Consider the following 55546-nt stretch of genomic DNA (forward strand, 5'->3'; position numbering starts at 1 on the left):
CGTCGGCGGCAGACGCGGGGACCAGGAAGGCCTTCACGTACATCTCCGCCGCTTCCTCGCGCGTGACGTTGCGGTCGGGGTGGAAGTAGCCCTGCGAGTTGCTGACCACCGCCTCCTCGAGCGCGGTCTCGATCTGCTTCGCGTACGGCGTGGCGCCGATGAACACGTCGACGAACGTGGGCTGCACGGCCTTGTACGCGTCGTTGTACTCGGACGAATGCACCCAGTCGAAGTGGTTCGCGATCGTCGCGACGAACGCGCCGCGGGTGAGGGTGGCCGACGAGGCGGGCGAAGGTGCGGGTTCGTCGTCGTCGCTGCCGCCGCAGGCCGACAGCGTGGCCGCGGTGGTGGACGCGAGCAGGGCCGGCACCCCGATCAGCTTGCCGAAGAGGCGGCGGGTCATGCGCTCGGGCGCATCGGGTGTGGCGGTGCGGCGTGCCACGGGAATCTCGTTCTCGGCCTGGGTCTTGTCGCTCATGAAGTCCTCTTGCTCGGCGTCTTCTCGATCGGTGCCGGGGCCGGCGGCCCTGGCGAACGCAAAATGTACGATCTGGTACGTTCGTGAATTTCGGGGACTTTCCCTGATGGACGGATCGCTGCCGAAGACGCGGCGCGGTGGGGGTCAGGCCGTGCCCACGGGCCACTCGAGCACGACGGCTGCGCCGCGCCCGACCCCGGGTTCCAGCCACAGGCGGGCGCCGATGGCTTCCGCCCGCGTGCGCATGTTCGCCACACCGCGGCCATGGTTCGGCGACGGGGCCGAGGGTGCGAGACCCACGCCGTTGTCGGAGAGCCGCAGTTCGATCACGGGCGCGGTGCCGTCGCTGCAGTGCGCGTGCATCACCACCTGCGTGGCCCGCGCGTGCTTGAGCACGTTGGTGAAGGCCTCGAGCAGGATGCGCTGCACCTGCAGCACCGACTCGGGCGACAGCTGGGGCAGCGGCGGCAGGCGGTCCACGTCCCACAGCACCTCGATGCCGGCGGCCTTCAGCCGTGGCTGCAGGCGGTACCGCAGGGTCGCGAGCACCGTCGCGAGGTCGCTGTGCACCGGCTGCAGCGAATCGACCGCGAGGCGCATCTCGTCGAGCGCCATCTGCACGTGTTCCGTGAGCTGGTCCGGGTCGGTGTCCCGGTGGGTCACGAGGTTGAGCAGGCCCACGAGCTGCGAGCCGACCCCGTCATGGATCTCCCGCATGATGCGCTGGCGCTCCTTCAGGACGGCCTGCTCCTCCTTCTGCCGGCGCAATGCCTCGAAGGCCTCGCCGAGTTGCCGCTCGCGTTCGGCCACGCGGTGCACCAGCTCCTCGTTCAACGCCTTGTGTTCGCGCTCGGTGCGGCTGTAGCGCTCCACCACGAGGCCGGCGAGGATCAGCAGGAAGAAGAACAGCGCATGCGGCGTCAGCGGGAAACCGAGGCCCGTCGCGTGGGCCGAGCGCACCGTGACCAGGTCGTGGAGACCGGTCGCGAGCAGCAGGCTGCCCGCGCCCAGCACGACCCACGCGATGGCACGGCGCTCCACGAACGCCGAGCGCAGCACCACGGCGAAACAGACCATGCCCGCAGCCCACAGCAGCCACAGCGCGCCGTCCCAGGGCCAGCGGCGGCCCAGCGCGAAGGACGACGCGGCCAGCACCGCGACGATCCACACGACGGCCCGCTGCACGGTGGCGAGCCACCGGGGCTGCCGGTCGAGCGCGAGCAGTACGAACCGGGCGATCAGCGCGAGCTGCACGCCGTAGCTGACGGCCATGAGGCCGCCCCACACGGGCCATGGCAGCGGGGCCGTCGGAAGGAGGCGGTCGAACTGGCGCAGCGACCCGAGCAGCACCGCGGTGCCGAAGCAGCCGTAGAGGGGCACGCGCTGGCGCCACCACAGGCCGAGGGACAGTCCGCCCATCAGCAGCATGCTGGTGCCATAGGCCGCGGCGGCGTACTGGTCGCGCTGCAGGCGCGACGCGCGCTCGGCCTCCGCCGCCGCCAGCGGCCCGAGGCCCACGGGCGACAGTCCGCCCCCGCGCAGGGCCTGCGCCGTCACGTCCAGCTGCAGCAGGTTGGGGCGGTCGGTGTGCAGCAGCGCAGCGGGCAGCGGCACCAGGTGGCCGAACTTTCCCGCGTCGTCGAACGGGCTGCCGGGCCGGCCCAGCTGGCGCACCAGGGTGCCGTTGACACGCACGGCGACCTGGTTGCCGACCGCCTCGAGCCACAGCGCGTGGTCGGTGCCGGCGGGCAGGGCCGGCAGCGCGATCCGGTACAGCGCCTCGCCGGACACGCCGGGTGAGGCGCTGTCCCAGCGGTGGCGCAGCGAGACGGTGCGTGGCGGCGCGGGTGGTGCACCGTCGGGGCGAAGCGTCACTTCGGCGGTGTCGAACCGCTGGATCGGCGCGGCGTTGTCGTCGGCGTGGCAGGCCGCCAGGGCCAGGGCCAGGGCCAGCAGCGCGGCACACGCCGCCCGCCAGGTCACGGCAGCAGCCCGATCTGGCGCGCCTCGTAGACGGCTTCGGTGCGGTTGTGCACGTCGAGCTTGCCGTAGATGTTCCGCACGTGGGTCTGCACCGTGGTGACCGACACCGCCATGCGGCCCGCGATCTCGGGGTACGTGAAACCCCGGGCCACGAGGTCGAGCACTTCCAGTTCACGGCGGGACAGCGTGGGCGGCGTCTCGTGCACCGCAGGCGCGGGCGCGCTGGGCGCGGCGGGGCGCGCCGGCTTGTCGGCCTGCCACCGGGCGAGCAGCTGCCGCGCGATCAGCGGCGACATCGGCGACCCGCCGGCGTGCAGGCTCAGCACGTGGGTGGCGAGGTCGTGCTCGGTGCCGTCCTTCAGCAGGTAGCCGCGGGCGCCCGCGGCGAACGCGTCGAGCATGTTGGCCTCGTCGCCGAACATGGTGATCACCATCACGGCGCACGCCGGCTGCATGCGGCTGCAGCGGCGGATCACCTCGCGGCCCGGCAGGTCGGGCAGGCCCAGGTCCACCAGCAGCACGTCCACCTGGTTCTCCGAGAACCAGGCGAGCAGCTCGCCCGCGTTCGCCGCGCCCATGACAAACCGCAGCGACGGCTCCGCGCAGATCACGCGGGTGAGCCGCGCGCGCATGCCGGCGTCGTCCTCCACCAGGGCCACGGAGACCGGTTCACTGGCCATTGAACGGCTCCGGGTGGCGGTAGGCGCAGTTGCCCCGCGGCGGGCTGCGCCAGCGGCCGTCGCGCAGGGGCAGCAGGATCGACTCGTCGACGCGGTCCTCCTTGTGCAGGTCGACGCGCACGGTGCCGTTGCGCAGGCCCGCATCCAGGCCTTCGAGGTGCAGCATGCCGAACTTCTCCGACTTGTTGAACCAGAACGGGAGTCCGATGGGGACCGCGTTCTTGAGCCAGGGCTGCGCCGCGCCGGAGGACACCACCTGGATGACCGGCGAGCGCGGCTCCACGGGGCCGCCGTAGCGGTTGCGGTGGATGTCCCCCGCGAGGTACAGCGTGGGCCGGCCGGCCTGGGCCGCGGCGTCGAGGAATCCCCGGTACTCGGGGAATGCCCAGGACTGAGGGACCGGCGCCAGCGGATCGACCTTTTCCCAGCCGCCGTCGCGCCCGTGGCGCATGGGCGTGGACCCGGCCACGATCAGCAGCCCGTCACCCTGCGCGACCTGCCCGTAGAGCCATTGCGCCTGGGCGGCGCCGAGGAGGCTCGGCGCCGGGTCCTGCAGGTCGGTGCGGGCCGACCGTTCGTCGAGCATCAGCACCGGCACGCCCGCCACGGCCCAGGCTTCCTGCCACACGGGCGTCGCGAGCTGGCGGTCGGAGGCGTCGAGCGACGGGTAGACCTCCGGCGGATCGACCAGGGCCGCGAGGAACTGGCGGAACAGCCGGTGGGACACCGCCTGCAGCGCCGGCGGGACGTATCGCCCGCGGTCCGGGTCACCGGCGGCCGTGCAGTCGTTCCAGGCGAAGTCGTGGTCGTCGCGCACGGCACGCACGTTCCCCTTCACCGACCGCACGAGCGCCTGGAAGCCAGGGTGCTCCCACTGGGCCTTGTAGCGCGCGTACATGGCCTGGCGGAACTGCGCGAGTCCTTGCACGGGGTCTCCGAGGAAGGCCGTTTTCCAGGTCGGCACGCGGGTCTGCGTCTCGAGGCCCCAGTCCATGTAGATCGAGTCGCCGAGGAGCAGCAGCGCGTGGGGCTGCTGCGCCCGGATCCGGTCCCACACGGGCTGTTCGTGCCCGAAGGTGGTGTCGAAACACGACGTGAAGGCGATGCGGGTGTCCGGCATGGCGAGGCTCCTTCGAGGGGGGTCAATATGGCACGAACGGTGCCGTGATTCGGGACCGGCCGCCTCCTGCATTCAGAGGATGCTGTCGCCGGAGCCTCCTGTGTTTTCGGGATTCCGGGGGGCGGGGGCGCGGCGAAGAATCGGCCCGATCGTCCCGCACCACGGAGTCCGCCATGACCGTCGAGCACGCCGTCCTTTCCGTCCCCGCCCACTTCGCGCCGACCCTCTGGAGCGAACCGCGTCCCGCATGGCCCGGCGCGTCCGGGCTCCACGAGCTGCTGCTCGCGATGCTCGACGAGGTGGACCACCCGATGCTGCTGGTGTCGGCCGGACTGCGGCTGCTGCACGCGAACCGGGCCGCGTCGCGGCGGCTCCGCGCGGGCGATGCGCTGCGTGTGGAGAACGGCGCCGTGCGTGCGGCGAGCGACCGGGACACGGCCCTCGTCGCCAGCGCCGTGCAGGGAGCCTCGGCCCGGGGCCTGCGGCGGCTCGTCCGGCTCGCGGGACCCGCCGCACCGGCCCCGCTGGCGGTGCTGCCGCTCGTGCCGGACGCCGACGTCGCGCTGCTGGTCCTGGCGAGGGCCGATGCGGTCGAGCCCCTCACCCTGCAGTGTTTCGCCCAGTCGCACGGGCTGACCGGCGCGGAGTCGAAGGTGCTCGCGGCGCTGTGCTGGGGCGCGTCCCCGCAGGACATCGCGCGGGACCAGGGCGTGGCGATGAGCACCGTGCGGACCCACATCGCGAGCCTGCGCGGGAAGGTGGAGGTGGGCAGCGTCGGGCAGTTGGTCCGCCGGGTCACGATGCTCCCGCCGATGCTCAGCTCGCTGACCGCGGGACTCGCGTTCCGACCGCCGGTGGCGGGCTGACCGCCTCCCTTCCGTGGTGCGCGGGATGCACCGCGTTGTTGCCACGGCTCGACCCGCCAGCATGGAAGTGGTGCGTCGGCCACCAGTCGCTTCCCCCCGAGGTGCCGCGTTGCACCAGTGGGGCGCGGTCTGCGCGTGAGTGGCGCGCCGATGCACCGCCTTTGGCCCGCTTCTTGCGAACGAGTGCATTGCCTTCAACACAACGCACCATTCCGAGGACTCACTCCATGGCGTACCTGGCCCCTTCCGAATTCGTCACCAAGATGGTCGACGCGGGCGAATCCAAGCTCTGCATGGCCACGCGCGACGTGCTGATCCGCGCGTTCATGGCGGGCGCCATCCTGGCGCTGGCCGCGGTGTTCGCGGTCTCGGTCAACGTGCAGACGGGCAACCCCATCGTGGGCGCGCTGCTGTTCCCGGTGGGCTTCTGCATGCTGTACCTGCTGGGCTTCGACCTGCTGACCGGCGTGTTCGTGCTGACCCCGCTCGCGCTCATCGACAAGCGCCCGGGCGTCACCGTGGGTCGGGTGCTCAAGCACTGGGGCTTCGTCTTCATCGGCAACTTCGGCGGCGCCTTCACGGTGGCCGTGCTGATGTCCATCGTCTTCACGAACGGCTTCCAGACCGACCCGGGCAAGGTGGGCAGCGTCATCGCGCACATCGGCGAGTCGCGCACGCTCGGCTACGCGCAGTACGGCGCGGCGGGCATGCTCACGCTGTTCATCCGCGGCGTGCTGTGCAACTGGATGGTGTCCACCGGGGTCGTGGGCGCCATGATCTCCACCACGGTGAGCGGCAAGGTCATCGCCATGTGGATGCCGGTCATGGTCTTCTTCTACATGACCTTCGAACACTCGATCGTCAACATGTTCCTGTTCCCGTCCGGGATCATCATGGGCGCGCACTTCTCGGTGATGGACTACCTCATCTGGAACGAGATCCCCACCGTGCTGGGCAACCTCGTCGGCGGCCTCACCTTCACCGGCCTCACGCTGTACGCCACGCACGTGCGCACCGGCGCGAAGCGTTCGCTGGCCTGATCGCCCTCCCGGCACACACCGCTTGTCATCACGGCAGGGCTCCGGACCTCGGAAAGAGGCCGGGGCCCGGCTCCTCGTGAACAGGCCATGACCGCCGCGCTCAAGATCTCCGTCGGGCAGCACTCGGACAAGGGCCGCAAGGCCGTCAACCAGGACTTCCACGGCGTTGCTTCACCCACCGGCGCACAGCGTGTGTCCAAGGGCGTCGCGGTCGCGCTCGCCGACGGCATCGGCAGCAGCGACGTGAGCCAGGTCGCCAGCGAGTTCGCGGTGCGCGGGCTGCTGGACGACTACTACTGCACGTCCGATGCGTGGACCGTGAAGAAGTCGGTCGAACGCGTGCTCGCCGCCACCAACTCGTGGCTGCACGCGAAGACGCGGCAGGGACCGCATCCGTTCGACCAGGACCGGGGCTACGTGTGCACGCTGAGCGCGCTCGTGTTCAAGTCGAACACGGCGCACCTCTTCCACGTGGGCGACACCCGCGTCTACCGCGTGTTCTCCACGTCGCTCGAGCAGCTCACGCAGGACCACCGCGTGCGCGTGGCCGACGGCCAGAGCTACCTCAGCCGCGCGGTGGGCTTCAAGCCGCAGCTCGAGATCGACTACCAGGCGCTGCCGCTCGCCCCGGGCGACACCTTCCTGCTCGCCTCCGACGGCGTCTACGAACACCTCGACCCGGTCTTCGTCGCCGACACGGTGCGCCACGCGCAGGGGGACCTCGACGGCGCGGCACGCGCACTCGTCGACGAGGCCCTGCGCCGCGGCAGCGACGACAACCTCACGGTCCAGATCGTCGTGGTGGATGCGCTGCCCGGCGCCGACGCCGCAGAGGGGCTGGTCGCAGGCGCGGCGCTGCCCACCCCGTCGCTGCTGGAGCCTCGGGCCACCCTCGACGGGTTCACCATCGTGCGCAAGCTGCACGGCAGCGCGCGCAGCCACCTCTACCTGGCCGTGGACGACGAGACGGGTGCCCGGGTGGCGCTCAAGACGCTCTCGGTGGACCAGCACGCGGACCCCGCGGCCATCGAGCGTTTCCTGCTGGAGGAGTGGATCGCGCGCCGCATCGACAGCGTGCACGTGCTCAAGCCGTACGTGCCGGCCCGCCCGCGCCGGCACCTGTACGTGACGCTCGAGTACGTCGAGGGCCGCACGCTCGCGCAGTGGCTCGCCGACCACCCGCGCCCCGATGTGGAGGCGGTGCGCGGCGTCGTCGAGCAGATCGCGCGCGGGCTGCAGGCCTTCCACCGTCTCGAGATGCTGCACCGCGACCTGCGCCCCGAGAACATCATGATCGACGGCGCGGGCACGGTGAAGATCGTCGACTTCGGCGCCACCCGGGTGGCCGGGCTCGCGGAGATGGCCGGCGGCGACGGGGATGTGCCCGGCTCGGTGCAATACACCGCGCCCGAGTGTTTCCTCGGCGAAATGGCCACGTTCCGGGCGGACCTGTTCTCGCTCGGCGTCATCACGTACCAGCTGCTGTCCGGCCGGCTGCCCTATGGCACCGAGGTGGCGAAGGCCCGCACGCGCTCGGCACAGCGGCGCCTGCGGTACGACAGCGTGCTCGCCGACGACCGCGAGATCCCGGCCTGGCTCGACGGCGTCTTGCGCAAGGCGGTCGCGGTGGACCCGCTGCGCCGCCACGAGAGCCTGTCCGAGTTCGTGCACGACCTGCGCCATCCGAACCCGGCGCTGATGGAGCGTGGCACGCCGCCGCTCCTCGAGCGCCATCCGGTGCGGTTCTGGAAGGGCGTGTCGCTCGTGCTGGCCGTCGTGGTGCTCGTGCTGCTGGTGAAGCTGAACGGGGCCTGAACGCCGCCGCCCGTCAGCGGGTCGAGCCCACGATCCCTTCGACGAGGTAGTTCGTCGACTCGAGCACCGGGTCGTACAGCCCGTGGGTGCCGTTCAGCACCACCTTGCCCTGGTTGTCCTTGATGGGGCCGGTGAAGATCGGCGACCCCTGCTTCAGCTCGGCGATGCGGGCGAGCGCGGCGTTGCGCGCGGCCTCGGTCGCGCCCGCGCCGAACGGGGTGGAGGTCACCATGTCCTTGTCGTAGCCACCGATGCTGATGTTGGGCAGCGGCAGGCCCTTCGCGAGCAGGTCGGCGTAGCCCTTGTAGATCGTCTCGTACTTGTTCTCGGCGCCGGTGATGAACCCCTTGGGCGCCAGCGCGGCCTGCGAGGCGTTGTGCCCGAGCGTCTTCGCGCCGCGGGCCTCGGCCGTCTGCACGATGACCTTGGGGCTGTCGACGTGCGACGCGATGACGTCGCAGCCGATGTTGATCAGCGCGTGCGTGGCCTCGGCCTCGCGCACCGGCAGCGACCAGTCGCCCGTGATGATCAGGTGCACCTGCACCTTCGGGTTCACGCGCCGCGCGCCCAGCGTGAAGGCGTTGATGTTGCGCAGCACCAGGTCGATGGGCTTGGCCGCGATGAAGCCGATCTTGTCGGACTTCGTCGACAGCGCGGCCGCGATGCCGTTCACGTGGTGGGCCTGGTCGAGGTAGCAGAAGTAGCCGCCGAGGTTGGCGGGGTGTTTGTCGGCCGTCCACAGCGTGGTCGGGTGGCGGAACTGCACGCCGGGGTTCGCCTTCGCGGCGTCCACCATGAACGGGTTGAAGTAGCCGAACGAGGTGCCGAACACGAGCTTCGCGCCGTCCTGCTGGATCATCCCCGACAGGCTCTTGGCCACGGCGGTGGTCTCGGGCACCCGTTCTTCCTCGATGACCTTGATGCCCGGCACGGCCTTCAGCGCACGCGCGGCGACGGCGTGCGACTGGTTCCAGCCGTAGTCGTCCCGCGGGCCCACGTACACGATGCCCACGGTGAGGTCGGTCGCCGCGGAGGCGCCGAACGGCAGGCCGGCGGCGAGGGCGCCGGTGGCGCCGACGAACTGCCGGCGGGTGAGGGAGAAGGTGCTGCTCATGACGGTTGCCTTTCGTCGGCGGTGGGGGAGGAGGCTGTGACGGTCGGGGCGCCGTTCGGGCTCGTGACGTACTGCTGCTCCCACCAGGAGAAGAAGACGTCGCGCAGCGCCGCGCCCAGGTCGCCCCGGTAGAGCGGGGTGTGTTCGTAGCCGCGCAGCAGCGCGAGTTCGTCGTCGTCGAGTTCCACCGCCACCTCGGTCACCGACAGCGGGGTGTTCAGGAAGCTCGGCTCATAGGCGGGGTCGCGGCGCAGCTCGCGATCGGACTTGATCACCGCGTTGCGGAAGTCCTTCGGCGTGCGCTGGCTGCGCAGCACCGGCAGCGCGGGCACGCGGGCCAGGTCCTCGGCGGAGGCCTCGAACACGGTCACCTTCACGGGCTTCAGGAAGAAGTTGCTGGTGCGCATCACGTCGGCGCCGCAGACGTTGGGCACGGCCAGCGTGTCGATGAGCGCGAGCAGCTCGACGTGGTCCCCGGGCCGGCTGTCCTGGCGACTGATCCGCACGGCGCCGCCGGGCAGCACCTCGGTCGCCATGAAGAGGTTGAAGCTGTCGTGCACGTCGTCCGGCGTCAGGCCGTACTCGCGCTGCGCCTCGGCCTGGATGTCGTGGCAGTTCGTGTGGGCCGAGAAGCCGTAGGTGCTCTCGTAGACGTAGGCGCTGCACCGCGGGAACAGCACGTCGTTGCGGCCGACCGTGTCGGCGAGCAGGTAGAACATCGCGCGTTCGCGCGGAGGCGCCGACCACAGGAAGGTGCCCGTGCTCGGGTTGAAACCGTGCACGGTGCGTGTGCGGCCGCAGTGCATGAACTCCTTGTAGTCGTGCAGGTTGAAGGCGTTGAAGTCGACGCACTGGCCGCCGTCGATCTGCTCGATGCGCAGCACCTGGCCGGCCCGCACCTCGATCGCCTTGCCGGTGCCGGGTTCCAGCACCCACTCGGCCACGAACGTGCGCGCGGTCATCGGCCCGGCTCCTTCGGTGCGGCGGGAGCCGGACCCAGCGCCTTCAGCGCGAGCCGGAGCAGGGCGGCCCGGTCGGGGGCGGCGCCGCGGGCGACGGTGCGGTCGAGCAGTTCGAGTTGCTGCCGGTTGAGCGGGACGTGCACGAGGTGCCTCATGTATCCTCCATCAGTTAATCCTGTATCCACGATGAGTATGCAAGCAATCACCGTGCCATGTGAAAGAAGCCGCTGCCACACCAGGACGGTGCGTTTTTCCCAGGTGGGCATGCCGAAGCGGTGCTGTCCTGCACACGGGATCCGTTCGGTTTGGCATACAGTGCAGTCCCATGAACCAGGACGCACCGGCGGACATCGCCTACGAAGCCCTTCGCCGGGCCATCATCGAACAGGCCCTCCCTCCGGGCACCAAGCTGCGCGAGGACGAACTCGCCGCGCAGTTCGGCATCAGCCGCACCCCGGTGCGGGCGGTGCTGGCGCGGTTGCAGGCCGAGGGGCTCGTGGCGGGCAGCGCCCGCCGCACGGCGTCCGTGGCCCGGCCCGGCCTCGGCGAGGCCCGCCAGGTGTTCGTCGTGCGGCGGGTGCTGGAACGCGAGGCGGTGCGCCTCGTGATGGCGCGCTGGACGCCCGAGTTGCGCGAGCGCCTGCGGCGCATCGTGCGAGACGAGCAGCAGGCGCACGACGCGGGCGACCAGCGGGCCTCGAGCCGCCTCGCCGGCGATTTCCACACGGCCCTGGCCGAGATGACCGACAACTTCCTGCTGCAGCGCTACCTGTCCGAGACGGTGTCGCGCTGCTCGCTGATCCTCGCCGTGCACGCGAAGGCGCAGGCCAATGAGTGCTCGATCCACGAGCACACCGACCTGATCCGGTTGTTCGACGAGGGGGATGTCGACGCGGTGGTGGCGGCGATGGAAGCCCACATCGACGCCATCGCGCAACGGGCGCTGTCGGCGGCCGACGAAGGCGACAAGGGACCGGACCTTGGCGGCGTGCTGTCGCGCTACGCCGACCTGCTGCGCACCGAGGCCTCGGGGGACGCGCCGAAGGCGGGGCGTCGCTGCGGGTGATCGCTCAGTCGCGGCTGACGCCGAGGCTTCGGCGCACCTCGAGCGTCGGCGACATCGCGAGGCGCACGATCAGGTCGGAGAGGCTGTTCATCGACACCTCCCGGCCCCGGAACGGTTCGCCCTTCTGCGTGATGCGGTACGCGATGGCCTCGTCGCGCGTGAACCAGCCCGGGCGGAGCACCGTCCAGTCGAGGTCGGAGGCCTCGACGATCGCCGCGGCGTCGCGGTACGGGTTCAGCATCGCGCGGTAGCTCTCGCCGGGCACCTCGCCGTAGATGCCCATCGACGCGATGAAGATGAGCCGGGCCACGCCGGTGGTGTGCATGGCGTCGACGATGGCCTCGGCCTGGCGGGGCATCTCGCCCACGAGGTTGGCGTACACGACGTCGTGGCCCTGCATCGCGGCCTGCAGGGCAGCGCGGTCCAGCACGTCACCCTCGACGATGGACACCCGCGACGGCGAGGGGTTGCGCAGCCGGCCCGACCGGCGCAGGTACAGCGTCAGCCTGGCGTCGGCACGCCGCAGGAAAAACGGCGTGGTGTTGCGGGCGAGCTGGCCGTTGGCACCGAGGACCAGCACGCGCGTGGTGCCGGGGTCGGCGCGTGTCCACGGGCCGGCGGCCGGGAACGGCACGGACATCGGAAGGGGCGACGGCAGGTCGGGCATGTTCGGCTCCTGTGAAACGGCAAGGCGAAGCCCTCGCCGCGGATGGACCCGCGGCGGGGGAATCGGGTCGGGGCGGGCTCAGCGGCCCTGGCGGCCGAGCTGTTGTTCGCGCAGCCGGCGGGCGTCCCGCGCGGGCGGGGATCCGAAGAACCGGCTGTACTCGCGGTTGAACTGCGACTGGCTTTCGTAGCCGACGCGGTGTCCCGCGGTGGCGGCGTCGACGTGTTCGCACAGCAGGATGCGCCGGGCCTCCTGCAACCGCAGCCGCTTCTGGAACTGCAGCGGGCTCATCGCGGTGACCGTCTTGAAGTGGTGGTGCAGCGACGACACGCTCATGTGGACCGCGTCGGCGAGTTCTTCCACCCGCAGCGGCGCCTGGTAGCGCTGCGTGAGCCAGGCGATGGCCTGCGCGATGCGCTGGCCGTGGCCGTCGGCGGTGGCCATCTGCGCGAGGCGCCAGCCGTCGGGGGAGCGCAGCAGGCGATAGAGGATTTCTCGCGAAACGAGTGGGGCGAGCGTCGGGATGTCGTCGGGGGCGTCCAGCAGCCGGACGAGGCGCAGCACGGGGTCGAGCAGCGCGGAGCCCAGCTCGCCGGTGAACAGGCCGCGCTGGGCCGCGCGGTGCGCCGGACCGTGGGCCAGCCCGAGTTCCAGCGCCAGCGCGGCGATTTCCTTCACGTCGAAGTCGAGCCGCAGGCCGAGGTACGGGGCCTCGGGGGAGAGGTCGGTCACCTGGCTCGACACGGGCAGGTTCTGGGACACGACGAGGAACTGGCTGCTGTCGTAGAGGTAGGTCTCCTCGCCGAGCAGCACGCGCTTGCTGCCTTGCGCCAGCACGCAGAACGCGGGCTCGTGAACGGTGTGCGACGGCTGCTGTGCCTGCGACAGCCGCGCCAGCCTCAGGCGCGGGATGGCGGTGACGTGCGCGCCGTCGCGGCCGCCGCTCAGCCGCTCGATCAACGCCGCGAGTTCGGCCCTCAGCACGGCGACCTGCAGGGGCGCCGCCGACGGGTCGGCACGAAGGGACGGGGACAGCGAATCGAACATGGACCGTAGCTTAGGGGACGGGGCCGAGCCTGTCTCGCAGCGGCCGCCTTGCCCGGAGGATCGGGCAAGCTTCGGCAACGATCCTGCAAGATCCGGCGCCGGGAAGGGGGTTTCCGTGCACCACCGCACGAGAAATGGCATGGACACATTTGGAAGCGATTCCACGGCGCAAAGCGGCTTACGCTTCTGCGCCGTGAGCACCGACAACACTTCCCCCCTCGACGCCGCGCCCTCCGCGCGAGCCGCGTCCTCCGTCACCCGCCGGCACGTGCTCGCACTCGCCGCGAGTTTTCCCTTGGCCGCCTGCGGCGGCGGATCCGGCGGCGACAGCCCCGCGCCGGTGCCCGCACCACCCGCCGGGTCGCCTCCCGCCGGGTCTCCGCCCGCGAACCCGCCGCCGGCCGACCCGCCTGCGTCGAGCCCGGGAACGGTCACGCCCACGAACAAGAGCGCCAAGCGCGGCATCGCCTACGACCTGAAGGCCGCGGCCGACGTCGCCGCGCTCGCCCCGGGGGTGAGCTGGTGGTACAACTGGAGCCCGGCCACGACCGTCACGTCCGCGATCGCCACCGCGAACGCGATGGACTTCCAGCCCATGCTCTGGAACGGCAACTTCAACGACGCCCAGGTCATCGCGGCGCTGAAGGCCGCACCGGCGGTCAAGTACCTGCTGCTGCTCAACGAACCGAACCTCACCGACCAGGCGAACCTGACACCGTCGGCCGCGGCGGCGCTGTGGCCCCGCTACGAAGCGATCGCCGCGAGCACGGGCGTCAAGCTCGTGGGCCCGCAGATCACGTGGGGCACGATGGCGAACTTCGACGATCCGGTCGTGTGGCTCGACGCCTTCTACGCCGCCTACCGCGCGGCCAACGGCAACCGCGACCCGCGCATCGACCACCTCGCGTTCCACTGGTACGACTACGGTCTCGACGACCAGCTCAAGCGCCTCGAGAAGTACGGCAAGCCCTTCTGGGTCACCGAGTTCGCGAACTGGCACCGGGGCGACGGCGCTGCGCAGATCGACACCGTCGCGAAGCAGAAGGCGCAGATGACCGACATGGTGGGCACCTGCGAGCGCCGCGCCGACGTGATCCGCTACGCCTGGTTCACGGGCCGGTGGGACGACCCCTCCCGCCACACGGACCTGCTCGGGGCCACGGGCCAGCTCACCGAACTGGGCCAGCACTACATCTCGCTGCCCTACACGTCCTGACGTCGCGTCAGCGGCACGCGGGCACCCGCACCACCTGGCGCGAGCCCCCGACCTCGATCTCCGCGAGGTACTCGGGCGCGAGCAGGTCCGGCGCACCGCGGAACTCGTCGGCCTGATAGACCAGCCGCTGACCGCACAGGCGCCACGGAGGCGGGCGGCCCGCGTGGCGTTGCCGCAGCGTGTCGTCGACGGCGCGGGCCACCTGGTCCTCCGGCAGCCGCGCGCGTTCCTCGTGCACGAGCAGGCTCTCCCACATCGCCACGTGCAGCATCACCGGCGCCTCGGTGTCCTTGAACAGCACGCGCGCCTTCGCGCGCGGCCCCACCACGGGGATGCCGTTGACGGTGGTGCGCGAGGTCACGTCCGTCTTCGTCTTCACGCGGCGGCGCTCGTGGCCGTCGAACACCATCGCCTCGGTGGCCGTGGCCTCCAGTTCGAACGCCACGCGGATGTCCCGGTCGCCGCTGGGGTTCGGCAGCAGCTCGAACTTCTCGAGCAGCGCCATCGCCCACGCCTGCGCGCGTTTCGGGTCGAGCACCTTGCCCACGGCCTCGCCCCATGCGATCGACTGGTCGGCGAAGAACAGCAGGCCGCCAAAGGGCGTGCAGGGTTGGGCGTAGGCGAGGGACCGTGCACCGTCGCTGCAGCACAGCGCGTCGTCGAGGGCGGCGGGGCGGGCCTCCACCCGCAGGTGGCGGGCGAGGGCACCGAAGGTGTCGGCGGCGAGCCGGCGCGTGCGGCGCTTGAGCACGAGGATCGAATCGTTCATGGCCCCATGTATAGGTGCCACGGACCGATCCCACAACGCACGACCGGAGGGGGGCGTCATCAATGTGGGGGACGGACCTTCGCTTCGAGTGCCTTCACCAGCGTGCGCAGCAGGCGGTTGGCCGGCACGGGCACGCCGAGGGCTTCGCCGCGGCGGACCACGAGGCCGTTGAGGTGGTCGATCTCGCTCGGCTTGCCGCGGGCGAGGTCGCCCGCGGTGGAGGACACCTGCGTCGCCATGGTCTCGGCGATGCGGCGCACCGCGAGGTCCACGTCGCCGGGCAGCGAGATCCCCTCGGCGGCGGCCACGGCCTTGCATTCGGCGACCACATCGTCCAGCACGCCGGTCACGCCGGGCTGCTGCACGAGCCATCCATACGGCATCTGCGTCAGGGCCGACAGCGCGTTGTAGGCGCAGTTGATGATCAGCTTGACCCACAGCGCGCCACGCACGTTGTCCGACACCTCGGTCGGGATGCCTGCGTCGGCGAACAGCCGCACGAGCGCATCGCCCCGGCTCGTGGGTTCGATGACGAGTTCCCCGCGGCCGTGGTGCCGCACATGGCCGGGGCCGGCCATGCCGGTGGCCACGTACACCACGGTGGCCGCCACCTCGCGCGGCACCACGTGGCGCAGCCGGTCGGCGTTGTCGACGCCGTTCTGCAGCGTGAGCACCACCGCGTCGGCGTCGAGGAACGGTGCGATCGCGGCGCCGGCCGCCTCGGTGTCGGGGGACTTCACGCAGAACAGCACGACCTTCGCGCCGCGCACGGCCTCGGGCCCGGTCTCGGCCGACAGCCGGATGGATTCATCGAACGTCTGCGCCTGCAGCCTCAGCCCGTCGCGGCGGATGGCGTCGACGTGCCCGGGCCGCGCGATCAGCACGACGTCGTGGCCGGCGCGCGCGAGCATGCCGCCGTAGAAGCAGCCGACGGCGCCCGCGCCCATCACGGCGATCCTCGGGTGGGTCAGGGGGGAAGTCTCGGGCATGGGCAGGGTCTCCGGTGGGGCGCCCGACATTGTGGGGCGTGCCGGCGGGCCTGACGGATCGACGACACGTTACCCCTCGCGCAACGCGGGTGGGCTTGCTGGCGATGGCCGGTGCGGCCGACACTGCATCGCATGGATGCCCCGCTGCCCACCCTCGCCCCCGCTTCCCACACCTGGCTGGAACTCGGGGAGGTGCAGCGGTTGCTGCTCGATGCCTTCCCCGGGGTCGTGCTGGGCCTCGGCTTCGACGGGGTCGTGCAGTGGGCCAACCCCGCCGCCGCCACGCGCCTGGGCGTGGGCCGCGGCGCGCTCGGCGGGCGGCACTTCGGCGGCGACCTGGTCGATGCGTCGGCGCTGCAGCAGCGGGCGGACCGGCTCTCCGAGGAACTGGGCGAACCGGTGGCGGGCGATGCCTCCGTGCTGTCCGCGAAGCTGCGCCGGGGCCTGCTGTCCGACGAACACGAATGGCCGCTGCGCCACGACGACGGCTCGCTCGTGCCGGTGCGCCTGGCGGTGGGCGCGTTGCGCGACCACGAGGGGCGGGCCATCGGCCTCGTCGCCATCGAAGCGCCGCGCGAGGGTGACGAGGCGCCGCTGCACTTCACCCACCACGACACGCTCACCGGCCTGCCCAACCGCGCCGTGCTCACCGACCGCGCGGAGGTGGCGCTGCAGCGGGCCGCGCGCCAGCACACGGTGGTCGCCTTCCTGCTGATCGACATCGCGGGCTTCGAGGCCCTCTGCGAGGCGCGCGGCCATGGCGTGGGCGGCGACGTGCTGCGCGCCACCGCGAGCCGCCTGCACTTCGAGCTGCGCCGCACCGACACCGCGGTGCGCCTCGACCGCGGCCAGTTCGTCGCGATGCTGGTGGACCTGCATCACGCCGACGAGGTGAAGGCCGTGGCCGCGAAGGTGCGCCAGGCCCTGTCCGCGCGCATCAACGTGGGCGTGGCACTGCTGAACCTCGAGATCCGCATCGGCGCCGCGTGGTCGCCCGACCATGGGGACCAGCTGTTGCCGCTGCTGGGGGCTGCGGAGTCGGCGCTGGCGGCGGTGCCGCCCGAAGGGGGCGTGGCCTTCGCGCCGGCACCGCAGGCCTGACCTCCGTCTTCCCGGCGAACGCCGGGATCCACCATGGCCACAGCGCGCGGGTGGCCAGTGGACCCCGATGTTCATCGGGGTGACTGCAGGCGCATCAGGGCGTCACCTTCTTCCACGGCTCAGCCGGATCGAACCGCTTGATCGCCTTCACCTTGTTCAAGGTGTCGGGCCCCAGGTCCCGTTCGTAGACCACCCCGTCCTGGTTGACGATGAAGGTCATCACGCCGGTGCGGCCGTACGTGACCGGCCACGCGACGGCCGCGAACCCGCTCTGCAGGCGCTTGCCGATCAGGTAGCTGCGCGCGCCGCCCGGCGCCGCGGGGCCTTGCGCCTCGAGGATGCGGAAGCGGTAGCCGTGGTAGCCGGCGTTCGTGCGGCGCGGCACGTAGTGTTCGCCGAGCGGGCTCTGGTCGCCGAGCGCGGGACTCCAGATCAGCCCGTCGCGCTGGCTCGTGCTGCTCAGGAACCTGCGCGCGTACTCGAGCACGCCGTCGCCGTTGCGGTCGGCGGTGGCGTACTCGCGTTGCGCGTCCACGTAGGCCTGCGCGGCCTGGATCACGGCCCGTTCGTTGGCGCCGATGCGCCGTTCGAGGATCGCGTCGCGGCCCGCCGCCAGGTCGAAGCGCCAGCGGTTGTCGCTCGTGCGGGTCAGCGGCACCGGGAAGGTCCAGGCGTCGTTGCCCACCGCGAGGTGGCCCTGCGTCCCGTCGACCGCCACGGCACGGTGCTCTTTGGCCTTGTCGAGGAAGGCTTGGCGCTCCTCGGGGTCGACGCCGTCGGGCGGCAGCAGCCGCTGCCATTCCTTGCCGAGCACCTTCGACAGCGCCGCGGTGTCGTGGCGCGCGACCGCGTCGACGAGGGCGTCGGCCGCCGCCTCGGGCGTGGCGAACGCGTTCTGTGCGAAGGCCGGCGCCGCGGCGAGCAGCGCGGCCACGGCCAGGAGGATGTTCGTGAGGTTCATGTCGTCTCCTTGCTCAATGGCGGCGTCCGCCGCCACCGGCCCGCGCTCCGCCGCCACCGTGACCACCCGCCCGCGCACCACCACCACCGCCATGCGAGGCCGGCATCGACGCGCGGCTCGAACGGCCGCGGTCGGCATCGGCCCGCGCCGCGCCGGTGTCGCGCACGCCGGAGAATGCGTTGTCGTGGGTCCCCGCGCCGAAGGTGTCGCGTGTGCCACCCCCTCCGGCGCCCTGGCGATGTCCGGCGCCGCTCTCGCGGCCACCCGGCGTGGCCCGGTCGCCGCTGCGCACGGCCTGGTTCGCCCGTTCGCGGTCGGCCCCCTGCAGGCGCTCGCGTCCGGCGGCGGGGTCGGCGCCCCGGTTCGAGAGCGTCTCGGACGCACGGGCCCGCTCGGCGTCGCGCTGGGTGTCGTGGCCCCGGAACTGATTGCGGTCGTTCGCGCCGGCGCGCTGCGTCTGGCCGAATTGTTCGCGGCTGCGGCTGTCGCGGTAGGGCACGTCGCGGCGGCGCTCCGGGTTGTGGTTGAAGTGGTTGTTGTTGTTCGTGATCTTGTTGTTGACGTTGATGTTGTTGTAGCGGTTGACGTTGATGTTCACGTCGTTGTGGCCCCAGCCGAACCCGCCCCACAGCGCGTTGCTGACGCCCACCACCGCGGCGCCCCACACGAAGCCGGCGGCGAAGCTCGCGCCGGGGTAGTAGTAGGGCGGCGGCGGCCAGTAGGTCGGCGGGTACGACGGGTACATCCACGAGCCGTAGACCACGCTCGGCTGGTACACCGGCACGTAGACGTTCTGCGGTTGCGCCGGCTCGATCACGATGACCTGCTTGTTCTCCTCCGTGGTGTTGGACACCTTCTGTTCGGAGGTGGTCTTCAGGTTGCCGGCTTCCTGCGCCTTCTTGCGCAGGAACTGCACGCGGTCCATCACGCGGCCCGGGTCGGCGAGGAAAGCGTCGCCGAGCTTCTGCACCTGGTCGGGCTGCGCGGACATCATCGAGAGCACCTGCGGGAAGGCCACGAGCGACTGCACCGCGGGCTCCCACGGCTGGCTCTCGACCTGCTTCACGGCGGCGTCGCCCTTCGCGTCGGGATGGGCCTTGGACCACGCGGCGGCGTCCTTCACGTCGGCCGGGTACGTGGCCGCCATCAGCACCTGCGACAGCAGCGAGTCGGGGTACAGCGCGATCGGAGCGAGCATCTGATCGAGCTCGGCGTCGCTGAACGGTTTGGGGTCCTGGGCGAGCGCCGGACCCCATGGCAGGGCCAGGGCTGCCAGCAAGACCAGCCACCGTGCGAAGCGATGGATGGGTGCGAACAAGGGGTGGGTCATGGAGTGCTCCTTCGACGGGTCGAGGCCTGCGTCCGCCGTTGTACGCGCCGCCGGGAGAGCCCGTCAATCGCACCAAAGGGCAGTTCGACCGCCCGACCGGGCCTTATCCTGCGAGCGGCTTGACGAGCGACAGCACGGCCTTGAAGTCCGGGTGCCTGCAGTGGTGCAGCCATTCGAAGGCCACCATCTCGACCGAGACGATGACCGCGCCGGCGCCGCGCAGGCGTTCGAGCGCCAGCGCGTGTTCCGCGGGCCGGCGTGTGCCGCAGGCATTGGCCGCGACCCACACGCGCTGACCCGCGCGCAGCAGGCCCAGCGCCGTCTGCAGCAGGCACACGTGGGTCTCGCAGCCCGCCACCACCACGTCGTGCGTGCCGCCGCCCAGGCGGGCGACGAGCCCGTCCTCGCAGGCGTCGAAGTGCATCTTGGTCACCACCTCGCCCAGCAGCGGCCGCAGCGCCGGGGCGGTGCCGCCCAGCCCCGCCGGGTTCTGCTCGGTGCCGACCACGGGCACGCCCAGCGCCCGGGCGATGCCGGCCAGACGCACGGCCTCGGTCAACACGGCGCCGCCGTCGTGGATGGCGGGCAGCAGCCGGTCCTGGTAGTCGACGAGGACGAGTCGGGCGCGGGCGAGGGCGATCGTGTCGGTCATGGGCGGCTCCAGGCGGTTCCGGAGATTTACCACACCGATGGCCTCGCCACGCGGCCCCCTGGCCGCTGGAGTCCGGCGCTTCGGTGAAAGCCCCATGGGCGCGCCGGAGGCCGGCCGGTAGCATCCCCGGCGTGTTTTCAACACCCGTCCACTTTCACCCCCTGGCGTCGTCCGTCCGCTCCCGGCCATGGTGAGCGGGGACGACCGGCCCGTGCTCTGGCGCGTGGTCTACAACGGGCAGACGAACCGGATGGGCGGGGCGTGGGACGCGGGCCCCTGGCACCCGGACCGCGAGCGCGTGGAGCATTTCGCCGCCTGGCTGCGCAGCATGGGACACCGGGCCGAGGTGCAGCACAACGGGACGCCGGCGTCCCGGTCTTGACTCGGTGCAGTAGAGTCGGCGGCTGAAGTTCCCGCCCTTCCCATGATTTCCGACCCCTGGTTCTACGCGGCCGCGATCCCGGCCGTGCTGCTGATGGGCCTTGCCAAGAGCGGCTTCGCCGCCGGCTTCGGCTCGCTCGCCACCCCGCTGATGGCCCTGACCATCGCCGTGCCGCAGGCCGCCGCCGTGATGCTGCCGCTGCTGCTGGTGATGGACGCGGTGGGCATCCAGCAGCTCTGGAAGGAGCGCGACCCCGCGCTGCTGCGCCTGCTGCTGCCCGCGGGCCTGATCGGCACCGTGGTGGGCACCGTGCTCTTCGGGCTGATGCCGAAGCACGTCGTGGCCGGCGTGGTGGGCGCCCTCACCCTGCTGTTCCTGGCGCAGCGCCTGCTGTTCCCGCCCCGGAGCGACGTCCCGCGCCACTCGAAACCGCTCGGTTTCGTGCTGGGCATCGTCTCCGGCTTCACGAGTTTCGTGGCCCATGCCGGCGGCCCGCCGATCATGGCTTACATCCTGCCGCTGCGCCTGGACCCGATCCGCTTCACTGCCACGATGGCCGTGTTCTTCGGTGCCGTGAACCTGTCGAAGTGGATCCCGTACGCGTGGCTCGGCCTGATCGACCTGCGCAACATGACGACGTCGCTCGTGCTGATGCCGCTCGCGCCGCTGGGCGTGTGGGGCGGCGTGTGGCTGGCCCGGCGCATCAAGCCGACCTGGTTCTTCCGGCTCGCGTACTCCGGGATGTTCCTCACCGGGGTGAAGCTGCTGTGGGACGGGCTGCACGGCTGACCCGTCGGTTCAGGCGGCCCAGTCGATCCGTTCGAAGAGCCGGGCCAGCCGCGCCCCCTTGGCCGCGTTGAGCTGGGTGGCCCAGGCCACGCGGCCCCGCAGGTGGGCCCGCCAGTCGGGGCGGTTCTCCCGGTTCTGTGTCGCCGGGCCGTCGCGCACGCACTGGTGGAGGATGGCCTTGAGGCGGTCGAACTCGTCGCGCGGCAGGTTCGGGCGGTCGTTCACCACCACGTGGCACACGGTCTGGCGCCGGCCGGCGCCGGTGCAGCGGGTCTTGCGCGGGTTCAGCGCGAAGCCTTCCTCGATGACGATGCGGCTCACATGCCGCTCGATGCGGGCGAAGGCCGTGCGCAGCCGGGCCGGGCCGGACAGCACGAGGTCGTCGGCATAGCGGCTGTAGCGGGCGCCGAGCGAGGTGGCGAGGTGGGCCAGCCGGACGTCCAGGCCGAAGGCGCAGAGGTTCGCGAGCGCCGGCGACGTCGGAGCACCCTGCGGCAGGTGCGGGTCGCGCAGCCGCTGCACCTGCTCCCAGTCCATGCCACCTTCGGCACGCAGGCGGCGCAGCGCGGGCTCGGGGGTGGCGACGGTGCACAGCGCCGTGAGCGCACGCGCCACTTCCTCCGGGTAGCCGAGCGTGGTGAACAGCGCGTGCACGCGCGAGGCCTTCACCGCGGTGAAGAAGTCCTTCAGGTCGAAGCGCAGCACCACGGCCTGGCCGCAGTGCCGGCGCGCGTGGTCGATCACCGAGCGTTCCCGGGTGTAGCCGTGCGCCGCCTCGTGCGGCGGAATGCGGTCGAGCAGGTCGTCGAGCACGCGGCGCTGCAGCGGCATCAGGTACGGCTCGGGCACTTCGAGCAGGCGCCAGCCGCCCGTGCGCTTCGGTCGCAGGTGGCTGCGGTAGTGCTGCTCGACCATGGGCGTGCGGCGCTGCCAGTCCGACGGCCGGGTCAGGCGCCACAGGCCGCCCGTGCCGATGCCGAGCCATGCCGCGAGGGCGCCGGCGTGGGGCCAGAAGGGCACCTGGCACCGGTCGAGTCCGAGCGGCAGCGGGTTCATCCGGTCGGCCTCGCGCAGCAGGTAGCGGCGCACGCATGGGGGCTCGTGGGCGATCCACGCGAAATGGAAGCCCTGGTCGCGTTCGATCAGGTCGGCCAGCGAGCGGACCGACAGGCGCCGCCAGCGTTCCCCGGCCATGGCGGCACAGCGCTCCACCAGCGGCCCGCACCACGACGCCTCGGCGCCCAGGCACGCCCGGATGCGCGCGGCCATGCCGTCGGGCGTGCGCTGGCCGACCTGCAGCGCGCGGGCGAGGGCGAGGGCGGTGAGCCGGACCAGCGATGCCATGAACGGGGTCTCCTGAGGTGCGGCCGCCGACCAACCTGCGGGTGATGCATGAGCATCGTGGCGCCTGCGCCGTGCCGCTCATGCCCCGGAAGGACCTGCCGGGAAATCACCGCGGGGGAGCCCCGCGGTGCGAAGGCGGTTCAGGGAACCGTCTCGCGATGTGCTTGGTGGCGGCCGCGCGCGGATTATGGCGACAAGCCGGCCTCCGGGCGTCCGGCCGGGATCAGGCAAAATCCCTCTCTTATGAACGAGGTCACCCCCATCGCGGAGCCTGCGGAGTCGGCTCGATTCGAGGATCTGTTCAGAGAACCCGCCTTTGCACACGACAGCCCGCTCGCGTTCGCCCTCGCGCGCAAGCAGGATGCGGTCGACGCGCTGCGCGGCCTGTTCACCGGTGCCTCCGCGCTCGTGCGGCTGCGCCTCTGGTGTTTCCTGACCCTCGCCACGCACCCGCAGGGCCGGCTGTCGCGCGACGACGTCAACCAGCTCTTCCACGCCGTGCTGCCCGAGCCGCTCGACACGGCGCTCAAGCGCCTGCGCGAACTCGACCTGCTGGTGTGGGACGCCACCGCGCAGGACTACCACCTCTCGCCGCTCGCCCACCAGGTGCAGGCGCTGCTGGCGCCGCTGTCGTCGGCGCCGCAGGACGACGACGAGCTGTCGGGCCTGCTGGCGCAGGTCGCCGGCGCGCAGCAGCTGGGGGTGGTGGACGCGGCCCAGCTGCAGCACCTGCATGCCCAGCTCGCCCGCCTGCACGACGAGTTCGCCGACGCCATCGCCAGCGGCTCCGAGGCCCGGCTGCGCCAGGCGCAACCGCGCTTCGACCGCGCGCTGGCGCTGGTCGACAAGGCCGGCCAGGCGCTGTCGGCCATCATCCGCGACCACCACGACAACGCCCGGCTCGAAAAGGCCGCCCGCGCGCTCGGCCAGGACCAGGCGCGGCTGCTGTCGATGGCCAGCCAGTTCACCCGCGCGCTGCAGCAGGCCGACCGCCAGCGCGTCACGCTCGGCAGCACCGGCCTCACGTCGTCGGACGTGCGCCACTGGCTGCAGAACCACCCCGCGCTGCACACGCTGATGGCCGACGCGCTGTCGGTGGGCGTGCGCCCGGTGTTCGTCAGCCAGCACGACCTCGTCGACGTGACCGAAGGCGAGTTCGACCGCGACCGGCCCGACCCCGAACGCAGCGTGGGGCTGCCGCCGTCCACCGAGGCTGCCGCGGGCTCGCTCGACATCCTGAGCCTGCCGCCCGAACTCGGTCACCTCGTGAACCTCTTCGGCCGCTGGAACGAAAAGGCCGCGGCCGGCGAACAGGCCACGGCGCCCACGCTGGCCGAGGCCGTGCTGAACCGCCGCTTCGCCCACGCGGCGTACCGCATGCAGCTGATGCCGCTGCTGGGTGACCGGCAGGCCGCCGAACTCAAGAGCCAGACCGGCGACCTGGCGCGTGCGCCGTGGTCGCTGGCCATGACCGCCAACCTCGTGAAGACCCAGGACACGGAAGTCGCCGTCATCAGCGAAGGCCACTTCCACTCCCGCCTCCACCCCCGGCCGGCCCCTGCCGCCGAACCCACCTCCCTTCCCGAATGAGTGCTCCTCTCGACGACGCCGCCTTGCTGGTGGCCGAACTGCTCGCGCGCCGCTGGCTGCCGCGGCAGCATCCGAAAGTGCGCCGCGCGCTGATCGACGCCGACCTGTGGGCCACGGTGCAGGACCGCCTGGCCCAGGTCGGCCTGCGCCTGGTCGACAACCTTCACGCCGACCACGTGGCCGTCGCGCTGCTGCGGCCAGCCGAGAGCGCCGTGTTCGGCGAGGCCGGGCTCAACAGCCACAACAACATCGACCTGCCGCGCGATGCGGTGTCGCTGCTGGTGGTGCTGTGGTCGCTGATCATCCTTCCGAAGCGCGAGCGCCAGGCGGCACGGGCGCGGGGCGCGGAGTCCGACGGTCAGAACGAGATGTTCAAGACCGACCGCCCGATGCCGTCGGCCGCGAGCGTGAGCGGCATCGTGTCGTACCGCTCGTTGCTCGCCGACTTCGGCGTGCAGCTCGGCAAGAAGACGCGCATGGACGGCAACCTGCGGCGCCTCGCGAACCACGGCTTCATCGTGTTTCGCGGCGACGACATCAGCGAGGGCCCTCTGCTCGACCTGCTGCTCGACTACGACACGCTCGCGCCCCGCATCCTCGACGGCGCCCTGGGCGACGTGCTGACGCAGGCCCGCGCCATCGCGCCGCCGGCGCATGTGGTGGTCGAGGAGACCCCTGAGGACGACGACGGCGAAGAACTCGCCGACGACACCGCCAACGACAGCCAGCCCGATTGAGCCGATGTTCCACCTGCAAAGCCTCGAACTCCTGCACTGGGACTACTGCCAGCGCCTCACGCTGCCGCTCGACGGCGCCATCATCACCGTGGCCGGGCCCAACGGGTCGGGCAAGACCACGCTGCTCGACGCGATGCGCACGCTGCTGGGCCTCGAATGCTCCGGCGGCCGCAGCTACAAGACCTACGCGCGCCACGCCAACGCCGACAGCGCCTGGCTGCGCGCCACCGTCGACAACCGCCCGCAGACGCGCCAGGCGAGCAGCCGGCCGTTCGCGCGCTGCCTGCTCTACACCGACCGTGTCACGCTCGCGTGCCGCATCGACCGCAACGGCGGCGACTGGCAGCGCCGCTACATCATGGTCGAGGGCGACGAGTCCATCGAGTCGCTCGTCCAACGTTCCGACAAGGAGTGGCTGGGCATCGAGCACTGGCGCAAGCGCCTCGAGGGCGCGGGCCTCAGCCGCGCCATCGCGCGCGTGCTCGCGCTGGAGCAGGGCCAGACCGACCGCCTGTGCGAGTACTCGCCAAAGGAACTGCTGCGCCTGGTGTTCGACGTGTTCGGCGACCAGGACGTGCTCGACCGCTACGAGGAGGCGCGCGGCCACCAGCGGCAGCTGGGCCAGGAGGTCGAGGCCGCCGAACGCGAGCTGGCCCACGGCCGCGCGCAGCGCGCCGAACTCGAATCGCGCGTGAACCTGTACCAGCTGTGGCGCCACAAGATCGGCGAACGCGAGCTGCTGGGCACCGAAGTCATCCCCGTGCTGGGCTGGGCCGAGGACCGCGCGCAGCTGGCCGGCAAGGTGCGTGACCTCCATCGCCAGCGCCGCGACCACGCCGACGAACTGCGCCAGCGCAGCGAGTTGCGCGGCAACCTGATGGGCCTGCTGGACGCCCAGACGCAGGCCGCCGCCCGCGTCGAGTCGCTGCACGAGGAACGTGCCGCGGCGCTGAAGGCGCAGGAAGCCGCCCGCGCCGCCGAGCGGCCGGTCGAGGAACTCGTCAAGCGCATCAAGGAGCTGGAAGGCCTCGCGGCCATCGAAAGCGACGCGGCGCAGCTGACCGCACTCGTCGAGCAGCTCGAGGTGCAGAAGCACCAGCTCGCGGCCGACTGGCAGCGCCTGAACGACCAGCGCCAGGACGCCGAACGGGCGCTCGCGGGCCTGCAGGGCCAGCGTCAGGCACCGCCGCCGCCCGACGTGATGCGCTTCAAGCGCACGCTGGCCGAGGCCGGCATCGGCCACCACGTGATGGCCGACATCGTCGAGATCGCCGACGAACGCTGGCGCGCGGCCGCCGAAGGGGTGCTGCGCGGCTCGCGCTGGGTCGTCGTGCTGGAAAAGGCGGGTGACGAAGGCAAGGCGATGGCCATCGCCGAGCGCGAACGCTACCGCCACTACGTCGTGTCCGACGCCGAGGCCGCGCCCGCGAACCCGTCGGCCCAGAGCCTGCTGGCCGTGATGAAGTTCAGCGCCAAGGCGCCGAGCTGGCTGCTGCGCCAGCTGTCGCACATCCAGCGGGTCGACAGCACCGAGGCCGGTTCGAAGCAGGGGGGCGAGTGGATCACGCCGCAGGCGTACCACCGCGATGGTCGCGGCGGCCGCAGCGTGTTCGTCGACCCGGGCGACTACCAGTTCGGTGCCGCGGCCGTGGCCGCGCGCCGCCAGTCGATCGAGCAGCGCCTCGCGCAACTCGACGAGAAGCTCACCGCCGTCGCGCAGGAACAGCACGGCGTGCAACGCCAGCTGAAGGACGCGCAGCACGCCGCGCAGGGCCACCGCGCCGCGCAGGAGCTGGCCACGCGCAGCGAGGAATTCGCCGAGGCCCGCCAGGCGCTGCCGGCGCTGGCGCGTGCGCGGTCCGACGCCAGCGCGCGCTGGCAGCGGCTCGACACGGAACACGGCGAAGCCGTGAGCGCCCGCGCCCACAGCGAGAACGACTACCGCCAGGCGCAGGAGCGCCTGCGCAACATCGAGCGTCGCGCCGACGAACACCTGCGCGAATGGAGCGGGCGCCAGACCGAGCTGCGCACGCGCTCGGCCACGTCGCGCGAGCACAAGCTGCGTTTCCCCGCGCGGTGGATCACGCCGGCGCAGATCGCCGGCTTGCGCGACAAGTTCACGAGCGCCACGCAGGCCAAGCTGCGGCTCACGTCCATCGAGGAGGAGCTGGAGCGCGGCCACTGGGAGACCGATGCCAGCGTCGAGGAGAAGCTCACGCTGATGACGGCCGCCGTGATGCTGCAGGACGAACAGCTCCAGCAGCGCAAGGCCAGCAACGAGGCCGCGCGCATCGCGGTGGACAACGCCCGCTCGCGCTACATCGACGTGCTCAAGGCCACCGTGCGCCGCTACCGCAAGAACCTGATCGACCTGGGCGAGCAGGCCGGCGTGGTGGTCAGTGCCGAACTCCCGCACCTCGACCAGGACGACGCGCTGCTGCGCCAGGCCGAGCTGAAGGTGAACTTCAACTTCGACGGCAAGGGCGAGATCGGCCTCAACGACGGCGAGGCCTCCGGCGGCCAGCAGGTGATCAAGTCGCTGATCCTGCTCGTGGGCCTGATGAAGGACGACGAGACCCCGGGCGGCTTCGTCTTCATCGACGAACCCTTCGCCCACCTCGACGTGCGCAACATCCAGATCGTGGGCCACTTCCTCAAGAGCACGCGGGCGCAGTACGTGCTGACGACACCCATCACGCACAACGTGGAGGTGTTCGAGCCGGCGGACATCACGCTCGTGACGGCGAAGAAGGTCAAGGGCGAGCGCTGGGCGCCGCCGATCGGGGTGCTGCAGCGGCGCATGCCGCCACCCGATGTGAGGTGACCTCCCTCGGGATGACGAGTGTTTGGGTGGCCGTGCTCAGAAAGGGAACGGCCCCGCGAAGTTGCCGACGGGCTGCTGATGGGTGACGAACCCATCCCCCGTCCACCGATGCACCATGAACCCCGGCGGTTCGAAGTCGAACCCTTCGAACGGCTGTTCCCTCAGGTCCAGCGGGATCTGGTGCGCCGGACTCGGGCACGTCAGCGCCCGCCGCCCGCCCACCAGCGTGTGGATGGGGCGGTGCAGGTGGCCGCACAGGATCAGCTGCACCTGCGGATGGCGCGCGACGATGGCTGCGAAGTCGTCTCGGCCGGTCAATCCCATGTCGTCCATGAAGCGGATGCCCGTGACGAACGGCGGGTGGTGCATCAGCACGACCGTGGGCCGTGAGGGCTCGGCGGCCAGCGCGGCCTCCAGCCAATCCAGGCGTGCCGTGCACAGTTCACCGCGCGCCTCGCCCGGCACCAGCGTGTCGAGCGCGATGAAGCGCAGCGGCCCTTCGTCACGCACGTAGTGCACGAAGCCCGACGAAGGCAGCCCCGGGAACGCGGCACGCAGGCCATCGCGGCTGTCGTGGTTGCCGGCGATCACGAGCGTGGGCAGCGACAGCGGCGCCAGCAGCGACTTCAGGTGCGCGTACTCATCGGCACCACCCGCATCGACGAGGTCCCCCGTCAGCACGAGCAGGTCCGGCGCCACCGACAGCGCCCGCACCGAGTCCACGCACGCCCGCAGCATTGCCGCCGTGTCCACGCGCCCGTTGGCGAGCCGGCCCGGCGCGACGATGTGGGTGTCGGTGACCTGCGCGATCAGCATGGCAGCAGCCGGTCGACCCACTCGGCGAAGCCGAAGCCGCCGGGCGCGGATGTGACCTCCGCGGGCGGACGCGGCAGGTGCGGCAGGTGCGGGCGGATGTTCGCCACACCCACGCTGCGCGGGTAGGCCTCGAACATCTGCGCGTCGTTCGTCGAGTCGCCCACGAACACGACGTCGGCCGCGCGGGCCGTGTCGTCCATGCCGTGCCGCGTGCCGAGCCAGCGCGCGGCGGCGATGCGTTTGCTGAAGTCGCCGAGCCACAGGTTGATGTGGATGGAGCTGGCCGTGGCCTGCACGCCGGCCGCGTGCGCGAGGTCGAGCGCACGCCGCACGTCGGCGGATGCGACCGGTTCCACCTCCTGCGCATGGTCGAGCGCCAGGTCGTAGCGGCGGTAGCCGTTGTCGCGCGCAGCGGCGAGGCCGGGCACTTCGTGCATCAGCGCCCCCGCCACTTCGGACAGGCGCAACCGGTGGCGCTCGCGCGTGGCTTCGTCCTGCGTGTCGTGCCAGCGCAGCCGGCGGCCGTCACGTTCGATCACGAAGGCGCCGTTCTCGCCGATCACCGCGGACACGGGCCACGTGCGCGCCATCTGGTCGCACCAGCCCGCGCACGCGCCGGTGATGGGGATCACGCCGATGCCGGCGTCGTTCAGGCGATAGAGCGCTCGCAGCGTGTCCGCCGGCAGCAGGCCCTCCCACGTGAGGGTGTCGTCGACGTCGGTCAGGATGAAACGGGGGAAACGGGAAGAGCGGGGCATGGGTTACTTCAGTCCGGCGTTCATGAATGATTGCATGAACTGCCGCTGGAAGAGCAGGAAGGCGATCAGCAGCGGGCCCACCGACAGCAGCGTGCCGGCGGACAGCACACCCCAGTCGACACCGGTCTCGGGCGAGGCGAACAAGGCCATGCCCACGGTGACCGGGCGGCTCGCCTCGGTGTTGGTGACGACCAGCGGCCACAGGAAGTTGTTCCAGTGGTAGCTGATGGAGACGAGGGCGTACGCGAGGTAGGTGGGCCGCGCGAGCGGGATGTAGACGCGCCACAGCAGCGCGAGGCGCCCGAGGCCTTCGACACGGGCCGCGTCCTCCAGCTCCTGCGGCACCATCATGAAGGCCTGGCGCAGCAGGAAGATGCCGAAGGCGCTCGACACGTACGGCAGCGCGATGCCCAGCACGTGGTCGATGAGGCCCAGGCGGGCGACGACGAGGTAGTTTTCGGAGATCAGCACCTCGGGCATCACCATCAGCTGCAGCAGCACGAGCGCGAACACCGCGCCGCGGCCGCGGAAGGGCAGGCGCGCGAGCGCGTAGGCCGCGAGCGTGCACACGGTGAACTGCAGCGCGACGAGCAGCGTCACGAGCGCCACGGTGTTGAGCAGGTAGCGCGCGAACGGTGCCACGCGCCAGGCCGCGCGGAAGTTGTCGAGGCCGACGGGGGCGAACGGGTCGAGCTGCATCGCGCCGGCGCCCGGATGGATCGAGCCCCACGCGAGCAGCAGCAGCGGCGTGATCCACAGCAGCGCGAGGGTCCAGCCCGCGAGGGGCAGCAGGTGGCGGTGGAGGCGCGTCATCGGTAGTGGATGCGGCGGGACAGGAAGAACTGGCCGGCCGAGCAGGCGGCCAGCAGCGCGAGCAGCACGAGCGTGAGCGTCGCGGCATAGCCCGTGTCGTGGAACTTGAACGCGGCCTCGTACAGGTGGTACAGCAGCAGCGTGCTCGCGTTGCTGGGGCCGCCGCGGGTGAGCACGAACAGGTGGTCGACGAGCTTGACCGCGTTGATGAGCGCGTTGACCGCGACGAAGAGCGTGGTGGGCGCCACGAGCGGCCACACGACGTGCCGGAAGCGGAACCATCGCGACGGCGCTTCGAGCCGCGCCGCGTCGAGCTGCTCGGGCGACAGCGATTGCAGGGCCGCGAGGTAGAAGATCATGAAGAAGCCGGCCTCCTTCCACACCGTCACCACCATCACGGCCGGCAGCGCGGTGGCGGTGTCGCCGAGCCAGTTGGGCCCGGCGACACCGAACGCGGCCAGCGCGCGGTTCAGCAGGCCGATGTCGGGGGCGTAGAAGAACAGCCACACGTTGGCGGCCGCCACCATCGGGAGGACCGTGGGCGTGAAGAAGGCCAGGCGCATCAGGCCGCGCCCGGCGAACTTGCCGTTGACCCACAGCGCCATGCCGAGCGCGAGGCCCACCGACAGCGGCACGGTGACGGCCGCGTACCAGAGGTTGTTGCGCAGCGCCTGGCGGAAGACGGGGTCGTCCACCAGCGCCGCGAGCTGCTCGGTGCCGGCGAAGGTGGCCGGCACGCCGGGCGCCTCCAGGTGCAGGCTGCGCCACAGGCTGGCCACCATGGGCCAGTAGGTGAACGCGGACAGCAACACCAGCGCCGGCAGCAGCAGGAGCCAGGCGAGGGCGGTGGTGTGGCGGTCGGTGCGCATGGCGGCGTCGGTGGATCAGCGCTGGTAGGGCTTCAGCACGCGGTCGGCCTGGGCCTGCGCGCCGTCGAGTGCCGTCTTGGCGTCCTGCTGCCCGGTGATCACCGACTGGATGGCGTCGTCGAGCACCTTGCGCACGCGGCCGGCCTGGTGGGTCGACAGCTCGGCGGTGGCCACCGACAGCTGGTCACGTGCCACGAGGGCCTGCGGCACGGTCTCGGCGTACTTCTTCAGCGCGGGCGTCGCGTAGCTGGCGGCGCTGACGCCGACGTAGCCCGTGGCCACGCTCCATTCGGCCGAACGCTCCGGTGCGGTCAGGAACTTCACGAGGCGGAAGGCCGCTTGCTGCTCGGCGTCGCTGCCGCTCTTGAAGAGGTAGAAGTTGCCGCCGCCGGTGGGCGAACCCGGCTCGGTGTTGGCGGGCAGCTGGGCCACGCCCACGTCGAACTTGGCTTCCTTCAGCACGGCGGTGAGGTTGCCGGTGGTGTGCCACATCATCGCGGTCTTGCCCTCGACGAAGTTCTGGCGCAGCGTGCCCCATTCGATCAGGCCCTTCGGGCTCAGGCCGTCCTTCGAGAGCGACGACCAGAACTCGAGCGCCTCGATGGTCTTCGGCTGGTTGAAGCGGGTCTGCGTGCCGGCCGGGTTGGCGAGCAGCTGGCCGTTCTGCTTCGCGAGCGCGCCGAACATCCAGTAGGCATAGCCGGTCGACGGGATCATCATGCCCCAGCGGGTCGTGGCGCCGTTCTCCGTGCGCACGAGCTTGGCCGCGGCGGCACGCATCTCGGCCCAGGTGCGCGGCGCCTTCTCGGGGTCGAGGCCGGCCTGACGGAACGCATCCTTGTTGTAGAACATCACGATGGTCGAACGCTGGAACGGGATGCCCCAGGTCTTGCCCTCGGCGCGGCCGTTTTCCATCAGCGCGGGGTAGAAGCCCTGCAGCCAGGCCTTGTCTTCCGCGGTCTTCACGAAGTCGTCGAACGGGCGGATCACACCCTGGTCCTTCAGCTCGTGCAGGTCGATCGAGAACAGCACCGAGGTCTGCACCGGCGTGCCGGCCTTCAGCGCGGCCATCGCCTTCATGCGCGCGTCGTCGTAGTTGCCGGCGTAGATGGCCTCCACCTTCACGTCGGGGTTGGCCTGCTGGAACTCGCCCACGAGCTTGTCGACCACCTGCGTGAGCGGGCCGCCGACCGAGACGGGGTAGTACATGCTGATGCGCGTCTGCGCGGACACGCTCAACGCGGAGAGAGCGCCCAGCGCGAGGGCGAGGCATTTCACTTTGAAGGACATCGGGAACTCCTGGGAGGGACGGGGTGGGTCAAGCAGGGAATCGGTGTTCGCGTTCGGCGGGCCAGCCCAGGCGCAGCGTCGTGCCGGCGTCGACCCGCAGCCGGCCGGCGTGCTTGAGCAGCAGCGGCTGGCCGTGGCAGGTGACCTCGACGAGCGTGTCGGCGCCGTGGTATTCGCTGCGCACCACGGCGCACTCCCACGGGCCGTCGCCGATCGCGACGTGTTCGGGGCGCACGCCGCGCAGTGCGGTCTCGCCGGGCAGCCGCAGCAGGTTCATCGGCGGTTGGCCGATGAAGCGCGCCACCACGGGCGAGGCGGGGCGTTCGTAGAGGTCATCGGGCGTGCCCACCTGGGCGATGCCCCCCGCGTGCATCAGCACGATGCGGTCGGCCATGCTCATCGCCTCGACCTGGTCGTGGGTCACGTAGACGAGGGTCAGGCCGAGGGCCTGCTGCACGCGGCGCAGCTCCGACCGCATCTCGGCGCGCAGCTGGGCGTCGAGGTTGCTCAGCGGTTCGTCCATCAGGCACAGCGGGTGGTGCGACACCACGGCGCGGGCCAGCGCCACGCGCTGCCGCTGGCCGCCGGACAACTCGGCGGGCCGCCGGGCGAGCAGCGTGGCGAGGGCCAGCATCTCCGCCGCTTCGCCGAGTCGTTTCGCCTGCTCGGCCTTCGGCACCTTGCGCGCGCGCAGGCCGAACACGATGTTGTCGGCCACGGTGAGGTGCGGGAACAGGGCGTACGACTGGAACACCATGCTCATCCCGCGCTCGGCGGGTTCGGCCCGGGTGACGTCGCGGCCATCGAGACGGACGACACCGCTGTCGGGATGGTCGAGCCCTGCGATCAGCCGCAGCAGCGTGGTCTTGCCGCAGCCCGACGCGCCGAGGAGCGCGACGAACTCGCCGCGTTCGACCGCCAGGTCGATGCCGCGCAGCACGTCGTGGTCGCCGAAGCGGCGGGTGATGCGGTCGAGGGTCAGGAAGCTCATGGGGTCAGCAGCGGTGCAGCGGGACACCCGCCTGGTCGAACAGGATGTCGAGCGCGGCGGGGGCGTCGGCATCGGTGAAGGCCCGCGCGAGGCGGGTGAGTGGCGCCACGAGGCACGGTGCGTCGCGCAGGTGCTTGCTGCCGTCGGCCAGCAGCCAGGCCTCGGCGGAACGTTCGAGCAGGCCGCGCGTGAGGTCGGCCTCGTCGGGCTGGAACTCCATCAGGGCGCCGTCGGCCGCGATGCCGCCGATGCCCACCACGGCGACGTGCGGGCGGAAGCGGGCGAAGGCCTCGAGGGCCCAGCTGCCCATGGTGTCGCGGTCCTGCGGGCGCAGCCGGCCGCCCGCGAGCCACGTCTCCACGGCGGGCTTCTCCGCCAGTGCGAGCGCCGCGTCGAGGTTGTTGGTGACCACACGCAGCGGCCGTTCGGGTGGCAGCGCCCGCGCAAACTCGGCAACCGTCGTGCCGTAGCCGAGGAACACCGTGGCGTCCTCGGGAAGGGATGCGGCCGCCGCGCGGGCGATGCGGCGCTTGCGTTCGGCCTGCGCGTCGCTGCGCTGGGCGAAGCTCAGGTTGTGCTGGCTCGCCGGCAGCGCGACGCTGCCGTGCTGCCGGCGCACGAGGCCCTGGTCGTTCAGCTCCTGCACGTCGCGGCGGATGGTCTGGCTGCTGACGCCGAAGCGCACGGCGATCTGCTCGGTGCCGAGGGGCTGCCCGTCGCGGAGCCAGTCGAGGATTGCGCGTTGTCGGTCGCTGAGGTTCATTCGATCACGGGAACGTTTCGAACGAAACTCTAGGGAGGCGTCATGTCAGGCGAATGACACTTTCTGGACTGCCGTGACCCGGTCCCTACAATCCCGCCATGGCCCCCGCCGCGATCCGCCTGCTCCTGATCGACGACCACCCGCTGGTCCGCGACGGCCTGCGCGCGCGGCTCTCCACGGTGCCCGGGTTCGAGGTGGTGGGCGAGGCGGGCAATGCCGACGAGGCCGTCGCCCAGGTCGAGGCGCTGCGGCCCACGCTCGCGCTGATGGACGTGGGCATGCGCGACACCAACGGCATCGACCTCACCGCGCAGCTGCTCGCGAGTCACCCCGAGCTGCTCGTGCTGATGCTGAGCATGTACGACAACCCCGAGTACGTGCAGCGTGCGCTGCAGGCCGGCGCGCGTGGCTACGTGCTGAAGGACGCGCCCGCGAGCGAGATCGTCACGGCCATCGAGGCGGTGACCGGTGGCGGCACCTTCCTGAGCCCGGCCGTGTCGAAGCGCCTGTTCCGCAACCAGGTGCCGCGGCCGGTGCTGTCGATGCGCGAGAGCCAGATCCTCTCGGGCCTCGCGAAGGGCCTGTCGAGCAAGCAGCTCGCGCGGGACCTCGACCTGAGCGTGCGCACGGTGGAGGCGCACCGGCAGAACATCAAGCGCAAGCTGAACCTGGAAGGGCAGGCGGAGCTGATCAAGTACGCGGTGGAGCACGCCACGACCCACGAGGGACCTAGGGACTAACCATTAGGTGGTGCTGCGTGTCCCTCTTGCGTGGTGGGACGCTTGTGGGGACTTTTTCACGGGCGCAGACTCCCCGGGTCCCGCTTCCGAACGGGGCATTCCCTATTCGAGGAGAACTCCCATGCCCTTCGTTCGTCGCCACCTGCCGTGGCTGCTCGTGTCCGTGCTGGGCGCGTTCGCGCTCGCCGTGATCGCCCTCGGCCGCGGCGAGGCCGTCAGCGCCCTCTGGGTCGTCGTGGCCGCCGTCTGCGTCTACCTGATCGCCTACCGCTACTACAGCCTGTTCCTCGCCACGAAGGTGATGGGGCTGGACCCGACCCGCAAGACCCCGGCGTGGACGCACAACGACGGGCTCGACTACGTGCCCACCAACAAGTACGTGCTGTACGGCCACCACTTCGCGGCCATCGCGGGCGCCGGCCCGCTGGTGGGCCCGGTGCTCGCCGCGCAGATGGGCTACCTGCCCGGGCTGCTGTGGATCCTCGCGGGCGTGGTGTTCGCCGGCGCCGTGCAGGACTTCATCGTGCTGTTCATCTCGACGCGCCGCGACGGCCGCTCGCTCGGCGACCTCGTCAAGCAGGAGCTGGGCACGGTGCCCGGCATCATCGCGCTGTTCGGCGCGTTCATGATCATGATCATCATCCTCGCGGTGCTGGCGCTGATCGTCGTGAAGGCGCTCGCCGATTCGCCGTGGGGCACGTTCACCGTCGGGGCCACGATCCCCGTCGCGCTGTTCATGGGTGTGTACCTGCGGTTCATCCGCCCGGGCCGCATCGGCGAGGTCTCGGTCATCGGCTTCGTGCTGCTGATGCTCGCCATCCTCGGCGGCCAGTGGGTGCACGAGAACCCGGCCCTCGCGCCGTGGTTCACGTTCGACGGCAAGGCGCTCACGTGGATGCTGATCGGCTACGGCTTCATCGCCTCGGTGCTGCCGGTGTGGCTGCTGCTCGCGCCGCGCGACTACCTGTCCACGTTCCTGAAGATCGGCACGATCCTCGCGCTGGCCATCGGCATCCTGATCGTCGCCCCGGACCTGAAGATGCCGGCGATGACGAAGTTCACCGAAGGCAACGGCCCGGTGTGGTCGGGCAACCTGTTCCCGTTCCTCTTCATCACGATCGCGTGCGGCGCGGTGTCGGGCTTCCACGCGCTGATCTCGTCGGGCACGACGCCCAAGATGCTCGAGAGCGAGACCCACGCCCGCTTCATCGGCTACGGCGGCATGCTCGCCGAGTCGTTCGTGGCCGTGATGGCGCTCGTGGCCGCCTCGTGCATCGAACCCGGCATCTACTTCGCGATGAACAGCCCGGCCGCGCTCGTGGGCAACACGCCCGAGACGGTGGCGCAGACGCTGTCCACCTGGGGCTTCGTGATCACGCCCGACGTGCTGGTGCAGACCGCGAAGGACGTGGGCGAGAACACCATCCTCGCGCGCGCCGGCGGCGCGCCGACGCTGGCCGTGGGCATGGCCCACATCCTCCACCAGGTGGTGGGCGGCCAGGCGATGATGGCCTTCTGGTACCACTTCGCGATCCTGTTCGAGGCGCTGTTCATCCTGACCGCCGTGGATGCCGGCACCCGCGCCGGCCGCTTCATGCTGCAGGACCTGCTGGGCACCTTCGTGCCGGCCCTCAAGCGCACCGACTCGCTGCCGGCCAACCTGATCGCCACCGGCCTGTGCGTGGCAGCCTGGGGCTACTTCCTGTACCAGGGCGTGGTGGACCCGCTCGGCGGCATCAACACGCTGTGGCCGCTGTTCGGCATCTCGAACCAGATGCTCGCCGCCGTCGCGCTGATGCTCGGCACCGTGGTGCTGTTCCGCATGAAGCGCGGGAAGTACGCATGGACCACGGCGCTGCCGGCCGTCTGGCTGCTCGCCTGCACGCTGACCGCGGGCTGGCAGAAGATCTTCTCGGCCGACCCGAAGGTGGGCTTCCTCGCGCACGCGAACAAGTACGCCGACGCGCTGGCGCAGGGCACGCTGCTCGCGCCGGCGAAGACGCCCGAGGCGATGTCGCGCATCGTGTTCAACGACCGGCTCGATGCCGCGCTCTGCGCGCTGTTCATCGGCGTGGTGCTGAGCGTGCTGGTCTACAGCGTGAAGGGGGTGCTGGACGCGCGGGCGAAGTCGAAGCCCAGCGCGAGCGAAACGCCCTACCAGCCGATGCCCGAGGCCGCGCGATGAACGCCGCGCAGCTCGCAGGCGATGTGCAGCAGGCCGGGCGCTACCTGGTCCAGTCGCTGCGGCTGATGGTGGGGGTGCCGGACTACGGCACCTACCTCCGCCACATGGCCGCCACGCACCCGGACCAGGAGCCGATGAACTACGAGGCGTTCTTCCGCGAGCGGCAGGACGCGCGGTACGGCTCGCGCACGGGCCGCTGCTGCTGAGGGGCCTTGCCCGTCGCGCGACAATGGCGGCCATGCGCCTCCAGTCCAAGCTGATCCTGCTCGCCGCGTTGCCGCTGGTGCTTTCGCTGGTGCTGATCGCCGTGGCGGTCCGGCACCAGGAGCGGTCCCTCGCGGCGCGCGAGCACGAGCTCGTCGAGCAGGCCTACATGGCGGCCCGCGAGGCGGAGCTGCGGCACTACGTCGACCTCGCGCGGGGTGCGCTCGCCCCGCTCTACGACAAGTTCGACGGCGAACCCGACCCGGCCACCCGGGCCGAGGCCCTGCGCCTGCTGGGCTCGCTCGAATTCGGCGCCGACGGCTACTTCTTCGTCTACGACCTCAACGGCCGCTCGCTGATGCACCCGCGCCAGCCCGAGCTGGTGGGGTCCGACCTGTGGAACCTGCGGGACGACGCCGGGTCCGCCACCATCCAGCAGCTGATCGCGAAGGCCCGCGCCGGCGGCGGTTTCATCCGCTACCAGTGGCGCAAGCCGTCGACGGACCAACGCGTTGCCAAGCTCGGCTACGTCATCGCGCTGCCGAAGTGGGGCTGGATGATCGGCACCGGCCTGTACCTCGACGACATCGAGGGCACGCTGGAGGCACTCGACCGGCAGGTGGTGTCCCACATCGAGACCACGATGTGGTGGATCGCCGGCATCGCCGCCCTGGGCATCGCCCTCATCAGCGCGAGCGGGCTGTGGCTCAACCTCAGCGAACACCGCGTGGCCGACGCGAAGCTGCGGCTGCTCGCGCGCCAGGTGGTGCGGTCGCAGGAGGACGAACGTGCCCACCTCGCGCGCGAACTCCATGACGGCACGAGCCAGACCCTCGTCTCGGCCAAGCTGCTGATCGAGTCGGCGGTGGACGGCCTCGAGCGCCGGCAGGAACCGGTGCCCGCCGGCCTGCAGACCGCGCTGCTGCGCCTCAACGATTCACTGACCGAGGTGCGCCGCATCTCCCACCGCTTGCGCCCGGCGATGCTCGACACGCTCGGCCTGCCGGCGGCACTGGAGCAGCTGGGCCGCGAGTTCGGCGAGGCCGGTGGCACACGCGTCGTCGTCGCGGTCGATGGCGGCGCGGAACACCTGCCCGATGACGTCAAGACCGTGCTGTTCCGCGTGGCCCAGGAGGCGCTGACCAACATCGGCAAACACTCGGCCGCGCGCGAGGTGCGGCTGTCGCTGCACGCTGACGCCGAGGGCCTGCGCCTGACCATCGCCGACGACGGACGCGGGTTCGATCTCGATGCGGTGCAGCTCGATCCCAACCGGGGCATCGGCCTGCGCAACATGCGCGAGCGGGTCGAGGCGATCGGGGGCGGGCTGGTGGTGGTGTCGACGCCGGGCGACGGGACGCTGGTGGAGGCGAGGGTGTTGGCGCAAGCCGGTTGATCGTTGCGTTGGGATGACCGCTTTGCAGCGGGTGCCGACGGTCACCCTGGCATCGACGGCGGGCCGCTCACGGCCACTGGCAGCCACATGCGCTTCGCCCGTTTGACGCCCATATCATGCCAGGCGTGCGTTTGGTCGATGGCCTGTGAGTCAGCCTCGTAGCCGGGCGTTCGGATGGAAAAGAAGCACGTGAATGGCGTGTGCAAAAGCTCTGGCCCCTGCAGAATCCGTCACGACTCACTGGTTCCGGCGCGGCAAGTTTTGTGGGTGATGCGCCTAACCTTCCTGCGAGAGGACTCGCCCCAGCAGGTCGGGTCGAGCCTCTCATGTCAAACGTCAAACATTGAATGTTCGCCAGGCTCCCATGCAATCTGACCGACCACCACGCCATATCGTTTTCGGTGAAACAAGGAGGACGTTCTCCAAGCGCAGCCGCAGCATCCTGACGGCCTTCTTGGCTTTGGCGATGTCGGGTTTCCATGCGGCGCCGGTTCACGCGCGCGATGCCAGCAGCCGCAACGCACAGGAGCTGTTCGAAGCGCTGGTACAACGGTTTTCCCGTGTACTTCTGGCAAGCCCGACCCGCAGCAGTCCAGCGCCGGAAACGGCGGTGGTATTGCTGGAAGGGAAGGCATTGCCGCTGGGGCCTCGGCTGCTGAGCACGGCGACCTGGCGTGTATTGACACAAGAGCAACTGGTGGCCGAGCAGCGCGCGGTCTTCATCATCGTCACGCAACTGGGCGCGCAAGGGCCGGACATCCTGATCGACTACGAGATTCCGGCGAACGCTTCCTCGGGCACGCTGCGTGTAAAGGACCAGGACGGAAAACTGGTCTTCGAGACCAAGGACAGCTACCGATCCAGCAGCGGCTCACGCTTCACCTATGCGCGCCTGTATGGGGGGATCGCCTGTCGCGACGACACGGAAATGGCTTTTCGATACAACTTCTACGCGCTTGACCGCGAAAGCGGGCGTTGTGCCCGCCCGACCTTTCCCGACTCAAGTTCTCCGCTTGAATGGTGACGGGCGCGGTGCCCGGCAACTGCTGCCGGACCGAAGGAGAACGCTTGAGTTCAACTTTGAAATGCAACACCCCGCGGATCCTCGCGGGTCAAACGCTGAGCGACTGTTTTTTGCCCTCGAGATCAGCGGCGTGAAGGCCCGCATCGGGTCGACAGCGGTCGCCCCCTCGTTCCGAGATCGTTCGCACTCAGCCTGATGCGGTCACGCCTTGCGCGGCAAGCCCAGGCGGATGGGGGGGCTGCCTCGTCACCCGTCGTCGGAGGGCGCGGCGGTCGGCTCACGGGGAGGGGCGCCTGTCGATCGGTGAGGGCGCCGGCCGGGCCTGCGCTGAGTCACCTTCGTCTCGAGCGATCTGGCGATCACCCGCTTCGCCAGCCTCCCCACCCCGTACAGCATCGCGGCGAAGGCGAGGGTGACGGTGACGCCGGCCATCCAGCCGAAGGCGACACCGGCAACGATGCCGGCGAATGGCGCCCAGAGGTAGGCGGTGAGGTCGTCGAGGGCGTTGGCGAGCCAGGCAGTGCGCATGGGGCGACCTTGCTCAACCCGAGCAGCCCAGCCGTCGCGCCCGTGTCTGGTCCGCCTCGCTCGGGCCTCCGAAGAGGCCGCCGCGTGCGAGCCGTGCGCATTCGGTGCGGCGCACTTCCTCGGCGGCCTGCTCGGCGGTGCGTCTCGTGGGCGACGGGGCCGCTGCCTGCGTCGGCGGGCGGGGTTTCTCGGTCGGAGGTGGCAGGGCCGCGGGAGCGGGCGCCGTGGTCGGCGGTGTCGGTGCGGGACCGGCCGCCGTGGGCGCTGTGGTGAGCACCGTTTCGATGCCGTCGTCTTCCTTCGCCGCGGTGGGCAGCACCGTCTCGACCGGCTCGCGCGGGCGGGCCGTCGTGGCGGTGTCGGCCGGCGTGTCGGGCCGCAGCGACCAGGCCGCCGCGGCGAGCGCGGTGCCGGCCACCATGGCGGCCACCGCATAGGCCGGCCGGCGGGACCGGGGTGCCGCGGGCGCAGGCTCGGCCACCACCTCCGTGACGACGGGCAGCGCCTGCGCCACCGTGCTGTCGGGATCGGCCTCGCGCGTCGCACGCGGCTTCGGCTCGGGCCGCGCGTTGAGGTCCATGCGGAACGCATCGATGGTGGGCGTGCGCAGCTCGGGCCGCACGATCAGGGCACGGTCGATCGCGCGCAGGAACTCGGGGCTGTAGCGCCCCGCGGCGGTGACCTCGAGCGGCTCGTAGGCGTCGTCGAGCATGCGGGCCACGGCCGGCGGCGGCGTGTGGCCGGTGATGATCCAGTGGACGGTGGCGGCGAGCGCGTACACGTCGGTGGCCGGGCCCTGGCGCAGGCCGGGCACCTCGGCGTACTGCTCGATGGGTGCGTAGCCGGGCTTCAGGATCGTCGTCAGCGAATGCGTCATGCCGCCGATCACGCGACGCGCCGCGCCGAAGTCGAGCAGCAGCGGGCGGTCGGCCGGGGGCAGCAGCAGGATGTTGTCGGGGGCGATGTCGCGGTGGTAGCAGTGGGCCGCGTGCAGCATCGCGAGCGCGTCGCACAGCGGCGTCAGCAGCCGGCGCAGCCAGGCTTCGTCGGGCGGGTGGGGCATGGCCCTCACGGCGGCCTGCAGCGTGCCCGCTTCGTAGAACGGCATCACCATGCACGCGGTGCCGTGGGCCTCCCAGAAGCGGTACACCTTGATGAGCGCGGCGTGGTCGAAACGCGCGAGCAGGCGGGCCTCGTTGACGAAGCTGCGCAGGCCGGCCTCGAAGGTGTCGCGGTGGCGCTCGGACCGCGGGCTCACCGTGGTGCCGTCGGCCCGCGACGCGAGCGTGGCCGGCATGTACTCCTTGAGCGCCACGCGGCGTTCGAGGGAGTGGTCCCAGGCGAGGTAGACGATGCCGAAGCCGCCTTCGCCGATCACGCGGATCAATTCGAACTCGCCAAGGCGCGTGCCTTCGGGCAGCGTGCCCGTGATGGTCAGTTTCGTGGACAAGGATGAGCCTCCAGCCTGTCGGACACTTCGGCCCGATCCTCAATGGACCAGACGATGCGCAAAGGCCGGGGCGGCGTCAAGGCGGCGGCAAGAGACCCTTGGAAATGCCGATCATTCCATCATGCGCGACGGGCATGCTTCAGCACCGAGCGCACCAGTTCCTCCGTGTCGATGGGCTTCGTGACCCGGTCCACCATGCCCGCGGCGATGCAGTTGGCGCGGTCCTCCTGCATTGCGTGTGCGGTCTGTCCGATGATCGGCAGGCCGGGGTCGGCGACGCGGATGCGGCGCGCGGTCTCGTAGCCGTCGATGCCCGGCATCATCAGGTCCAGCAGCACGACGTGGTACGGCGCGCCGTTCTGCGACGAGACGCGGTTCACCGCCTCGTGCCCGTCGGGCACGACATCGGCCGACGCACCCTCGAGTTCCAGCAGGCCCTGGATCACGATCTGGTTGATGGCGTTGTCCTCCGCGACGAGCACCCGCATGCCGTCGAGCCGGTTGCGCGGCGACTCCACCCCGGCCGCGCGCCGCGCGCCGGCGAGGGCCGCGTCGTGCGTGGTGTCCGCCGGGGCCTCGGCCGCCGGCGGCATCGGCAGCCGCACCGTGAAGGCCGAGCCCGAGCCGGGCCGGCTCGAGACCGAGATGGTGCCGCCCATCAGCTCCACGAGGCGCTTGGAGATCGCGAGGCCGAGGCCCGTGCCGCCGTATCGCCGCGTGGTGGTGGAGTCGGCCTGCTCGAAGGCCTGGAACAGCCGGCTCATCTCCTCTTCCGACATGCCGACGCCGCTGTCGGTCACCATCAGCATCAGCTGGTCGTCCATCAGGTCGACGTTGAGCGCGACGTGGCCGGCGTCGGTGAACTTCACCGCGTTGGACAGCAGGTTGAGCAGGATCTGGCCGAGCCGAAGCGGGTCGGTCACCACCACCTCGGGCACCCGCTCGTCGACGACGAGACGCAGGTCGATGCCCTTCGCGAGCGCACGGTCCTGCACGAGTTCGATGGTGTGGCGGACGGCGGGCCGCAACCGCGTGGGGATGCGGTCGAGCGTGAGCTTGCCGGCCTCGATCTTCGACATGTCGAGCACGTCGTTCAGGATGCCCTGCAGCAGTTTGCCGGCCTCGAGGATGCGCGCGAAGTTGCGCCGCGCCTCGAGGGCGATGGCCGCGTCGCGGTGCCCGATCTGCGCGAAGCCGAGCACGCCGTTGAGCGGCGTGCGGATCTCGTGGCTCATGTTCGCGAGGAACTGCGACTTCGATTCGTTCGCGGCCTCGGCCAGCTGCTTGGCCTGCTGCAGCGCATTCCACGCGTGTTCGCGCGCCCGGCCCGCGCGGGCCTGCTGCACGAGCACGATCGCGGCCACCGCGGCGAGCGCGGCCCAGAACAGCAGCGTGAGCAGCAGTTCGGTTCGCCACGGGGCGAGGAAGTCGGTGTCGGACAGCCCGACGAGGATGTACGCGGGGTACTCGCCGAGCTTGCGGAACATCAGCAGCCGCATGTGGTGGTCGATGGAGCTGCTCGCCGTGAACATCGCCTCGGTCTTGCCGGCACCGAGCGCCTGCAGCGTCTCGGGCGCCGACAGGCGCGGCGGGTTCTCGTCCTGCATCAGCGGGTGGTCGGGCACGCGCAGCAGCACTTGGCGGTGGACGTTGAACAACGTGACCACGCCGTTCGATCCCACCTTCAGCGAGCCGAGCAGCGTGTTGAGCTGCGCCACCGCGATGTTGATGTAGACCACGCCGGCGGGCCGGCCCTTCGCGTCGAACAGCGGGCGCCCGATGGGCAGCACCCAGCGCTGCGAGATGCGCGACTTGAGCGGCAGCCCCACCACGAGGCCGTCGCTCGCCATGGCCTCGATGAAGAACTGGCGCTGCGACACGTCGAACGGCTTGCTGCGATCGACCTGCGTGCCGTACAGCACGCGGCCGTCGCGGTTCGCGGCGCGGATGTCCGGGGCATCGGCGAGCCGGTGCTGCAGGTCTTCCAGGACCTTGGTGAACGCGTCGGGGTCCGGCGGTCCGGAGGTGCTGAGCCGGAGGTACTCGCTGGCCGCCGACTGCAGCACGAGGTCGGCCGTCTGGATGCGCGTGAACAGGTACCGCTCGAGGTTGAGCGTGAGGTTCTGCACGTTGTCGGCCGCCGCGTCCCGGTACCGCGCGTGGCTGAGCGACAGCGCATGGGCGAGGAAGGCCCCGACGGCGACCAGCACGACCAGCGTGCCGACGGCGAAGCGGCGGAACGATCGACGCCAATCCACGAATTCGATTTCTTCGTCCACGTGGCCTCTCCCTGGTGGATCTTGGGCCGTTATACGTGGCGATCGGGCGCTTGGGAACCGGTTTTCCTCGTAAGGCGGGAACCGGCCACGAACTTCGGGGGGGAGGAGGCCGGCGGACGACGCGCCCTGCGCGAAAATGCACGCCCATGACTTCGATCGTCCTGTTCGCCGCCGTCTCGGCGCTGTTCGTGTGGATCTCCCGCCACGCCCTGCGCAAGCCCGACTCCCATGGGTTCTACCGCTTCTTCGCCTGGGAGTGCATCCTGGCGCTGGTGCTGATCAACTTCCCCGTGTGGACCGTGGACCCGTTCGCGCCGCACCAGCTCGTCTCGTGGACGCTGCTGGCCGTCTCGGTGTTCCTCGTGGTCGACGGGCTGCGGCTGCTGCGCCGCGAGGGCCGGCCCGGTGCGGCCCGCACGGACGCCGAACTGCTGTCCTTCGAGCGCACCTCGCAGCTGGTCACCTCGGGCACGTACCGCTACATCCGCCACCCGATGTACGCGTCGCTGATCCTGCTGGCCTGGGGCGCGTTCTTCAAGCAGGCCTCGTGGACCGGCGCGGCGCTCGCGTCGGGCGCGTCGGTGGCGCTGCTGCTGACGGCGCTGCGCGACGAGGCCGAGTGCATCGCGCACTTCGGCGAGGCCTATGCCGCGTACATGGGCACGAGCAAGCGCTTCGTGCCGTTCCTCGTCTAGGAGCCTTCTCTCTGCCGCCCAGGCTCCTAGGGCAGCGCCGGGATGCCCGGCATCGGGATGAAGCCCGGCAGGCGCCGCAGGCGGTCGATCCACGCGAGGATGTGCGGGTAGGCCGCGAGGTCGATGCCCCCTTCGCCCGCGAGCGCGGTGTACGGGAAACACGCGATGTCGCCGAGGGTGGCGCGATCCTCCAGCGCGAGGTACGAGCCGGTGGCCGCCAGGCGGTCGTCCATGATGCGGAAGACGCGGTGCGCGCCGGCCTGCAGCTTGTCGAGATCGAGGGTGGTGACGCCGAAGCACTTCACGAGGCGCGCCCCCGAGGCGTTCATCACCTCGCCGCCGCCCGTCGACAGCCACTGCTGGATGCGGCCCATCGACACCGGGTCGTCGGGGTACCACTGCCGTGACGGATCGTAGCGGGTGGCGAGGTACACGAGGATGGCCTGCGTGTCCCGCAGCACCAGGTCGCCGTCCTGGAACACCGGCAGTTCACCGAACGGATTCAGGGCCAGGTACTTCGCCGACTTGTGCTCGCGGTTGCCGAAGTCGACGGGCACCCGTTCGAATTTCAGCCCGAGGATGTTCAGGAACAGGCGGATCTTGTAGCAACTGCCGGACAGGTCGAAGTCGTGCAGGGTGATCACGGGCGCCTCCTCGTCGCGTGGGACGAGGGGCACTGTAGGCGCACCGCGCCGCGGTGTCGAGCCCCTGGATCAGCCGAGCGCGAGCACCCCGCCCACGACCGAGGCCGCACCGGCCAACGCCGCCAGCACGCCCGCGAAGCGGGGCGCGTACGGGAGCAGCAGCACGAGCGACAGGGCGCCCGCGGACAGGAAACCGACCCACACCACGGGCCCGATGGCACCGCCCCATGCGCCGATGCACAGCAGGAACCCGCCGGCGAGCAGCACGATGCCGGCGAGGCGCAACAGGCGGCGCACCAGGGGGGTCGCATCGCGGCCCCACACCTGGTCGTGGTGCCGGTCCATCGCGAGGCACAGGCCGGTCATGCCGGCGTAGCTGGTGGCGAGGCCGAGGGCGGTGGCGGCGGCGATCGACAGCGGGGCCATCACGAGGCGGCTCCGGTGGCGGCCGGCCGGCCCACGGCGGGCTGCGGCGCCTTCGGGCTGCGACCCGGCTGGCGCGCCGCGCGGCGCAGGTGGGCGATGGCGGCGAGCATCAGCAGGCCCGACGCGAAGATGGTGGCCTCGACCCCGGCCGACAGCGCGTCGCCGCGGGCGATGGCGAGGGCCAGGTGGTCCCCGGTGGTGAACGCGTTGAGCACGGGCAGCAGCAGGCACAGCACGGCCCCCGCGGCAAGCTGTTCGGTCCAGGCCTTGTGGACGGGGCGAACGAACGCATGCAGCAGCGTGGCGACCCACACCGCGAAGAAGAGGGCGATCTCCCACGTGCTGCGGTGTTCGACCGCGAGCGGCACGAGCCGGTTGGCCCAGAAGAACGCGATGCTGGCGACCGCGAGGCCCGCCACCGAGGCGATGTTGAGCGCCTCGATGACGCGGTACACGCGCTGCGTGGCGCGGCCGAATTCGTTCTCCTGCTTGCGGCGGCGCTTGACGGTGAAGAGGATCATGCCGGTGGCGAGCATCGCGGCCCCGGCCAGCCCGCAGAAGAAGTAGAGCCACTTCGCCAGGTAGCCGCCGAACTGCACGAAGTGCAGCGCGTTCATCACCTGCTGCACGTGCTGCGCCGGGCCGCCGCGCGAGCCGAGCGGCATCTCCACGTCGAGCACCTCGCCGGTGACGGCGTCGAAGGTCATCTCGCCGCTGCTGAGCGGGCGCAGGCGGCCGTCCTGCGCGGCCTCGTCGCGGCGGCCGAACACGCGCAGGCTCGCGCTCGAGTCGCCGGGGTGTTCCACCACGACGAAGCTCGCGGGCCGGCCGATCTTCTCGACGGCTTGCGCGGTGAGCGGGCCCATGGGCCTCACCGTCGCGGAGATGCCGGTTTCGTCGCGGTGTGCCGTCTGCTTCTGCACCTCGGCGAAGTAGGCGTCCTCGTTGCCCTTGTAGCGGGCCGCGATGCCGGCGGGCATGTAGGTCGCGTAGAAAACGATCACGCCGGTGTACGAGATCATCAGCAGGAACGGCAGCATCAGCACGCCGGTGGCGTTGTGCGCGTCGAGCCACGAGCGCTGGCCCTTCTTCGGGCGGAACGTGAAGAAGTCCTTGAAGATGCGGCGGTGCGTGACGATGCCCGAGACCAGCGCGACGAGCATCGCGATGGTGGCGACACCGGCGATCCAGATGCCCGCCATGCCCGCGTGGAACTCGAAGTGCATGTGCACGAAGTGGTGGCCGCCCTCGGTCTCGCGGGTGAGGCCCGGCGGGATCGCCTGGCCCGTCGTCGGGTCGAGGCGGGCGCTCTGGAAGTTCTTCTTCTCGTCTTCCCAGAACACGCGCAGCGCGGGTTCCTCTTCGTCGGGCAGGCCGATGCTCCAGAAGTGCGACTTGGGCGCCACCTTCACGAGGTACGCCTGCGCGCGGTCGACGATGGCGGGCTGCTGCTTCACCGTGTCGCCGGACGCGGCCGCGAGGGCGCGCCGCTCGGGGTTCATCCAGTGGGTGATGGCCTCGTCGAACACGCCGATGGCCCCGGTGAAGAAGATCGCGTAGAGCACCCAGCCGAGCCACAGCCCGCCCCAGGTGTGCAGCCAGGCCATCGACTGGCGGAAGGTGCCGTTCATGTGTTGAAGCCTCCGAAGGTGTCCAGCACGAGCGACAGCACGCCCATGGCGAGGGCCGGCACGAGGAGGCCGAGCCAGGCCCGGCGGAGCGTCCTGACCGCGAACACCCAGATGATCGCGCCGGTGTAGACGGCGTAGCTCAGCAGCGTGGCCGCCAGCACCGCTTCCGCACGTTCGGTGGGGAACAGGTAGCTCAGGAAGACCGTGGCGCTCGACACGAGCACGTAGCCGCCGAACACGGCCGCGGCGACGCGCGACAGCAATGCGTTCCGCGATGAAGTGGGAATGGCCTGCGCCATGGACGCTCCGTCAGGGGAAGAAAAGGGCCTGCGCGGGGCGCCGCCGGGAGCGTGATTGTAGGCGTTTTCATGATACTGAGAAACATTCGCATCTGAACGCGTGGCTATTTCCCGAGCGCGGCGACGGCATCGCGCATCACCGCGTCCATGAACCGCACGTCGTCGCCTTCCACCTGCGATGGCCCGAGCCGCACGACCACCAGGTCGAGGGACGGCACGATCACGATGTACTGGCCCATGAAGCCGCGGGCGAAGAAGGTGTCGCGCGGGGCGTGGGGCAGGCCCCAGGGCACGCCCCAGCCCGGCACGTCGCCGTCGGCCACGTTGACGTAGAAGCCGGCGCCGTAACCGGTGCCCGGGGTGGCGGTGCGGGCGCGGTCCACCCAGCCGGCGGGCAGCACGCGGCGGCCGCCGGCCACACCGTCGTGGAGGTACAGCAGGCCCAGGCGCGCGTAGTCGCGTGCGCTGGCCGAGAAGGCGTGCGCGCCGAGCGGGGTGCCCGTCACGTCGAACTCGATCGTCGTGCGGGCCATGCCCAGCGGCCCGAAGAGCGTGGTGCGGGCATGGCGGACGACGTCCTCCGCGTGACCGCCGAGCCGGTCGCGCAGCACCCGGGACAGCAGCGTGAAGTGCCCGTCCGCATACCTCCAGCGGGTGCCCGGCGCGACGTCGAGCGGCGTGGCCTCGGCGAAGGCGGCCGGGTCCGCCTCCAGGTACTTCATGCGGGTGGACGGGTCGAACGCGGTGGGCCGGTGGGTCAGCGCGAGGCCGCTGGTCTGGCGCAGCAGCATGTCGACGGTGATGGCGGCGCGCGGGTCGCCCGGTGCGCCCCACATCGGCAGGCCGGTCGGCCCGTCGGGGGCCACGCGGCCCGCGGCCACCGCCGTGCCCGTCAGTGCATGCGAGATCGACTTGGCGACCGACCAGCTCGGCATCGCGGTGTCGATGCCGTGGCCCGGCGCGTAGCGCTCGGCCACGATGCGGTCGCGGTGCACCACCAGGACGGCCTTCGTGCGGTGGTGGGGCGGGGCGGGCGTGTCGGTGAACGCGCGGTCGAGCAGGTCGCGCCACGGACCGGGCGCGGGCTCCACCGGCGCGGCGGCGTCCAGTGCGGGCCAGGGCGATTCGTACGCCACGGGCGGCAGCGCACCGAACGCCGGTGGTGCGCCGCCCTCGGGCAGCAGCACGCAGCCGTAGCCGTCGAGCCATGTCGACTGCCGCGCGAAGCCGCCCGCGAACCGGGCCGACACCCGCCGCGTGTCCCGGTCGACGTCGTACGACAGCAGCGGCTCCGTCCAGGCCATGCCCGGCAGGCCCAGCACGTTTTCCGAGAGCACCTGCGCCGGCGGCTGTGCCGACGTGAAGACGCCGGTGCACAGCTGCTGGCTCGTCAACCCCGCCGCGATGCGCATCGGCGCGGTGGGGCCGGCGGCACACGCGGTCAGCGACAAGGAGAGGAGGACGGTGCCGGTGCGTGGCGTCAGGCGGGTCGGGAGGACAGGCATCTCGGTTGCTCCGGGGCTGTGGAACGGCCAGCGTAGAGCCCCCTGTTTAAGGTCCTTTTAATCGGCCGGGCTCCCGTATGATGGCCCCACACCTCGCGGCAGTACGACACCCACGTCACACGGCGGCCCTCCGGGCGCCGGGAAGGAAACAGGATGCCTCAGTGGTGGGAGCGGCTTCTCGGCCGACCGACGATCGACCGCCTCGCGCACCTCGTCGCGGCGGCGCTCCAGGCGCGTGGTTCGCCCGCGCTGACCTTCGATGCCGCGCAGCGCGAACTGCGCACCGGCGAAACTCCGCCGCGCATCTATTACCTCGGCAACGTCTTCAGCGACTACGTCCGGGCCTCGCGGGCCCAGCGTCCCGCGGTGGTCGCCCGGTTCGTCGAGGCCATGGCCGCCGCCGAGGAGGCCATGCCGTCCAGCTACGCCGCGGCCCGGCCGCACCTGATGCCCGTGGTGCGCGGCGCCGGCGAGGACGACCTCGCGCGGCTGCAGGCGCGGCGGTCCGGCGCCACCGAGTCGGAGGTGGCCACGTTCCATCCCGCCGCCCGGCCCCTCTTCGGCGAACTCACGGTGGGCCTCGCGTACGACACGCCCCATGCCATCCAGCGCCTGAGCATCGACCAGCTCGCCGACTGGGGTGTCGCGTTCGACGACGCGCTGCGCGACGCCCTCGACAACCTGCGCGCGCGGCCCGAGACCCCGGGCTGGGTGCAACTCGCGCACGGCGTCTGGTCAGGCCAGTGGGGCGACGACTACGAGTCCTCGCGCATCCTGCTGCCCGACCTGATCCACCGCCTGGGCGTGCACGAACCCGTCGTGCTCACCCCCTTGCGGCGGATGCTGCTCGTGACCGGCGCACGCAACGACGCCGGGCTCGCCGAGATGGCGCGCGTGAGCCTCGAGGCGCTGCAGGAGCAGCCGCGCTGGCTGTCGGTCACGCCGATGCGTCTGGGCGATGCCGGCTGGGAGCCCTTCGAGCCGCCGGCGGAGATCGCGCCGGCGTTCGCCGAACTGGCCGCCATCGAACGGGCGGAACGGTACGCGACCCAGAAGGCCGCGCTCGACGACCTGCATGCGCGCGACGGCGTCGATGTGTTCGCGGGTTCGGTGATCCTGTACCGACGGCCCGACGGCCGTCCGCTGGCGGCGACCACGTGGACGCGTGGTGTCACCACCTGGCTGCCGCGCACCGATGTCGTGGTGCTGGTCGACGACGAAACGACCATCGCCGTGGCCTGGGCCGACCTGCACGAGCTGGCGGGCCCGCTGATGGCTCCGCTCGACATGCAGCCCGAGCGGTTCGAGGTCACCGGGTTCCCCGACGCGGCGGCATGGGCGGCGCTCGTGGCGCGTGCGATGCCGGTGCCGTGACCTACAGGAAACTCTCGGGCGTCACCGCCCACAGCACTTCCGAGAGGAAACGTCGCCACGCGGTGGTGTCGGGCTCCACGTCGAAGGTGACCTTCACGCCGCCCTCGTCGCGTTCCCACACGAGGCGGTCGTCCCGCCACGAGACGCGGTAGCACTGTGTCGCCAGCACGTCGTCGAGCCCGGCACGCAGTTCCAGCGCGAGGGCCTCGCTGTCGATGACCACCGCGGTTTCCGTGTTGAGCCACACCGACCGCGGGTCGCCGTTGAACGAGCCGATCACCACGGTGCGGCCGTCCACCACCATCGTCTTCGCATGCAGGCTGGTGCGAGAGTGGAAGGGGCCCGAGCCGCCGTCCTTCACCTCGGGGTCGCGCACGGGTTCGAGCGGACGCAGTTCGTAGAGCTCGACGCCGGCCCGCGCGAGGCCGGGCCGGTAGTGCGCGTAGCCCCCGTGGGCGGGGATGACGTCGTTGGCACCCAGCGAGTTCGTCACGATGCGCACGCGCACGCCCTGGTCCACGAGGGCCTGGAACTGCTTCACGCCCAGGTCGCGCGGCACGAAGTAGGCCGAGACCAGCGTCAGCTGCTTCTTCGCACCCAGCAGCATCTGGCGGATGCGCGGCCCGATGCGCACGCCCTCGCGCGCGGCCGAGGCCTCGCCGCCGGCCTTCTCCGGCAGGTCGTACAGCACCTCGGCGGGCGCCCACGTGAGCGGCACGGTGCCGGCGAGCAGGTGGCTCGCGAGCGACGCGGCGCCGGGCAGTGGCGTGACGTCGCTGCCGACCGGCGGCAGCGCGTCGGGCAGCGCCTGGAGGAAGTGTTCGACGGGGATCGCGTACGGGCTGTTCCAGTACGCGTCGAACGCGGCGGAGGTCTGCTGCGCGACGGGGCCGGCGGCCAGCACGTCGAGGTCCACGAAGGCGGTGGCGGCGCCGGTGCCGAAGTACTCCTCGCCGAGGTTGCGGCCGCCGACGATCGCCACCGCGTTGTCCGCGATCATGGCCTTGTTGTGCATGCGCCGGTTGAGCCGGTCGTTGTCGACGAGGAATTCGGCCGTGCGCCAGAAGCCCATCGTGCCGCGCACTCGGAACGGGTTGAACACCCGCACCTCGATGTGGTCGTGGCGGGCGAACGCGGCCGCGAGTTCGTCACGGCCGTCGGTGTGGATGTCGTCGATCAGCAGCCGAACGCGCACGCCGCGCTCGGCGGCCTGCGTGGCCAGCCGGAGCAGCGTGCGGCTCGTCGCGTCGTCGTTGATGATGTAGTACTGCAGGTCCAGCGTCCGGCGCGCGGCGAGTGCGAGCGCGTGGCGCGCGGCCAGTGCCTGGTTGCCTCGGGGCAGCAGGCGGAACCCCGACTGGCCCGGGTGGGCCGCCGCCAGTTCGGCCACGGTGTCGCCGAGCGGGGTGGACTCGGTCGCCGGCAGCGCGAACGAGTCCGGCCGGGGCAGATCGGTGCGGATCGAGACGCAGCCCGACAGCAGCCACGCCAGGACCAGCAGGGCCAGCCAATGTGCGGGCGCGGCGGAGGAACGGCTCGACGGGGGCAGGGGCATGGGCAGTCCGCGTGGTGCGTTCCCATGGTAGCCCGGCCGCGAAAGATCCGCCTGCGCCCCCGGACCGCATCGGACACGAGGCTTTTGGCCGAGTGCGGGATCTCCCTGCCGCGTCCCGGCTTCAGGTTTCCGTTCCGCGCGCCACCCACTCCCCGAAGCGCGAGACGTCGATGTTCGAGCCGCACACGACCAGCGCGACCCGCTTGCCGTCGAGCCGCGAGCGCAGCGGGCCGAGCAGCGCGGCCGTGGCCGCCGCCGCCGCGGGTTCGGCGACCAGCTTCATGTCCCGGTACAGGTGCGCCATCGCGCGGCACAGCTCCTCGTCCCACACGCGCACGATCTCGTCGACGAAACGGCGGCACACGCCGAAGCTGTAGGGCAGCGTGTACGGCGCGCCGAGGCTGTCGGCGATGGTGTCGACCTTGTCGAGCTTCTCGGGCGCGCCCGCGCGGAAGCTGCGGTACATCGCGTCGGCGCCGTAGGGTTCGATGCCGAACACCTGGCAGTCGGGGTTGACCTGCTTCACCGCGGCGGCGATGCCGGCGCACAGGCCACCGCCCCCCACGGGCACGACGACGGCGTCGAGGTCCGGCACCTGCTTCATCAGCTCGAGGCCGATGGTGCCGGTGCCCTCGGCCGTCAGCGCGCCGTCGAACGGGTGCAGCATCGTGCGGCGCTCGTCCTCGACGAGGCGCAGCGCGAGCGCGAAGGCGTCCTGGATGGTGTCGACCAGGATGACCTGCGCGCCCTCGGACTCGCACGCGGCGATGCGCGCGGGGCTCGCGCTGCGGGGCATGCACACCTTCGCGTGGGTGCCGGCCACGCGGGCGGCGTACGCCACCGCGATGGCGTGGTTGCCGGCGCTGGCCGCCACCACGCCGCGCGACAGCGCCGGGGCGTCCATGGCCGCGATGTTGTTCAGCGCGCCGCGCAGCTTGAAGGTGCCGGTGCGCTGGAAGAGTTCGAGCTTGAGCCACACCTCGGTGCTCGGGTCGAGCGCGCGCTCGACGATGCCGGTCTGCCAGCGCCACACGGGCGTTTCGAGCACCCTGCCGCGCAGGCGGTCGGCGGTGGCGCGCAGCTGGTCGAGGGAGGGGTAGGGGGCCGAGAAGGCGGTGTTCGTGGTGTCCATGTCGATTCGAGGTTCGCTGAAGGGGGGGGCGCGGGGCGCGCGACGGAACGTGGGACCGTCGAGCACCGGCACGCGCCGCAGCTCAACGATCCGGGCGAATTCGAATGGAAACGAGGGCCGCGGACGCCACGGCGCCGCCACGCACGGAACGTGCGGACAGGGTGGGCGTGGGCTGGAACCGGTTCATGGTCGGCCCATCATAACCGCCGGCCGCTCGGTCGTCACGCCGACAGCGCGACCGCGCGGTGCAGCCACGCCGGCCCGGTGACGGCGCCCGCGAGGAACCGGCCCACCTGGCGCCGTGCCACCTTCATGCCGTGCGTGTCGCCGTCGGCCGAGGCGTGGGCCGGGCTGTCCACCAGCGCGTCGGTCAGGTTGACGGGCTGCACCAGCACCCAGTCGAGGCCGCTGTCGCGCACCAGGGCCTCCTGGCGTTCGGTGTCGGCGATCTGCGGCGCGAGCAGCAGGCGGAACACCAGGCGCTCGACGAAGGGCAGGCGGTCGCGGGTCTCGCCCACGCCGTAGCTCGATTGCACGACGAGGCGGCGCACGCCGTGGCGGCGCATCGCGTCGATGACGTGGCGCGTGCCGGCGGAGCGCACGTCCATCGGCGTCGCGCGCGGGCCGCGCAACCGCACGGTCAGTGCGTTCTCGTGGATGCCGAGCGTGACCACCACGGCGTCGTGGCCGGGCACCACGCGGTCGATGTCGGCGGGGTTGGTGGCGTCGCCGTCCACGCAGCGCAGGTGCGGCGACGGGCCCCGCAGGCGCGAGGCGCCGCGGGCGAAGGCGGTGACGTGGTGACCCGCGGCGAGCAGGGATTCGAGGGCCGCGCGGCCGGAGCCGCCGGTGGCGCCGATGACCAGAACGTTCATGTCGATCTCCTCGGAGAGGTGGTTGAGGCGTCCAGTGTCTGGCGCTGCCGCCGGACGATCCATGCCCGGAAGTCCGCTTCCGATGCTCGAACGTCCAGGAACGCTGGACGCACGGGCCGAACCGGCGCACAGTCGCCGCCATGGACACCCCACCGCCCCCCGACCTCTGGCCGTCGATCGATCCGCTCGGCGAGGCCCTGCATGCGCTGCGCATGAGCGGGGTGTTCTGCTGCCGGTCCGAGGCCACGGCGCCGTGGGGCGTCGCGATGCCGCCGATGGCCGGCTGCGCGATGTTCCATGTGGTGACCGAAGGGCAGTGCTGGATCGAGACGCCCGACGCACCGGCCCGCTGCCTGCGGCCCGGTGACTTCGTGCTGGTGCCGCACGGGCACGGCCACCGGCTCGTGAGCGAGCCGGGTGGGAATGCGGACGAGCTGTTCGCGCTGCCGCGCGAGTTCACGAGCGGCCGCTACGAGGTGCTGCGTTTCGACGGCGGCGGCGCGGCCTGCGGCCTCGTGTGCGGTGCCGTGAAGTTCGAGGACCCGGCCGCGCGCCGGCTGATCGCGCTGCTGCCGCCGACGCTGTGGATCGAGGCCGGCGAGGCGCCGTGGATGCAGGCGACGCTGCAGCACCTGGCCGCCGAGGCGCGGCAGATGCGGCCGGGGGGCGAGGCGGTGGTCACGCGGCTCGCCGACATCCTGATCATCCAGGCGATCCGCGCGTGGATGGCGCAAGACACCACGGCGCGCACCGGCTGGCTCGGCGCGCTGCAGGACCGCGCGATCGGCGCGGCGCTCGCGGCCATCCACCGCGACCCTGCGCGCGACTGGACGCTGGTGTCGCTCGCCGCCACCGCCGCGATGTCGCGCTCGGCTTTCGCCGCGCGGTTCACGCAGCTGGTGGGCGTGCCGGCGATGCAGTACCTGGCGCAGTGGCGCATGCAGGTGGCGCACACGCGGCTCGCCGAACACGGCGGCGCCATCCCGGAGGTGGCCGAGGGTGTGGGCTACCAATCGGAGGCGGCGTTCAGCCGCGCGTTCAAGCGCCACCTGGGCGTGGCGCCCGGCGAGGTGGTGCGGCGGGCCCGCGCCGCCGCTCAGTAGCCGTACAGCTCGGCGGGGTTGTCGACGAGGATGCGGCGGGCGTGGTCGCCGAAGCGCGCCTCGGCCCAGCCCAGCAGTGCGCGGCTGTCGGGTGTCGGGTTCACGTTCGGGTGCGGCCAGTTGCTGGCCCACACGCAGCGCGACGCGTGGTGGCGCACGAGGGCGTCGGCGAGCGGCACGATGTCCTCGTAGCCCGGCGGGCCCTTCTTCGAGGTCTCGTACGGCGCGGCCACCTTGATCCAGCAGCGGCCTTCGTCGAGCACGCGGCGCAGCGACAGGAAGGCTTCGTCATCGGGCGTGGTGGGGCCGAGGAACTTGCCGATGTGGTCGACGATCAGCTTGCCCGGCAGGCGGCGCAGCCGCGCCTCGTGTTTCGGGAAGTCCCGGCCATCGATCTGCAGGTCGATGTGCCAGCCCATCGGGGCGATGCGTTCGGCGAGCGGCTCCAGCGCGCTCCACGGCAGCAGGCCGCCCGACAGCATCATGAAGCGGATGCCGCGCGCGCCGGCATCGTGCAGGCGCTGGAGCTCCGCGTCGTCCACGTCGGGTGGCACCACGACGACCGCGCGCGCGCCGTCGCCGAGCTGCGCCACGGCCGAGAGCGTGCAGCGGTTGTCGAAGCCGTAGCCGGTGGGCTGCACGATGACGGCGCGTTGCAGGCCCAGCGCCTGCTGGACGG

Annotated in this window: 53 protein-coding genes (2 of these 53 only partly in view); 19 read left to right on the forward strand and 34 right to left on the reverse strand. The window is 71.2% G+C overall.

Going from position 1 to position 55546, the window contains the following annotated elements; all coding sequences use genetic code 11:
• From A4W93_RS03560 to A4W93_RS03575, 4 genes are all read right to left on the reverse strand, one after another.
• Positions 1 to 478: the start of a cadherin-like beta sandwich domain-containing protein gene (locus tag A4W93_RS03560; RefSeq protein WP_085749295.1), read on the reverse strand. Its footprint begins 1733 nt before the window's first position; the window shows 478 of its 2211 coding nt (coding positions 1–478); it begins with the start codon at positions 476 to 478; its stop codon lies beyond the left edge, outside the window.
• Positions 479 to 622: 144 nt separating this feature from the next.
• On the reverse strand, positions 623 to 2461 hold the full coding sequence (locus A4W93_RS03565) for a sensor histidine kinase (protein ID WP_085749296.1): 1839 nt from the start codon (positions 2459 to 2461) through the stop codon (positions 623 to 625).
• Positions 2458 to 3141, reverse strand: a complete 684-nt coding sequence (locus A4W93_RS03570) for a response regulator transcription factor (protein WP_085749297.1) — start codon at positions 3139 to 3141, stop codon at positions 2458 to 2460. Before A4W93_RS03570 ends, A4W93_RS03565 begins: the two co-directional genes overlap by 4 nt.
• Complete coding sequence (locus A4W93_RS03575; RefSeq protein WP_157782109.1) at positions 3131 to 4261, reverse strand: alkaline phosphatase D family protein; 1131 nt, start codon at positions 4259 to 4261, stop codon at positions 3131 to 3133. Before A4W93_RS03575 ends, A4W93_RS03570 begins: the two co-directional genes overlap by 11 nt.
• A 173-nt stretch (positions 4262 to 4434) precedes the next feature.
• Here A4W93_RS03575 and A4W93_RS03580 point away from each other — a divergent pair, with 173 nt between their 5' ends.
• The 3 genes from A4W93_RS03580 to A4W93_RS03590 all read left to right on the forward strand — a co-directional run bounded on the left by A4W93_RS03580 (position 4435) and on the right by A4W93_RS03590 (position 7982).
• Entirely contained in the window at positions 4435 to 5127 is a 693-nt protein-coding gene (locus A4W93_RS03580) for a helix-turn-helix transcriptional regulator (RefSeq protein ID WP_085749299.1), read from the forward strand.
• Between the two features lie 227 nt (positions 5128 to 5354).
• Entirely contained in the window at positions 5355 to 6167 is an 813-nt protein-coding gene (locus A4W93_RS03585) for a formate/nitrite transporter family protein (RefSeq protein WP_085749300.1), read from the forward strand.
• An 87-nt stretch (positions 6168 to 6254) separates the two neighbouring features.
• The gene (locus tag A4W93_RS03590) at positions 6255 to 7982 is read left to right on the forward strand and encodes a bifunctional protein-serine/threonine kinase/phosphatase (RefSeq protein ID WP_085749301.1); all 1728 of its coding nucleotides are present in this window, start codon (positions 6255 to 6257) and stop codon (positions 7980 to 7982) included.
• 13 nt (positions 7983 to 7995) lie between these two features.
• Here the strand turns inward: A4W93_RS03590 and A4W93_RS03595 are convergent, their stop codons facing one another.
• From A4W93_RS03595 to A4W93_RS29460, 3 genes are read right to left on the reverse strand one after another with little or no spacing between them, the layout of a single operon-like run.
• A complete protein-coding gene (locus A4W93_RS03595; RefSeq protein ID WP_085749302.1) occupies positions 7996 to 9096 on the reverse strand; it encodes a BMP family ABC transporter substrate-binding protein in 1101 nt (366 codons plus the stop codon).
• Positions 9093 to 10058: a DUF1989 domain-containing protein gene (locus tag A4W93_RS03600; RefSeq protein ID WP_085749303.1), complete on the reverse strand. Its 966-nt coding sequence runs from the start codon at positions 10056 to 10058 to the stop codon at positions 9093 to 9095. The genes A4W93_RS03595 and A4W93_RS03600 overlap by 4 nt, the downstream gene beginning before the upstream one ends.
• Complete coding sequence (locus A4W93_RS29460; protein ID WP_157131582.1) at positions 10055 to 10213, reverse strand: hypothetical protein; 159 nt, start codon at positions 10211 to 10213, stop codon at positions 10055 to 10057. The genes A4W93_RS03600 and A4W93_RS29460 overlap by 4 nt, the downstream gene beginning before the upstream one ends.
• Positions 10214 to 10383: 170 nt before the next feature.
• Between A4W93_RS29460 and A4W93_RS03605 the strand changes: the two genes are divergently transcribed.
• Positions 10384 to 11124, forward strand: coding sequence for a GntR family transcriptional regulator (locus A4W93_RS03605; RefSeq protein ID WP_085749304.1), 741 nt, complete (start codon positions 10384 to 10386; stop codon positions 11122 to 11124).
• 4 nt (positions 11125 to 11128) lie between these two features.
• Here A4W93_RS03605 and A4W93_RS03610 read toward each other — a convergent pair whose 3' ends face one another.
• The gene (locus A4W93_RS03610; protein ID WP_237357686.1) at positions 11129 to 11791 is read right to left on the reverse strand and encodes an NAD(P)H-binding protein; all 663 of its coding nucleotides are present in this window, start codon (positions 11789 to 11791) and stop codon (positions 11129 to 11131) included.
• Between the two features lie 78 nt (positions 11792 to 11869).
• A complete protein-coding gene (locus A4W93_RS03615; protein WP_085749305.1) occupies positions 11870 to 12838 on the reverse strand; it encodes an AraC family transcriptional regulator in 969 nt (322 codons plus the stop codon).
• Between the two features lie 193 nt (positions 12839 to 13031).
• Between A4W93_RS03615 and A4W93_RS03620 the strand changes: the two genes are divergently transcribed.
• The gene (locus A4W93_RS03620; protein ID WP_237357687.1) at positions 13032 to 14054 is read left to right on the forward strand and encodes a glycosyl hydrolase; all 1023 of its coding nucleotides are present in this window, start codon (positions 13032 to 13034) and stop codon (positions 14052 to 14054) included.
• 7 nt (positions 14055 to 14061) lie between these two features.
• Here the strand turns inward: A4W93_RS03620 and A4W93_RS03625 are convergent, their stop codons facing one another.
• Entirely contained in the window at positions 14062 to 14823 is a 762-nt protein-coding gene (locus tag A4W93_RS03625; protein WP_085749307.1) for a hypothetical protein, read from the reverse strand.
• A 59-nt stretch (positions 14824 to 14882) separates the two neighbouring features.
• Entirely contained in the window at positions 14883 to 15812 is a 930-nt protein-coding gene (locus A4W93_RS03630) for a ketopantoate reductase family protein (protein WP_099959853.1), read from the reverse strand.
• Between the two features lie 132 nt (positions 15813 to 15944).
• On the opposite strand from A4W93_RS03630, the gene A4W93_RS03635 reads away from it, so the two are divergent.
• A complete protein-coding gene (locus A4W93_RS03635; protein ID WP_085749309.1) occupies positions 15945 to 16913 on the forward strand; it encodes a diguanylate cyclase domain-containing protein in 969 nt (322 codons plus the stop codon).
• Between the two features lie 94 nt (positions 16914 to 17007).
• On the opposite strand, the gene A4W93_RS03640 is transcribed toward A4W93_RS03635, so the two are convergent.
• The 3 genes from A4W93_RS03640 to A4W93_RS03650 all read right to left on the reverse strand — a co-directional run bounded on the left by A4W93_RS03640 (position 17008) and on the right by A4W93_RS03650 (position 19856).
• Entirely contained in the window at positions 17008 to 17874 is an 867-nt protein-coding gene (locus A4W93_RS03640; RefSeq protein ID WP_157782110.1) for a DUF2950 domain-containing protein, read from the reverse strand.
• Positions 17875 to 17887: 13 nt separating this feature from the next.
• Complete coding sequence (locus A4W93_RS03645) at positions 17888 to 19204, reverse strand: DUF3300 domain-containing protein (RefSeq protein ID WP_085749311.1); 1317 nt, start codon at positions 19202 to 19204, stop codon at positions 17888 to 17890.
• A 103-nt stretch (positions 19205 to 19307) separates the two neighbouring features.
• The gene (locus A4W93_RS03650; protein WP_085749312.1) at positions 19308 to 19856 is read right to left on the reverse strand and encodes an isochorismatase family protein; all 549 of its coding nucleotides are present in this window, start codon (positions 19854 to 19856) and stop codon (positions 19308 to 19310) included.
• Between the two features lie 187 nt (positions 19857 to 20043).
• Here A4W93_RS03650 and A4W93_RS03655 point away from each other — a divergent pair, with 187 nt between their 5' ends.
• Both A4W93_RS03655 and A4W93_RS03660 read left to right on the forward strand, forming a co-directional pair.
• The gene (locus A4W93_RS03655; protein ID WP_085749313.1) at positions 20044 to 20238 is read left to right on the forward strand and encodes a hypothetical protein; all 195 of its coding nucleotides are present in this window, start codon (positions 20044 to 20046) and stop codon (positions 20236 to 20238) included.
• Positions 20239 to 20280: 42 nt separating this feature from the next.
• Entirely contained in the window at positions 20281 to 21027 is a 747-nt protein-coding gene (locus A4W93_RS03660) for a sulfite exporter TauE/SafE family protein (protein WP_085749314.1), read from the forward strand.
• A 9-nt stretch (positions 21028 to 21036) separates the two neighbouring features.
• Here A4W93_RS03660 and A4W93_RS03665 read toward each other — a convergent pair whose 3' ends face one another.
• A complete protein-coding gene (locus A4W93_RS03665; RefSeq protein ID WP_085749315.1) occupies positions 21037 to 22371 on the reverse strand; it encodes a reverse transcriptase family protein in 1335 nt (444 codons plus the stop codon).
• 243 nt (positions 22372 to 22614) lie between these two features.
• Here A4W93_RS03665 and A4W93_RS03670 point away from each other — a divergent pair, with 243 nt between their 5' ends.
• Genes A4W93_RS03670 through A4W93_RS03680 form a run of 3 tightly spaced genes read left to right on the forward strand, consistent with a single transcriptional unit; the run spans position 22615 to position 27522 of the window.
• Positions 22615 to 23961: a hypothetical protein gene (locus A4W93_RS03670; RefSeq protein ID WP_099959854.1), complete on the forward strand. Its 1347-nt coding sequence runs from the start codon at positions 22615 to 22617 to the stop codon at positions 23959 to 23961.
• Complete coding sequence (locus A4W93_RS03675) at positions 23958 to 24698, forward strand: DUF4194 domain-containing protein (RefSeq protein WP_085749316.1); 741 nt, start codon at positions 23958 to 23960, stop codon at positions 24696 to 24698. Before A4W93_RS03670 ends, A4W93_RS03675 begins: the two co-directional genes overlap by 4 nt.
• Before the next feature lie 4 nt (positions 24699 to 24702).
• A complete protein-coding gene (locus A4W93_RS03680) occupies positions 24703 to 27522 on the forward strand; it encodes an ATP-binding protein (protein ID WP_085749317.1) in 2820 nt (939 codons plus the stop codon).
• Positions 27523 to 27558: 36 nt separating this feature from the next.
• On the opposite strand, the gene A4W93_RS03685 is transcribed toward A4W93_RS03680, so the two are convergent.
• The 7 genes from A4W93_RS03685 to A4W93_RS03715 are packed head-to-tail and all read right to left on the reverse strand — an operon-like array spanning position 27559 to position 33822.
• A complete protein-coding gene (locus tag A4W93_RS03685) occupies positions 27559 to 28338 on the reverse strand; it encodes a phosphodiesterase (RefSeq protein ID WP_085749318.1) in 780 nt (259 codons plus the stop codon).
• Complete coding sequence (locus tag A4W93_RS03690) at positions 28332 to 29096, reverse strand: HAD-IIB family hydrolase (protein WP_085749319.1); 765 nt, start codon at positions 29094 to 29096, stop codon at positions 28332 to 28334. Before A4W93_RS03690 ends, A4W93_RS03685 begins: the two co-directional genes overlap by 7 nt.
• A gap of 3 nt (positions 29097 to 29099) precedes the next feature.
• Positions 29100 to 29909 (reverse strand): carbohydrate ABC transporter permease, encoded by an 810-nt coding sequence (locus A4W93_RS03695; protein ID WP_085749320.1) that lies wholly within the window; start codon positions 29907 to 29909, stop codon positions 29100 to 29102.
• A complete protein-coding gene (locus A4W93_RS03700) occupies positions 29906 to 30778 on the reverse strand; it encodes a carbohydrate ABC transporter permease (protein WP_085749321.1) in 873 nt (290 codons plus the stop codon). Before A4W93_RS03700 ends, A4W93_RS03695 begins: the two co-directional genes overlap by 4 nt.
• Before the next feature lie 15 nt (positions 30779 to 30793).
• Positions 30794 to 32068, reverse strand: a complete 1275-nt coding sequence (locus tag A4W93_RS03705) for an ABC transporter substrate-binding protein (protein ID WP_085749322.1) — start codon at positions 32066 to 32068, stop codon at positions 30794 to 30796.
• A gap of 28 nt (positions 32069 to 32096) precedes the next feature.
• Entirely contained in the window at positions 32097 to 33059 is a 963-nt protein-coding gene (locus A4W93_RS03710; protein WP_085749323.1) for an ABC transporter ATP-binding protein, read from the reverse strand.
• A gap of 4 nt (positions 33060 to 33063) precedes the next feature.
• Complete coding sequence (locus tag A4W93_RS03715) at positions 33064 to 33822, reverse strand: DeoR/GlpR family DNA-binding transcription regulator (protein WP_085749324.1); 759 nt, start codon at positions 33820 to 33822, stop codon at positions 33064 to 33066.
• Between the two features lie 98 nt (positions 33823 to 33920).
• Between A4W93_RS03715 and A4W93_RS03720 the strand changes: the two genes are divergently transcribed.
• The 5 genes from A4W93_RS03720 to A4W93_RS29465 all read left to right on the forward strand — a co-directional run bounded on the left by A4W93_RS03720 (position 33921) and on the right by A4W93_RS29465 (position 39371).
• Positions 33921 to 34562, forward strand: coding sequence for a response regulator transcription factor (locus tag A4W93_RS03720; protein WP_085749325.1), 642 nt, complete (start codon positions 33921 to 33923; stop codon positions 34560 to 34562).
• A 121-nt stretch (positions 34563 to 34683) separates the two neighbouring features.
• Entirely contained in the window at positions 34684 to 36747 is a 2064-nt protein-coding gene (locus A4W93_RS03725) for a carbon starvation CstA family protein (protein ID WP_085749326.1), read from the forward strand.
• Positions 36744 to 36953 carry a YbdD/YjiX family protein gene (locus A4W93_RS03730; protein WP_085749327.1) on the forward strand — a complete coding sequence of 70 codons (210 nt, stop codon included), beginning with the start codon at positions 36744 to 36746 and terminating at the stop codon, positions 36951 to 36953. The genes A4W93_RS03725 and A4W93_RS03730 overlap by 4 nt, the downstream gene beginning before the upstream one ends.
• Positions 36954 to 36985: 32 nt before the next feature.
• A complete protein-coding gene (locus A4W93_RS03735; protein ID WP_085749328.1) occupies positions 36986 to 38347 on the forward strand; it encodes a cache domain-containing protein in 1362 nt (453 codons plus the stop codon).
• 364 nt (positions 38348 to 38711) lie between these two features.
• Positions 38712 to 39371 carry a hypothetical protein gene (locus A4W93_RS29465; RefSeq protein WP_157131583.1) on the forward strand — a complete coding sequence of 220 codons (660 nt, stop codon included), beginning with the start codon at positions 38712 to 38714 and terminating at the stop codon, positions 39369 to 39371.
• Positions 39372 to 39617: 246 nt separating this feature from the next.
• On the opposite strand, the gene A4W93_RS03745 is transcribed toward A4W93_RS29465, so the two are convergent.
• From A4W93_RS03745 to A4W93_RS03755, 3 genes are all read right to left on the reverse strand, one after another.
• Positions 39618 to 39899: a hypothetical protein gene (locus tag A4W93_RS03745; protein WP_085749330.1), complete on the reverse strand. Its 282-nt coding sequence runs from the start codon at positions 39897 to 39899 to the stop codon at positions 39618 to 39620.
• A 13-nt stretch (positions 39900 to 39912) separates the two neighbouring features.
• The gene (locus A4W93_RS03750; RefSeq protein ID WP_085749331.1) at positions 39913 to 41349 is read right to left on the reverse strand and encodes a serine/threonine protein kinase; all 1437 of its coding nucleotides are present in this window, start codon (positions 41347 to 41349) and stop codon (positions 39913 to 39915) included.
• A gap of 119 nt (positions 41350 to 41468) precedes the next feature.
• The gene (locus A4W93_RS03755; protein ID WP_157131584.1) at positions 41469 to 43607 is read right to left on the reverse strand and encodes a hybrid sensor histidine kinase/response regulator; all 2139 of its coding nucleotides are present in this window, start codon (positions 43605 to 43607) and stop codon (positions 41469 to 41471) included.
• Positions 43608 to 43774: 167 nt separating this feature from the next.
• Between A4W93_RS03755 and A4W93_RS03760 the strand changes: the two genes are divergently transcribed.
• The gene (locus tag A4W93_RS03760) at positions 43775 to 44323 is read left to right on the forward strand and encodes a methyltransferase family protein (protein WP_085749333.1); all 549 of its coding nucleotides are present in this window, start codon (positions 43775 to 43777) and stop codon (positions 44321 to 44323) included.
• A gap of 26 nt (positions 44324 to 44349) precedes the next feature.
• Here the strand turns inward: A4W93_RS03760 and A4W93_RS03765 are convergent, their stop codons facing one another.
• The 5 genes from A4W93_RS03765 to A4W93_RS03785 form a co-directional block, all read right to left on the reverse strand.
• On the reverse strand, positions 44350 to 44967 hold the full coding sequence (locus A4W93_RS03765) for a glutathione S-transferase family protein (protein ID WP_085749334.1): 618 nt from the start codon (positions 44965 to 44967) through the stop codon (positions 44350 to 44352).
• A 69-nt stretch (positions 44968 to 45036) separates the two neighbouring features.
• Entirely contained in the window at positions 45037 to 45393 is a 357-nt protein-coding gene (locus tag A4W93_RS03770) for a DUF3325 domain-containing protein (protein ID WP_085749335.1), read from the reverse strand.
• Positions 45393 to 47024 carry a PepSY-associated TM helix domain-containing protein gene (locus A4W93_RS03775; protein WP_085749336.1) on the reverse strand — a complete coding sequence of 544 codons (1632 nt, stop codon included), beginning with the start codon at positions 47022 to 47024 and terminating at the stop codon, positions 45393 to 45395. Before A4W93_RS03775 ends, A4W93_RS03770 begins: the two co-directional genes overlap by 1 nt.
• Positions 47021 to 47323 (reverse strand): DUF3649 domain-containing protein, encoded by a 303-nt coding sequence (locus A4W93_RS03780; RefSeq protein ID WP_085749337.1) that lies wholly within the window; start codon positions 47321 to 47323, stop codon positions 47021 to 47023. Before A4W93_RS03780 ends, A4W93_RS03775 begins: the two co-directional genes overlap by 4 nt.
• 104 nt (positions 47324 to 47427) lie before the next feature.
• Positions 47428 to 48828: a serine hydrolase domain-containing protein gene (locus A4W93_RS03785; RefSeq protein ID WP_085749338.1), complete on the reverse strand. Its 1401-nt coding sequence runs from the start codon at positions 48826 to 48828 to the stop codon at positions 47428 to 47430.
• 153 nt (positions 48829 to 48981) lie between these two features.
• On the opposite strand from A4W93_RS03785, the gene A4W93_RS03790 reads away from it, so the two are divergent.
• Positions 48982 to 50202: a DUF1444 domain-containing protein gene (locus A4W93_RS03790; RefSeq protein ID WP_085749339.1), complete on the forward strand. Its 1221-nt coding sequence runs from the start codon at positions 48982 to 48984 to the stop codon at positions 50200 to 50202.
• Position 50203: 1 nt separating this feature from the next.
• Here the strand turns inward: A4W93_RS03790 and A4W93_RS03795 are convergent, their stop codons facing one another.
• The 3 genes from A4W93_RS03795 to A4W93_RS03805 all read right to left on the reverse strand — a co-directional run bounded on the left by A4W93_RS03795 (position 50204) and on the right by A4W93_RS03805 (position 53764).
• Entirely contained in the window at positions 50204 to 51757 is a 1554-nt protein-coding gene (locus A4W93_RS03795; RefSeq protein WP_085749340.1) for a phospholipase D family protein, read from the reverse strand.
• Between the two features lie 121 nt (positions 51758 to 51878).
• Positions 51879 to 52889 (reverse strand): threonine ammonia-lyase, encoded by a 1011-nt coding sequence (locus A4W93_RS03800; protein WP_085749341.1) that lies wholly within the window; start codon positions 52887 to 52889, stop codon positions 51879 to 51881.
• Between the two features lie 221 nt (positions 52890 to 53110).
• A complete protein-coding gene (locus A4W93_RS03805; protein WP_085749342.1) occupies positions 53111 to 53764 on the reverse strand; it encodes an NAD(P)-dependent oxidoreductase in 654 nt (217 codons plus the stop codon).
• 140 nt (positions 53765 to 53904) lie between these two features.
• Here A4W93_RS03805 and A4W93_RS03810 point away from each other — a divergent pair, with 140 nt between their 5' ends.
• Positions 53905 to 54867, forward strand: a complete 963-nt coding sequence (locus A4W93_RS03810) for an AraC family transcriptional regulator (RefSeq protein ID WP_085749343.1) — start codon at positions 53905 to 53907, stop codon at positions 54865 to 54867.
• Here A4W93_RS03810 and A4W93_RS03815 read toward each other — a convergent pair.
• Positions 54861 to 55546, reverse strand: partial view of an amidohydrolase family protein gene (locus A4W93_RS03815; protein ID WP_085749344.1) — the 3' portion only. Its footprint extends 121 nt past the window's final position; 686 of the gene's 807 nt are visible here — the last part of the coding sequence; its start codon lies off the right edge, out of view; its stop codon occupies positions 54861 to 54863. The genes A4W93_RS03810 and A4W93_RS03815 overlap by 7 nt on opposite strands.

Origin of the sequence: Piscinibacter gummiphilus, assembly GCF_002116905.1 — a bacterium.
Lineage (GTDB): Bacteria > Pseudomonadota > Gammaproteobacteria > Burkholderiales > Burkholderiaceae_C > Rhizobacter > Rhizobacter gummiphilus.

Coding starts and splice junctions, on each gene's coding strand:
- A4W93_RS03570 (WP_085749297.1), bottom strand. CDS start 3,141: ATGGCCAGTGAACCGGTCTCCGTGGCCCTGGTGGAGGACGACGCCGGC.
- A4W93_RS03575 (WP_157782109.1), bottom strand. CDS start 4,261: ATGCCGGACACCCGCATCGCCTTCACGTCGTGTTTCGACACCACCTTC.
- A4W93_RS03580 (WP_085749299.1), top strand. CDS start 4,435: ATGACCGTCGAGCACGCCGTCCTTTCCGTCCCCGCCCACTTCGCGCCG.
- A4W93_RS03585 (WP_085749300.1), top strand. CDS start 5,355: ATGGCGTACCTGGCCCCTTCCGAATTCGTCACCAAGATGGTCGACGCG.
- A4W93_RS03590 (WP_085749301.1), top strand. CDS start 6,255: ATGACCGCCGCGCTCAAGATCTCCGTCGGGCAGCACTCGGACAAGGGC.
- A4W93_RS03595 (WP_085749302.1), bottom strand. CDS start 9,096: ATGAGCAGCACCTTCTCCCTCACCCGCCGGCAGTTCGTCGGCGCCACC.
- A4W93_RS03600 (WP_085749303.1), bottom strand. CDS start 10,058: ATGACCGCGCGCACGTTCGTGGCCGAGTGGGTGCTGGAACCCGGCACC.
- A4W93_RS29460 (WP_157131582.1), bottom strand. CDS start 10,213: ATGAGGCACCTCGTGCACGTCCCGCTCAACCGGCAGCAACTCGAACTG.
- A4W93_RS03605 (WP_085749304.1), top strand. CDS start 10,384: ATGAACCAGGACGCACCGGCGGACATCGCCTACGAAGCCCTTCGCCGG.
- A4W93_RS03610 (WP_237357686.1), bottom strand. CDS start 11,791: ATGCCCGACCTGCCGTCGCCCCTTCCGATGTCCGTGCCGTTCCCGGCC.
- A4W93_RS03615 (WP_085749305.1), bottom strand. CDS start 12,838: ATGTTCGATTCGCTGTCCCCGTCCCTTCGTGCCGACCCGTCGGCGGCG.
- A4W93_RS03625 (WP_085749307.1), bottom strand. CDS start 14,823: ATGAACGATTCGATCCTCGTGCTCAAGCGCCGCACGCGCCGGCTCGCC.
- A4W93_RS03630 (WP_099959853.1), bottom strand. CDS start 15,812: ATGCCCGAGACTTCCCCCCTGACCCACCCGAGGATCGCCGTGATGGGC.
- A4W93_RS03635 (WP_085749309.1), top strand. CDS start 15,945: ATGGATGCCCCGCTGCCCACCCTCGCCCCCGCTTCCCACACCTGGCTG.
- A4W93_RS03640 (WP_157782110.1), bottom strand. CDS start 17,874: ATGAACCTCACGAACATCCTCCTGGCCGTGGCCGCGCTGCTCGCCGCG.
- A4W93_RS03645 (WP_085749311.1), bottom strand. CDS start 19,204: ATGACCCACCCCTTGTTCGCACCCATCCATCGCTTCGCACGGTGGCTG.
- A4W93_RS03650 (WP_085749312.1), bottom strand. CDS start 19,856: ATGACCGACACGATCGCCCTCGCCCGCGCCCGACTCGTCCTCGTCGAC.
- A4W93_RS03655 (WP_085749313.1), top strand. CDS start 20,044: ATGGTGAGCGGGGACGACCGGCCCGTGCTCTGGCGCGTGGTCTACAAC.
- A4W93_RS03660 (WP_085749314.1), top strand. CDS start 20,281: ATGATTTCCGACCCCTGGTTCTACGCGGCCGCGATCCCGGCCGTGCTG.
- A4W93_RS03665 (WP_085749315.1), bottom strand. CDS start 22,371: ATGGCATCGCTGGTCCGGCTCACCGCCCTCGCCCTCGCCCGCGCGCTG.
- A4W93_RS03670 (WP_099959854.1), top strand. CDS start 22,615: ATGAACGAGGTCACCCCCATCGCGGAGCCTGCGGAGTCGGCTCGATTC.
- A4W93_RS03675 (WP_085749316.1), top strand. CDS start 23,958: ATGAGTGCTCCTCTCGACGACGCCGCCTTGCTGGTGGCCGAACTGCTC.
- A4W93_RS03680 (WP_085749317.1), top strand. CDS start 24,703: ATGTTCCACCTGCAAAGCCTCGAACTCCTGCACTGGGACTACTGCCAG.
- A4W93_RS03685 (WP_085749318.1), bottom strand. CDS start 28,338: ATGCTGATCGCGCAGGTCACCGACACCCACATCGTCGCGCCGGGCCGG.
- A4W93_RS03690 (WP_085749319.1), bottom strand. CDS start 29,096: ATGCCCCGCTCTTCCCGTTTCCCCCGTTTCATCCTGACCGACGTCGAC.
- A4W93_RS03695 (WP_085749320.1), bottom strand. CDS start 29,909: ATGACGCGCCTCCACCGCCACCTGCTGCCCCTCGCGGGCTGGACCCTC.
- A4W93_RS03700 (WP_085749321.1), bottom strand. CDS start 30,778: ATGCGCACCGACCGCCACACCACCGCCCTCGCCTGGCTCCTGCTGCTG.
- A4W93_RS03705 (WP_085749322.1), bottom strand. CDS start 32,068: ATGTCCTTCAAAGTGAAATGCCTCGCCCTCGCGCTGGGCGCTCTCTCC.
- A4W93_RS03710 (WP_085749323.1), bottom strand. CDS start 33,059: ATGAGCTTCCTGACCCTCGACCGCATCACCCGCCGCTTCGGCGACCAC.
- A4W93_RS03715 (WP_085749324.1), bottom strand. CDS start 33,822: ATGAACCTCAGCGACCGACAACGCGCAATCCTCGACTGGCTCCGCGAC.
- A4W93_RS03720 (WP_085749325.1), top strand. CDS start 33,921: ATGGCCCCCGCCGCGATCCGCCTGCTCCTGATCGACGACCACCCGCTG.
- A4W93_RS03725 (WP_085749326.1), top strand. CDS start 34,684: ATGCCCTTCGTTCGTCGCCACCTGCCGTGGCTGCTCGTGTCCGTGCTG.
- A4W93_RS03730 (WP_085749327.1), top strand. CDS start 36,744: ATGAACGCCGCGCAGCTCGCAGGCGATGTGCAGCAGGCCGGGCGCTAC.
- A4W93_RS03735 (WP_085749328.1), top strand. CDS start 36,986: ATGCGCCTCCAGTCCAAGCTGATCCTGCTCGCCGCGTTGCCGCTGGTG.
- A4W93_RS29465 (WP_157131583.1), top strand. CDS start 38,712: ATGCAATCTGACCGACCACCACGCCATATCGTTTTCGGTGAAACAAGG.
- A4W93_RS03745 (WP_085749330.1), bottom strand. CDS start 39,899: ATGCGCACTGCCTGGCTCGCCAACGCCCTCGACGACCTCACCGCCTAC.
- A4W93_RS03760 (WP_085749333.1), top strand. CDS start 43,775: ATGACTTCGATCGTCCTGTTCGCCGCCGTCTCGGCGCTGTTCGTGTGG.
- A4W93_RS03770 (WP_085749335.1), bottom strand. CDS start 45,393: ATGGCCCCGCTGTCGATCGCCGCCGCCACCGCCCTCGGCCTCGCCACC.
- A4W93_RS03775 (WP_085749336.1), bottom strand. CDS start 47,024: ATGAACGGCACCTTCCGCCAGTCGATGGCCTGGCTGCACACCTGGGGC.
- A4W93_RS03780 (WP_085749337.1), bottom strand. CDS start 47,323: ATGGCGCAGGCCATTCCCACTTCATCGCGGAACGCATTGCTGTCGCGC.
- A4W93_RS03785 (WP_085749338.1), bottom strand. CDS start 48,828: ATGCCTGTCCTCCCGACCCGCCTGACGCCACGCACCGGCACCGTCCTC.
- A4W93_RS03790 (WP_085749339.1), top strand. CDS start 48,982: ATGCCTCAGTGGTGGGAGCGGCTTCTCGGCCGACCGACGATCGACCGC.
- A4W93_RS03795 (WP_085749340.1), bottom strand. CDS start 51,757: ATGCCCCTGCCCCCGTCGAGCCGTTCCTCCGCCGCGCCCGCACATTGG.
- A4W93_RS03800 (WP_085749341.1), bottom strand. CDS start 52,889: ATGGACACCACGAACACCGCCTTCTCGGCCCCCTACCCCTCCCTCGAC.
- A4W93_RS03805 (WP_085749342.1), bottom strand. CDS start 53,764: ATGAACGTTCTGGTCATCGGCGCCACCGGCGGCTCCGGCCGCGCGGCC.
- A4W93_RS03810 (WP_085749343.1), top strand. CDS start 53,905: ATGGACACCCCACCGCCCCCCGACCTCTGGCCGTCGATCGATCCGCTC.